This window comes from Streptomyces diastatochromogenes, from assembly GCF_002242805.1.
GTDB lineage: Bacteria > Actinomycetota > Actinomycetes > Streptomycetales > Streptomycetaceae > Streptomyces > Streptomyces diastatochromogenes.
In genome coordinates this window covers 1-57,671 of the sequence record NZ_MCGQ01000010.1, presented here as the reverse complement: position 1 = coordinate 57,671, position 57,671 = coordinate 1, and the positions used below count along the sequence as shown (strand labels likewise).

The 57,671-nt window shown below is 70.9% G+C and carries 39 protein-coding genes and 1 pseudogene (1 of these 40 running past the window's edge); 29 read left to right on the top strand and 11 right to left on the bottom strand.

Annotated features, from left to right (window positions below):
• The 13 genes from BEK98_RS11115 to BEK98_RS11055 all read left to right on the top strand — a co-directional run.
• Window positions 1-160, top strand: the 3' portion of a protein-coding gene (locus BEK98_RS11115; protein ID WP_094216286.1) for an acyl carrier protein. The gene continues 140 nt to the left of window position 1, outside the view; the window shows 160 of its 300 coding nt (coding positions 141-300); the start codon falls outside the window, past its left edge; the stop codon is at window positions 158-160.
• Window positions 161-171: 11 nt separating this feature from the next.
• On the top strand, window positions 172-5,862 hold the full coding sequence (locus tag BEK98_RS11110) for a type I polyketide synthase (RefSeq protein ID WP_094216285.1): 5,691 nt from the start codon (window positions 172-174) through the stop codon (window positions 5,860-5,862).
• Between the two features lie 25 nt (window positions 5,863-5,887).
• Window positions 5,888-7,489, top strand: coding sequence for a long-chain-fatty-acid--CoA ligase (locus BEK98_RS11105; RefSeq protein ID WP_094216284.1), 1,602 nt, complete (start codon window positions 5,888-5,890; stop codon window positions 7,487-7,489).
• Complete coding sequence (locus BEK98_RS11100) at window positions 7,486-8,487, top strand: LLM class flavin-dependent oxidoreductase (protein WP_094216283.1); 1,002 nt, start codon at window positions 7,486-7,488, stop codon at window positions 8,485-8,487. Before BEK98_RS11105 ends, BEK98_RS11100 begins: the two co-directional genes overlap by 4 nt.
• A gap of 29 nt (window positions 8,488-8,516) precedes the next feature.
• A complete protein-coding gene (locus tag BEK98_RS11095; protein WP_094216518.1) occupies window positions 8,517-9,284 on the top strand; it encodes a thioesterase II family protein in 768 nt (255 codons plus the stop codon).
• 164 nt (window positions 9,285-9,448) lie between these two features.
• Window positions 9,449-10,921 carry an MFS transporter gene (locus tag BEK98_RS11090; protein WP_094216282.1) on the top strand — a complete coding sequence of 491 codons (1,473 nt, stop codon included), beginning with the start codon at window positions 9,449-9,451 and terminating at the stop codon, window positions 10,919-10,921.
• Window positions 10,922-11,163: 242 nt separating this feature from the next.
• On the top strand, window positions 11,164-12,357 hold the full coding sequence (locus BEK98_RS11085) for a cytochrome P450 (protein ID WP_094216281.1): 1,194 nt from the start codon (window positions 11,164-11,166) through the stop codon (window positions 12,355-12,357).
• A gap of 348 nt (window positions 12,358-12,705) precedes the next feature.
• Window positions 12,706-13,914 (top strand): cytochrome P450, encoded by a 1,209-nt coding sequence (locus BEK98_RS11080; protein ID WP_094216280.1) that lies wholly within the window; start codon window positions 12,706-12,708, stop codon window positions 13,912-13,914.
• Between the two features lie 66 nt (window positions 13,915-13,980).
• The gene (locus BEK98_RS11075; protein ID WP_094216279.1) at window positions 13,981-15,453 is read left to right on the top strand and encodes an MFS transporter; all 1,473 of its coding nucleotides are present in this window, start codon (window positions 13,981-13,983) and stop codon (window positions 15,451-15,453) included.
• A gap of 55 nt (window positions 15,454-15,508) precedes the next feature.
• The gene (locus BEK98_RS11070) at window positions 15,509-16,339 is read left to right on the top strand and encodes an alpha/beta fold hydrolase (protein WP_094216278.1); all 831 of its coding nucleotides are present in this window, start codon (window positions 15,509-15,511) and stop codon (window positions 16,337-16,339) included.
• A gap of 278 nt (window positions 16,340-16,617) precedes the next feature.
• Complete coding sequence (locus BEK98_RS11065) at window positions 16,618-17,568, top strand: diacylglycerol/lipid kinase family protein (protein ID WP_094216277.1); 951 nt, start codon at window positions 16,618-16,620, stop codon at window positions 17,566-17,568.
• Window positions 17,569-17,630: 62 nt separating this feature from the next.
• Entirely contained in the window at window positions 17,631-17,999 is a 369-nt protein-coding gene (locus BEK98_RS11060) for a nuclear transport factor 2 family protein (RefSeq protein WP_094216276.1), read from the top strand.
• Between the two features lie 98 nt (window positions 18,000-18,097).
• Window positions 18,098-19,666, top strand: a complete 1,569-nt coding sequence (locus BEK98_RS11055; protein WP_208643076.1) for an MmgE/PrpD family protein — start codon at window positions 18,098-18,100, stop codon at window positions 19,664-19,666.
• A gap of 20 nt (window positions 19,667-19,686) precedes the next feature.
• Here BEK98_RS11055 and BEK98_RS11050 read toward each other — a convergent pair whose 3' ends face one another.
• The gene (locus tag BEK98_RS11050) at window positions 19,687-20,088 is read right to left on the bottom strand and encodes a hypothetical protein (RefSeq protein ID WP_094216275.1); all 402 of its coding nucleotides are present in this window, start codon (window positions 20,086-20,088) and stop codon (window positions 19,687-19,689) included.
• Window positions 20,089-20,329: 241 nt separating this feature from the next.
• On the opposite strand from BEK98_RS11050, the gene BEK98_RS11045 reads away from it, so the two are divergent.
• Both BEK98_RS11045 and BEK98_RS11040 read left to right on the top strand, forming a co-directional pair.
• On the top strand, window positions 20,330-22,210 hold the full coding sequence (locus tag BEK98_RS11045) for a galactose oxidase early set domain-containing protein (protein WP_094216274.1): 1,881 nt from the start codon (window positions 20,330-20,332) through the stop codon (window positions 22,208-22,210).
• 65 nt (window positions 22,211-22,275) lie between these two features.
• Window positions 22,276-24,606, top strand: a complete 2,331-nt coding sequence (locus BEK98_RS11040; RefSeq protein WP_094216273.1) for a Dyp-type peroxidase — start codon at window positions 22,276-22,278, stop codon at window positions 24,604-24,606.
• 4 nt (window positions 24,607-24,610) lie between these two features.
• On the opposite strand, the gene BEK98_RS11035 is transcribed toward BEK98_RS11040, so the two are convergent.
• Window positions 24,611-25,900: an AAA family ATPase gene (locus tag BEK98_RS11035; protein WP_094216272.1), complete on the bottom strand. Its 1,290-nt coding sequence runs from the start codon at window positions 25,898-25,900 to the stop codon at window positions 24,611-24,613.
• On the bottom strand, window positions 25,900-26,631 hold the full coding sequence (locus BEK98_RS11030) for a GntR family transcriptional regulator (protein WP_094216271.1): 732 nt from the start codon (window positions 26,629-26,631) through the stop codon (window positions 25,900-25,902). Before BEK98_RS11030 ends, BEK98_RS11035 begins: the two co-directional genes overlap by 1 nt.
• A gap of 325 nt (window positions 26,632-26,956) precedes the next feature.
• Here BEK98_RS11030 and BEK98_RS11025 point away from each other — a divergent pair, with 325 nt between their 5' ends.
• The 9 genes from BEK98_RS11025 (at window position 26,957) to BEK98_RS10985 (ending at window position 37,016) form a co-directional block, all read left to right on the top strand.
• Window positions 26,957-28,237, top strand: a complete 1,281-nt coding sequence (locus tag BEK98_RS11025) for an extracellular solute-binding protein (protein WP_094216270.1) — start codon at window positions 26,957-26,959, stop codon at window positions 28,235-28,237.
• 91 nt (window positions 28,238-28,328) lie between these two features.
• A complete protein-coding gene (locus BEK98_RS11020; RefSeq protein WP_167444136.1) occupies window positions 28,329-29,327 on the top strand; it encodes a carbohydrate ABC transporter permease in 999 nt (332 codons plus the stop codon).
• The gene (locus BEK98_RS11015; protein ID WP_094216268.1) at window positions 29,324-30,154 is read left to right on the top strand and encodes a carbohydrate ABC transporter permease; all 831 of its coding nucleotides are present in this window, start codon (window positions 29,324-29,326) and stop codon (window positions 30,152-30,154) included. The genes BEK98_RS11020 and BEK98_RS11015 overlap by 4 nt, the downstream gene beginning before the upstream one ends.
• 8 nt (window positions 30,155-30,162) lie before the next feature.
• Window positions 30,163-31,650: a glycoside hydrolase family 3 protein gene (locus tag BEK98_RS11010; protein ID WP_094216267.1), complete on the top strand. Its 1,488-nt coding sequence runs from the start codon at window positions 30,163-30,165 to the stop codon at window positions 31,648-31,650.
• A gap of 193 nt (window positions 31,651-31,843) precedes the next feature.
• Complete coding sequence (locus BEK98_RS11005; RefSeq protein ID WP_094216266.1) at window positions 31,844-32,863, top strand: phytanoyl-CoA dioxygenase family protein; 1,020 nt, start codon at window positions 31,844-31,846, stop codon at window positions 32,861-32,863.
• Window positions 32,860-34,158, top strand: coding sequence for a DUF6271 family protein (locus BEK98_RS11000; RefSeq protein WP_094216265.1), 1,299 nt, complete (start codon window positions 32,860-32,862; stop codon window positions 34,156-34,158). Before BEK98_RS11005 ends, BEK98_RS11000 begins: the two co-directional genes overlap by 4 nt.
• Entirely contained in the window at window positions 34,155-35,351 is a 1,197-nt protein-coding gene (locus BEK98_RS10995; RefSeq protein ID WP_094216264.1) for a type III PLP-dependent enzyme, read from the top strand. Before BEK98_RS11000 ends, BEK98_RS10995 begins: the two co-directional genes overlap by 4 nt.
• A gap of 1 nt (window position 35,352) precedes the next feature.
• Entirely contained in the window at window positions 35,353-35,856 is a 504-nt protein-coding gene (locus BEK98_RS10990; RefSeq protein WP_094216263.1) for a GNAT family N-acetyltransferase, read from the top strand.
• Entirely contained in the window at window positions 35,856-37,016 is a 1,161-nt protein-coding gene (locus tag BEK98_RS10985; RefSeq protein ID WP_094216262.1) for an MFS transporter, read from the top strand. The genes BEK98_RS10990 and BEK98_RS10985 overlap by 1 nt, the downstream gene beginning before the upstream one ends.
• 12 nt (window positions 37,017-37,028) lie before the next feature.
• Here BEK98_RS10985 and BEK98_RS10980 read toward each other — a convergent pair whose 3' ends face one another.
• Window positions 37,029-38,018 (bottom strand): GlxA family transcriptional regulator, encoded by a 990-nt coding sequence (locus BEK98_RS10980; protein ID WP_167444135.1) that lies wholly within the window; start codon window positions 38,016-38,018, stop codon window positions 37,029-37,031.
• A 101-nt stretch (window positions 38,019-38,119) separates the two neighbouring features.
• On the opposite strand from BEK98_RS10980, the gene BEK98_RS10975 reads away from it, so the two are divergent.
• The gene (locus BEK98_RS10975) at window positions 38,120-38,710 is read left to right on the top strand and encodes a cysteine hydrolase family protein (RefSeq protein ID WP_094216261.1); all 591 of its coding nucleotides are present in this window, start codon (window positions 38,120-38,122) and stop codon (window positions 38,708-38,710) included.
• Window positions 38,711-38,738: 28 nt separating this feature from the next.
• Here the strand turns inward: BEK98_RS10975 and BEK98_RS10970 are convergent.
• The 4 genes and pseudogenes from BEK98_RS10970 to BEK98_RS10955 form a co-directional block, all read right to left on the bottom strand.
• A pseudogene (locus BEK98_RS10970) lies at window positions 38,739-39,581 on the bottom strand (alcohol dehydrogenase catalytic domain-containing protein); the annotation flags it as partial.
• A gap of 128 nt (window positions 39,582-39,709) precedes the next feature.
• Window positions 39,710-40,591, bottom strand: a complete 882-nt coding sequence (locus BEK98_RS10965; RefSeq protein ID WP_094216515.1) for an LLM class flavin-dependent oxidoreductase — start codon at window positions 40,589-40,591, stop codon at window positions 39,710-39,712.
• A gap of 185 nt (window positions 40,592-40,776) precedes the next feature.
• Entirely contained in the window at window positions 40,777-41,106 is a 330-nt protein-coding gene (locus BEK98_RS10960; RefSeq protein WP_094216260.1) for a TfoX/Sxy family protein, read from the bottom strand.
• A 55-nt stretch (window positions 41,107-41,161) separates the two neighbouring features.
• Window positions 41,162-41,959 carry a VOC family protein gene (locus tag BEK98_RS10955; RefSeq protein WP_094216259.1) on the bottom strand — a complete coding sequence of 266 codons (798 nt, stop codon included), beginning with the start codon at window positions 41,957-41,959 and terminating at the stop codon, window positions 41,162-41,164.
• A gap of 459 nt (window positions 41,960-42,418) precedes the next feature.
• Between BEK98_RS10955 and BEK98_RS10950 the strand changes: the two genes are divergently transcribed.
• On the top strand, window positions 42,419-49,489 hold the full coding sequence (locus BEK98_RS10950) for a polymorphic toxin-type HINT domain-containing protein (RefSeq protein ID WP_094216258.1): 7,071 nt from the start codon (window positions 42,419-42,421) through the stop codon (window positions 49,487-49,489).
• Window positions 49,490-49,571: 82 nt separating this feature from the next.
• Window positions 49,572-50,213: an SUKH-4 family immunity protein gene (locus BEK98_RS10945; protein WP_167444134.1), complete on the top strand. Its 642-nt coding sequence runs from the start codon at window positions 49,572-49,574 to the stop codon at window positions 50,211-50,213.
• 75 nt (window positions 50,214-50,288) lie between these two features.
• Here BEK98_RS10945 and BEK98_RS10940 read toward each other — a convergent pair whose 3' ends face one another.
• Window positions 50,289-51,818 (bottom strand): helix-turn-helix domain-containing protein, encoded by a 1,530-nt coding sequence (locus tag BEK98_RS10940; protein WP_094216256.1) that lies wholly within the window; start codon window positions 51,816-51,818, stop codon window positions 50,289-50,291.
• A 149-nt stretch (window positions 51,819-51,967) separates the two neighbouring features.
• Window positions 51,968-52,300 (bottom strand): hypothetical protein, encoded by a 333-nt coding sequence (locus tag BEK98_RS10935; protein WP_094216255.1) that lies wholly within the window; start codon window positions 52,298-52,300, stop codon window positions 51,968-51,970.
• Between the two features lie 246 nt (window positions 52,301-52,546).
• Between BEK98_RS10935 and acnA the strand changes: the two genes are divergently transcribed.
• Window positions 52,547-55,264, top strand: coding sequence for an aconitate hydratase AcnA (gene acnA, locus BEK98_RS10930; protein WP_094216514.1), 2,718 nt, complete (start codon window positions 52,547-52,549; stop codon window positions 55,262-55,264).
• 186 nt (window positions 55,265-55,450) lie between these two features.
• Window positions 55,451-56,926 carry a sensor histidine kinase gene (locus tag BEK98_RS10925; RefSeq protein ID WP_094216254.1) on the top strand — a complete coding sequence of 492 codons (1,476 nt, stop codon included), beginning with the start codon at window positions 55,451-55,453 and terminating at the stop codon, window positions 56,924-56,926.
• Here the strand turns inward: BEK98_RS10925 and BEK98_RS10920 are convergent.
• Window positions 56,904-57,671: ATP-binding SpoIIE family protein phosphatase (locus BEK98_RS10920; protein ID WP_167444133.1), on the bottom strand; the 768-nt coding region annotated here is incomplete at its 5' end. The two genes, BEK98_RS10925 and BEK98_RS10920, sit on opposite strands and share 23 nt — an antisense overlap.

Here is a 57,671-nt window from a genome sequence, read left to right as displayed (position 1 = left end):
CAGCTATTTCGATCTCGGCCTCACCTCGCTGCGGCTGACCGAGATACGGCAGAGCCTGGAGCAGCTCCTGGACCTGTCGATCAACGTCAACGTGCTCTTCAACGAGCCGACGATCGCCCACCTCGTGGACCACCTGACCCAGGCCATCCAGGAAGCTTGAGGAGTCGTTCCATGCCGCGTACGGAATCAGAGCAGGCGCCCGAGCCGGTAGCGATCGTCGGAATCGGTCTGCGGTTCCCCGGCGGCAGCGGCTCGCCCGACGAGTTCGACGCCTTCCTGCGGGAGGGCCGCAGCGGAATCGGACCGATCCCCCGGGACCGCTGGGACGTCGACGCGTTCACGCCCGAGGGCCCCGACGACAAGGGCAAGATCCGCGCCTCGGCCGGCGGGTTCCTGGACCGCATCGACCTGTTCGACGCGGGCTTCTTCAACATCTCCCCGAAGGAAGCCCGCTACATGGACCCCCAGCAGCGGCTGCTGCTGGAGACCGCCTGGCAGGCCCTGGAGCACGCGGGCATCGACCCGGCGCCGCTGCGCCGCGGCAACGGCGGCGTGTACATCGGCGCCAGCTCCATCGACTACGCGCTCGAACTGGACTCACTGCCCTACGAGGAGCTGGACGGCCATCTGGCCTCCGGCATCACCATGTTCCCGCTGTCCGGCCGCCTGTCCTACTTCCTCGGCTGGCGCGGCCCGAGCATGAGCGTCGACACGGCCTGCTCGTCCTCGCTGGTCGCGCTGCACCTCGCGGTGCAGGCGCTGCGCGCCGGCGAGAGCGACATCGCGCTGTGCGGCGGCGTCAACGCCCTGCACCACCCGCGCATCCCGGTGATGTTCTCCAACGCGCAGATGCTCTCCCCGGACGGGCAGTGCAAGACCTTCGACGAGGCCGCCGACGGCTACGCGCGCGCCGAGGGCTGCGGCATCGTCGTCCTCAAGCGGCTCTCCGACGCCGAGCGCGACGGCGACCGGATCCTCGCCCTGGTGCGCGGCACGGCCGTCGGCCAGGACGGCGACAGCGCCGGTCTGACCGTGCCCAACGGCCCCGCCCAGGAGAAGGTCATCCGCAGCGCGCTGGCCGCCGCCCACCTGGCGCCCGAGGACATCCAGTACGTCGAGGCGCACGGCACCGGCACCCCGCTCGGCGACCCCATCGAGTTCGGCGCCATCGGCGACGTGTTCGTCGACTCCCACACCAAGGACCGGCCGGTGCTGGTCGGTTCGGTGAAGACCAACTTCGGTCACATGGAGCCCGCGTCCGGCATCGTCGGCGTCATCAAGACCGTGCTCCAGCTGCGGGCCGGCACGATCTACCCGCACATCAACCTCAACACCCCGTCCGGGCGCATCCCCTGGGACCTCTACCCGGTACGGGTCCCGACGGCCTGCGAGCCCTGGGAGGCCGAGACCCGGCGCGCGGTCGTCAACAGCTTCGGGTTCGCCGGGACCATCGGCGCGGTCGTGCTGGAGCAGGCGCCGCCCGTGCCGGTCGAGCAGCCTGCCGAGGGCGGGGCCGCGCCGGTGTTCACGCTGTCCGCGAAGAACGCCGGCGCCCTGCGTGAACTGGCCGCGCGATACAGGGAGTTGGTCGACGAGCAGCCCCTGTCGGCGCTCTGCCACAGCGCCAACACCACCCGCGCCCACCACCCCTACCGCGTCGCCGCGCCCGTCGCCGACCGCGCCGCGCTCGCCCGGCTGCTGGACAAGGCCGCCGAGGCCGACCACGAGGGCCCCTCCGGCATCCGCAAGACCGCGTTCATGTTCACCGGCCAGGGCTCCCAGTACGCCGGCATGGGCGCCGCCCTCTACGAGGCCCTGCCCGTCTTCCGGGCTCAGGTCGACGCGTGCGACGAGCTGTTCGCCGAGCACCTCGGCCGCTCGGTGCGCGACCTGCTGCTCGGCACCGCCGCCGACCCCGAGGCGATCGACCGCACCGAGTACACCCAGCCCGCCCTGTTCACCCTGGAGTACGCCCTCGCCCAGCAGTGGATGGCCTGGGGCGTGCGCCCCAACGTGCTCATCGGGCACAGCATCGGCGAGGTCGTCGCCGCCGCCGTGGCCGGCCTGTTCAGCCTGGCCGACGCGGTCACGCTGGTCGCCGCCCGCGCCCGGCTGATGCAGGCCGTGCGCACCGAGGGCGGCATGGCCGCGGTCGCCGCCCCCGTCGAGGAGGTCGCCCCCCTGCTGGAGGGCCGCGCCGACCTGGCCCTGGCCGGGATCAACGCCCCCGACCAGACGGTGATCTCCGGTGCCACCGCCGCCCTGGACGAGGTCACCGGCATCCTCACCGAGCGGGGTGCCCGCGTCGACCGCCTCACGGTCTCGCACGCCTTCCACTCCCCGCTGATGGCCGAGGTCTACGACGACTTCCGCGCCGCCCTCGACGGCATCACCTTCCACGAGCCGAAGATCAGCCTCATCTCCAACGTCACCGGACGCCTCGCCCGGTTCCGCGAGATCGGCGACCCCGACTACTGGGTGCGGCACATCGGCGAACCCGTCCGCTTCCTCGACGGCATCCGAGCCGTCGCCAAGCGCGGCCGGCACGCCCTGATCGAGATCGGCCCGCAGGCCGGGCTCACCGCGCTCGCCCGACGGAGCGTCACCGTCGAGGACCACCTGTGGCTGGCCAGCCTGCGCCGCCGCGACACCACCACCTCGACCACCCTGACCGCGCTCGCCGACTACTACGCGGCCGGCCTGGGCGTCTCCTGGGCCGACTACCACGCCGGGCACCCCACACCGGCCCGCGTGGACCTGCCGACGTACGCCTTCCAGCGCAAGCGCTACTGGCTGCCCACCGCCACCCCCCGCAGGGCGGCCGCGAACGGCACCGCCCGGCACCTGCTGCTCGGCGTCGAGGAGCGGTTCGCCAGCGGGGTACGGGAGTTCAACGCCGAGTTCACCACCGAGGAACTCGGCGCGCTCGCCGACCTCGCCGACGGCGGCCGTACCGTCCTGCCGGCCGGCGCCTACGTCGACCTGCTGCTCGCCGTGCAGGACGCGGTCCAGGGCCATGCCCGCTCCGCCGTCCGCGACCTGAGGCTGCTCGCCCCGCTGGAGCTGCCCGCCGAGACCGTGACCGCGCTGACCACCCGCTGGCGGCCGCGCCCGGGCGGCGGCGCCGAGGTCGAGGTGTTCACGGTCGTCGGCGGCGAGGAGAACATCCACGCCACCGCCGTCGTCGCCGCGGAACGCGAACCCCTCGTCCCCGTCTCGGAGTTGGCGGAACTGGACGCCACCCTCGCCCCCGCCGGGCAGCAGATCGACGACGAGGACATCTACACCGACCTCGCCTCCGTCGGCCGCCCACAGGGCCCCCGCATGCGGCTGCTGCTGCGCGCCGCCCGGCACGGCGACGGCCTGGTCACCGGCGAGCTGACCGGCCGCGACGCCACCGCCGTCGAGCACGTCCCGGCGGAACTGCTGGAGGCCGCGGTGCAGGCCCTGGTCGTCCTCGACCCCGAGGGCCCGGTGTTCGTGCCGCGCGAGATCGCCTCCGTACGGCACTTCCGCAAACCGCGCGGCGAGAACCTGCGCGTCCTCGCCCGGGTCCGCGGCGAGCAGGACCGGCGCCTGGCGGACGTGCTGCTGCTGGAGAACGGCGACCCGGTCGCCGAGCTGCTCGGCGTGCGCATGGCCCGGCCCGAGGGCCGCGGTGGCCGCCGCCAGTTCCTGCACCGCCCCGACTGGGTGCGCCGGGCGCTGCCCGCCAAGGAGCACGCGCCGGCCCGGCACGTCGTCCTGCTCGATCCGTCCGCGGTCCGCGCCGCCGAACTCTCCGCCGAGCCCGGTCTGAAGGTCACCTGGCTGCCCGACCTCACCGACCTCAAGGCCGCCCTGGAGGACCCCACCGTCACCGACGTCTGCCGGATCTGGCGGCAGCGCCCGGCGCCCATGTCCGACGGCCGGCTGCGCGTGGAGTGCGAGGACAACTACCACGAACTCCTCACTCTCATCGGCGCGTTGAACGCCTCCGGCGCCCCGCGGCCACCCCGGCTGTGGCTGGTCACCGAGGGCGCCCAGTGGCTGCCCGGCGACCCGGCCGGCGACGGCGGGCACCTCGGCGCCGCCACCCTGTGGGGCTTCGGCCGGGTGCTGCTGACCGAGTACCCGCAGTACCGGACCACCCTGGTGGACCTCGCCCCGGGCAGCGGCCTCGCCCCGCTCGCCGACGAGTGGCGCAGCGAGCCGCCCGGCGAGTACCAGGTCGCCCACCGCCCCGGCCGCCGCTATGTGCGCCGGCTGCTCGCCGGTGACTCGACCCTCACCTGGACCGGCGGCTTCGAACTGCGCGCCCCCGACTCCGGTGACCTGTCCGACCTCGCGCCGGCCGCGGCCACCGGCCGGGCACCCGAGGCCGAGGAGGTCCAGGTCCGCGTGCACACCGTCGGCCTGACCGCCGAGGACGCCCGCACCGCCCTGGACACCGGACGCGCCGAGCGCGCCGAGGAGGACGCGACCGAGGAGGAACCGCCCCCACTGCTCGGCCAGTTGGCCCGCGGCACGGTCCTCGCCGCGGCCGCCGGCACCGGCTTCGCACCCGGCGACGAGGTCCTGGTCCGCCACGACGGCACGTTCCGCTCCACGCTCACCGTCCCCGCGGTGGCCGTCGTCCACGCCACCGGCTCCGACGACACCGCGCCCCGCTTCCGGCTCGACGAGACCGGCGAGGCCCTGCGCACCGCCCTGTCCGACCCGGCGGGACGGACCTGGGTGACGCTGCCCGAGGACCCGGCCGAGGAGCAGACCGACCCCGTCGACGAGGGCCCGGCCGGACTCCGCGCCGACCGCACCTACCTGGTCACCGGCGGTCTCGGCGGCCTCGGCCTGGTCACCGCCCGCAAGCTGGTCGCCCTCGGTGCCCGGCACCTGACCCTGGTCAGCCGCAGCGGGCGGGCCACCGAGGAGGCCTCACCGGTCCTCGCGGACCTGGCCGCCGACGCCGAGATCGACGTCGTACGCGCCGACATCTCCCGCTCCGAGGACGTCCAGCGCCTGGTACGGCACCTCGCGGCGGGCCCGTACCCGCTCGGCGGGATCGTGCACGCCGCCGGCTCCTACGACAAGAAGCTGATCTCCGAGCTGACCTGGGAGTCGATCGACGCCCAGCTGGCGGCGAAGGCGTACGGCGGCTGGCTGCTGCACGAGGCGGCCGAGGAGTCCTTCCCCGAGCTGGAGTTCTTCGTCACCTACTCCTCCATCGCCTCCGTCCTCGGCGGAGCGACCCAGGGCCACTACGCCGCCGCCAGCGCCGGGCTCGACGCACTCGCCGAGTGGCGCAGCCGCCGCGGCGTACCGGGGCTCTCGGTCAACTGGGGCGCCTGGGCCCGGGTCGGTATGTCGGCCCGCCTGGAGGAGCACCTCAGCCAGGAGATCGAACGCAGCGGCGTCCGCTTCTTCTCCCCGACCCGGGCCCTGGACACCCTGGCCCGGCTGTGGGGGCGGCCGCGCACCCAGCGGATCGTCGGAGAGTTCGACTGGGACCGCTATGTGGCGGGCAGCGTCACCGGCGACCTGTTCTACGACCGGCTCGCCCGGCAGACCCCCGACGACGACGGCACCGGCCTCGACCTCACGGCACTGGCCGCGCTGCCCGGAGCCGAACGCCTGGCCGCCGTCACCGGCGTGGTCCGCGAGAAGGTCGCCGCCGTCCTGCACCTGGAGGAGGGCGACGAGCTGGACGTGTCCACCGAGTTCGTGTCGCTGGGCCTGGACTCCCTGATGGCCCAGCAGGTCAAGGCCGCACTGGAGCAGACCTTCCGGCTGCCCCTGCCGGCCTCCCTCACCCACGACCACCCCACGGTCCGCGCGCTGGCCCAGTTCGTCGACGGGCAGCTCGCCCCGGCGCCGACAGCGTGACAGTCACAAGGGACGGGAAACCACGATGACCGACATACCGAGGGAGCGCTGGACGCTCCACCACTCCTCCCGGGCCCACGCCGGAAGCCGCCCGGACCACCCGGCGATCGTCTGCGAGGGCCGCGTCACCACCTACGAGAAGCTCCACCGCGACAGCAACAGCGCCGCGCACGCCCTGCACACCAGCGGGGTCCGGCGCGGCGACCGGGTCGCCTACCTGGGCCGCGAGTCGGCCAACTACTACCTGGTGATGATCGCCTGCGCCAAGGCCGGCGCGGTCCTGGTGCCGGTCAACTGGCGGCTCACCCCGAACGAGGTCGACCACATCCTGCGGGACTCCGGCGCCGCCCTGATCTTCGTCGACGACGAGTTCTGGGACACCGTCGCCACCGTCCGCCACCAGCTGCGCGGACTGCGCCGGGTGATCCGGGTCGACGGCACCGACGCCGACGGCGAACCCGCCCGGGGCGCGGGCCTGCCCGCCTGGGCCGCCGACCAGCCCGACACCGACCTCACGCCCGGCACCGGCCCGGACGACGCGGTCATCCAGATCTACACCAGCGGCACCACCGGCCTGCCCAAGGGCGCGGTCCTCGCCCACCGCAGCTTCTTCACGCTGCCGCACGCGAGCCGCGAGCAGGGCGTGGACTGGATCGACTGGCGGCCCGAGGACGTCGCCCTGATCTCCCTGCCGGGCTTCGGCGTCGCCGGCATCGGCTGGTTCCTGCACACGTTCAACGCCGGCGGCACGAACGTGATCATGCCCCAGTTCGACCCGCAGGAGGCTGTACGCCTCATCCGCGCCCACGGGGTCACCACCACCTTCGCCGCCCCGGCCATGCTCCAGGCGATGGCCGCCGAACGCGGCGCGGGCCCCGAGGCGTTCGCCTCCCTGCGCAAGATCGCCTATGGCGCCGCCCCGATGTCCGAGACGCTGCTCAAGCAGTGCCTGGAGACCTACCGCTGCGAGTTCGCGCAGATCTACGCCAGCACCGAGACCGGCAGCGTGGCGGTCTGCCTCCCGCCCGAGGCCCACCACCCCGGCAGCACCGTCCTCACCTCGGTCGGCAAGCCGCACCCCGGCAACGAGGTCAAGGTGATCGGCCCCGACGGCGCAACGCTCCCGCCCGGTGCCATCGGCCAGATCTGCGTCCGCGCCCCCTCCCGGATGCTCGGCTACTGGAACCTGCCCGAGGCCACCGCCCGCACCCTGGTGGGGGAGTGGCTGCACATGGGCGACGCCGGCTACCTCGACGCGGACGGCTACCTGCACCTGTGCGACCGCATCAACGACACGATCATCGTCGCCGGGCAGAACATCTACCCGGCCGAGGTCGAGAAGGCCCTCGCGGCCCACCCGGCCGTCGCCGACGCCGCGGTGGTCGGCCTCCCGGACGACCGCTGGGGCGAGAGCGTGCACGCGGTGGTCGTCCTCCAGCCCGGCGCGACCGCCACACCCCGGGAACTCCTGCTGTCCCTGCGGGGCCGCATCGCCGACTACAAGATCCCGGGCACGTACCACTTCACCGAGTCCCTGCCCCGCAACCCGTCGGGCAAGATCCTGCGCCGCGCGGTACGGGAGCAGTTGACGACACCCGCCAGGGACCCACTGGGGAGTTCAGTGTGACTTCACTACGCATCGGCATCCTCCTGCCCACCCGAGAGCAGGCCATCAACGGCACCTATGCGGCAGCCCCGTTGCTGGACTTCGCCCGCCAAGCGGAGGCGCTGGGCTTCGACTCCCTGTGGGCCGGAGACTCCCTCACCGCCCGCCCCCGCCTCGACCCCTTGGTCGTACTCTCGGCCGCGGCGGCAGCGACCACGCGCATCTCGGTCGGCACCGCCGCCCTCACCCCCGCCCTGCGCCACCCCCTCATCGGCGCCAACATGGTCGCGAGCCTCAGCCATGTCGCCGCCGACCGGCTGGTCCTCGGCCTCGGTTCGGGCTTCCCGATGGCCGAGACCGAGGAGGAGTTCGCCTCGGTCGGGGCCTCCTTCCAGGGCCGCGTCGGCCGCCTCGACGAGATCACCGCACTGTGGCGCACGGCGTGGCGGTCGGGTGAGGAGGGCGAACCCACCGAGTTCCAGGGGAAGTTCTGGCAGGCCGAGAACCTGGACCGGCTCCCCGCGCCCGCGATCCCCGGCGGCCCGCCGCTCTGGCTGGCCGGCAGCGACACCCCCAAGGTCCTGGCCCGCGTGGCGACCCGCTACGACGGCTGGCTGCCCTTCCTCCCGGACGTCGACGCCTACGCCCGCGCCCGCCGTCGTATCGCCGAACTCGCGGAAGAGGCGGGCAGGGGCGCCGAAGCGGTGGTCCCAGCCCTGTACGCCACCGTCACGGTCAACGCCAGTGAGGCCGCGGCCAAGGCCGAACTGGAGCATTACATCAGCCACTACTACGGCCGCTCCCTGGAGCAGATGAGCAGCATCCAGGCCTACGCCTGGGGCAGCGCCGAGCAGTGCGCCGAGTGGCTAGGCGGCTACGTCCGCGCCGGTGCCCGGCACCTGGTCGTACGGATCGGATCCCTGGACCCCGAGCCGCAGTTGAAGGAGATCGCCGAGGTGCTGCTGCCCGCGGTACGCGCCCTCGGTTCGTCCACCACCGTTGGGAGTACGCAGTCGTGACCACCGCCATCGGCACCGTCGGCAGCCAGATGTCCAGCGAGGGGCACTGGTTCCATCCCGTGGAGCCCTCGCCCGACGCCTCCATCCGGCTGTTCCTGCTGCCCCACGCAGGCAGCGGCGCCATCATCTACCGCGACTGGGAGAGCCTGCTGCCCCCGGACATCGCGCCGCAGGCGGTGACCCTGCCCGGCCGGCACAACCGCCGCGAGGAGCTGACCTACGAGAACTTCTGGCCGCTGCTGGACGCCCTGCACGAGGCGGTCCTCAACGACCTCGACCAGCGGCCCTTCGCCTTCTTCGGCCACTGCCTCGGCGCCCAGCTGGCGTTCCGGCTGGCGATCAAGATGGAGGAGGAGGGCGGGCCGGCACCGGTGATGGTCGGCATGTCCGGCTGGTCGCCCGTGGGCTTCTTCCAGCCGACGGAGGAGCAGAGCCGGATGCCGGAGCCCGAACTGATCGAGTGGATCAAGAAGTTGGGCTCGTTCCCGGCCGAGGTGTACGACAACCCCGAGATGCTCGCGCTCGTCGTACCGGCACTCCGCGCCGACCTCCGGGTCGCCGGCGACTACGAGGACGACGGCGCCGGTGTCACCTGCCCGCTCGCCTCCTACGGCGGCCGCAGCGACCCGCTGCAGGAGGCCCCGGACGCCATGACCCACTGGGCCGGGCGCACCCCCGCCTACCTCGGCCACAACGAGTACGAGGGCGGCCACTTCTACATCGACACGCACGCCCAGGCCGTCACCGCGCACTTCGCGCACCGACTGCAGCGGACCGTGGCCAAGGCCGCGGGCTGAGTCGTCAGGCCGATCCGCGAGGCCGCGTCAGCGCCGTGTCAGCGGGGCGCGGGACAGTGACCCGATGACTGCGTTCCGGGTGCCGTCCCGCGCCCCGCAGTGCGTCGCGGACACCCCGCGGCCCGGATTCCACCAGCACGAAACGACCTAGGGAGGGTCGTCCCATGACCACCGAAGCGGAACTGACCGGCAGCGCGGCCTCGGCCGCACCGCCACCGGACATCGAGGAGGCCGCCGGAGCACCCGGCGCGGGCGCGCTTCTGGTCGTGCTGGCCGGCCTGTTCATCACCAACCTCGACTTCTTCATCGTCAACGTGGCCATCCCCTCGCTGCAACAGGGGATGCACGCCACCTCGGCCGAGATCCAGCTGGTCGCCGCCACGTTCAACATCGGTCTGTCGGCCATGCTGATCACCGGCGGCCGGCTCGGCGACCTCTACGGCCGCCGGCGGATCTTCTCCATCGGCCTGGCCCTGTTCACGCTCGCCTCACTGGCCTGCGGCATCGCGCCGAACATGGGCGAGCTGATCGCGGCGCGCGCGGTGCAGGGCGCCGCGGCCGCGCTGGTCATCCCGCAGGTCCTCGGCATCCTGACCACGACGTACACGGGCAAGGCCCGGGTCGCCGCGTTCAACGCCTACGGCCTGACCCTCGGCGCCTCGGCGGTCTTCGGGCAGCTGATCGGCGGCCTGCTGATCAAGGCGGACGTGTTCGGCTGGGACTGGCGGACCATCTTCCTGATCAACGTGCCGATCGGCGCCGTCGTCCTGCTGCTGACCCCGAAGCTGGTGCCCGAGTCCCGCGCCGACGGGCACACCGGCCTCGACCTGACCGGTGTGGTCCTGGTGACCGCCGGGCTCACCGCCGTCGTGCTGCCGCTGGTCGAGGGCCGCGAGCAGGGCTGGCCCACCTGGACCTGGGAGTGCTTGGTGGCCGCCGTGCCGCTGCTGGCCGGGTTCTGGTACACCCAGCGCCGAAAGGCCGCCCGCGGTAAGTCGCCGCTGGTCAACCCGAGCCTCTTCGAGGACCGCGCGTTCGGCGTGGGTGTGGTCTCGCTGCTGGTGTTCTTCGCCGCGATGGCCTCCTTCTTCCTGGTTCTCGCGCTGTATCTGCAGGAGGGCCGCGGCCAGTCCGCGCTGCGGTCCGGGCTGTTGTTCATCCCGCTCGGCCTCGGCTTCTTCGTCGGCTCGGTGCAGGCGCCGAAGGCCGCGGCCAAGCTGGGCAAGCAGGTGCTGGCCCTGGGGGCCGTGCTGCTGGCGGCGGGTGACCTGGCGCTGGCCGAGACCGTGTGGCACCTGGACACGAGCGGCTCCGTGGCCTGGTGCATCCCGGCCATGGTGCTCGGCGGGTTCGGCATGGGCTTCGTCGTCGCCCCGCTCACCTCGCTGGTCCTGGAGGGGGTGGCCCCGCACCACGCGGCCGCCGCGTCCGGTGTCTTCTCCACCGCCCAGGAGATGGGCAACGCCATCGGCATCGCGGTGATCGGCGTGGTCTTCTTCAGCGTGGCGGGGCACCGGATCGACGCCCACTCCTACGCACACGCCTTCGGCACCAGCCTGCTGGTGCAGGCCGGGTTCTGCGTCCTGGTGGCGGCTCTGGTGCAGCTGCTGCCGCGGGCGAGGCAGGCCGCTGCCTGACCGACGTCCGAAACGCGTCCCCGAAGGGGGCCGGCGAGCACTCGCCGGCCCCCTTTTCGCGTGTACGGAAGGCCATTCCGGCCGAATGTTCAGAACGCAACATTCCCTTTTTGCCAAGCGGAAACCAGTCATTTACTGGCTGAAAACGCGTCAGTAATCCATCAGATTCCTGTCAGGGCCGCTCATCAGGATGTCTCCAACGCTGGAAGCCCACTGGAAACCAGCCAACGGAGGGAATCCCCATGTCCGAATGCGAGCAGCAGCTGCCCGAGTGGCCCATGGCCCGTTCCTGCCCCTACGCGCCACCGGACGCGTACGCGGGCCTGCGCAAGGAGCCACCGGTGCGCGTGCGCATACGCGGCGGCGAGGCCTGGCTGGTCACCCGGCACGCGGACGTCCGCCAGGTGCTCAACGACAACCGCTTCAGCGCCGACGACCAGCAGCCCGGCTTCCCGATCCGGATCCAGCTGCCACCGGAGCCCGGCGTGATGTCGTTCAACCGCATGGACGACCCCGAGCACGGCCGGCTGCGCCGCATGGCGATGACCGAGTTCACCGCCCGCCGCACCCGCGCCCTGCGCCCCGAGGTCGAACTCCTCGTCGGGCAGCTGCTCGACGAGCTGGAGAAGGGCCCGAACCCGGTCGACCTGGTGGAGCACTTCGCCGTCCGGCTGCCGTCGCTGGTGATCGCCCGCATGCTCGGCGTCCCGGAGGAGGACGAGGCGACGTTCACCGAGCAGAGCCAGGTCATCCTCTCCCAGGACGCGACGCCCGAGGAGACGTACGGCGCGTTCGTGGAGATGACCCGGTTCCTGGACCGGCTGGCCGCCCAGCGCACCGCCGACCCGCAGGACGACCTGATCAGCCGGCTGGCCACCCGCTACGTGGCGTCCGGCGAGCTGAGCCACCAGGAACTCGTCGCCATGGCCCGGTTCTTCCTGGTCGCCGGGCACGAGACCTCGGCCCACCAGATCAGCCTGAGCGTCCTCAGCCTGCTGCGCGATCCGGCCCAGCTGGCCGAACTCCGCGCCGACCCCGCCCTGTTCAAGCCGGCGGTCGAGGAACTGCTGCGCTACTGGTCCATCTCGCAGGACAACCAGGTGCGGGCCGCGGTGGCCGACGTCGAGCTGAGCGGGGCGCACATCCGCAAGGGCGAGGGCGTGATCGTGGCGATCCCCGGTGCCAACCACGACGAGTCGGTCTACCCCGACCCGGACCGCCTCGACATCCACCGCAACGCCTCCGGCCACCTCGCCTTCGGCTTCGGCGCGCACCTGTGCCCCGGCGCCTCGCTGGCCCGCATGGAGCTGGAGGTGTGCCTGAGCCTCCTCTTCGCCCGCTTCCCCGGGCTCCGCCTGGCCGTCCCCGTCGACGACGTGCGCTTCCGCGAGAACACCCTCGTGTACGGCCTGGAGGAACTCCCCGTCACCTGGTGACGGCCGCACCCCCCGGGTGACAGGAGGGCCGTGCCCCCACCACGGCCCCGCCCCCCGCCGACTGCCCGCCTTCGTCAGCCTCCGGTCAGCATCGGGTCAGTCCTCCTTGGCAAAGTCATTACTCACCACCGACTCACACGGGCCCTTGCGGGGACCCGTGTCAGCGCTGTGTCAGCGCGGTGTCAGGGCACTGCGCGAAGGTGGCGTACGGCGTCCGCGCGCAACTCGGAGGTAAAGATTCCTCTTCTACTCCGACGTCGTGCCGCCCAGGCCCCCTTCACCGTGACCCACGCAGAAAGAGAGTCGGTGCCGAGGATCACCTTTGCCCCCCGATCACGGAGGACGAACATGTCACTCGCGGACCACACCGACATCCTGGACTGGCCCTTCGCCCGGACCGAGGACGGCGACCCGCCGCCCCTGCTGGCCGAGTTGCGCAAGGCACCCCCCTGCGCGGTGCGCATCCCGGCGGGAGCGGCGGAGTCACGACTGGCCTGGCTGGTGACCCGGTACGCCGACGTGCGCCAGGCCCTGGCCGACCCGCGGCTGAGCGCCGACGAGACCTTACCCGGCGCCCCCGTGCGCATCCAGGTGCCGCCCGGGGGCAACCCCAGCTCGTTCCTCCGCCTGGACGACCCCGAGCACGCGCGGCTGCGCGGCATGATCCAGACCGAGTTCACCTACCGCCGCGTCAAGCGGCTGCGCGAGCCGGTCCAGCGGCTGGTGGACGAGCTGCTGGACGAACTGGCCGCCCAGCCCCAGCCGGCCGACCTGCACGCCGTCTTCTCCCGGGCACTGCCCACCCTCGTCATCGCGCGATTACTGGGCGTCCCGGAGGAGGACTCCCCGTTCTTCATCGAGAAGACCCGCGTCATCATCTCCCAGGAGGACCCGGCCGTCGCCCAGGCCGCCTTCGTCGAGATGTCCGAGTACCTCGCCAAGCTGGCGCTGCGCAAGCTCACCGACCCCGGGGACGACCTGATCAGCAGGCTCGCCGTCAACCACCACGCGACCGGTGACCTCACCCTGGACGAACTCGTCGGCATCGCCCGCCTCGTCCTGGTCGCCGGCCACGAGACCACCACCAACCAGATCGCCCTGAACGTCCTCGCCCTGCTGCGCGACGACGAACTGCGGGCCCAGGTCGCCGCCGACGACGGCGCGCTCATTCTCAACTTCCTCGAAGAATCGATGCGTTACTGGTCCATCTCCCAGGACGCCATGGTCCGCCTCGCGACCGAGGACATGGAACTCGGCGGCGTGACGATCGAGAAGGGCGACGCCGTCGTCATCTCGGTGCCCGCCGGCAACCACGACGAGTCCGTCTTCGCCTGCCCGCACCGCCTCGACCCGCACCGCGACACCAGCGGCCATCTGCAGTGGGGCTTCGGCCCGCACTACTGCCAGGGCGCCCCGCTGGCCCGGCTCGAAATGGAGCTGGCCCTGCGCTCCCTGCTGCGCCGCTTCCCGAACCTCCGCCTCGCGGCCGACCCGCGCACGCTGTTCCGCCGCGGGACGGTCTTCCACGGGGTGACCCGTCTTCCCGTGACCTGGTGACCGGAGGAATCCCGGTGCACCGGACAACCCACAGTGCAAGATCAAGGAATAGGAAACGGAGTCGTCATGACTTCTGAAGCAAGCCCGGAAGTCGCGGTGGAGGGGCGTGAGAGGACGATCCCCGCGGGCGCACCGGCTGCCGCCCCCTCCGCCGGTGCCCTCCTGGTGGTCCTCGTCGGGACGTTCATCACGGTGCTGGACTTCTTCATCGCCAACGTGGCCGTCCCCGCCATCAAGGCCGACCTGCACGCCACCGCCGCCCAGGCCCAGATGATCGTCGTCGGCTACGGCGTGGCCTTCACCTCGGGCCTGATCACCGGCGGCCGGCTCGGCGACCTCTACGGCCGCCGGCGGATGTTCGCCCTCGGCATGGCGCTGTTCATGGTGGCCTCGGCCGCGTGCAGCTTCGCGCCCTCGGTGACCGTTCTGATCGTGGCCCGGATCGCCCAGGGCGCGTCCGCCGCGCTGATGGTGCCGCAGGTGCTGGGGATCATCGGCACGGTATACACGGGCGAGGCCCGCGACCGCGCCTTCAACGTCTATGGCCTGGTCATCGGACTCGCGGGAGTCTTCGGCCAGTTCATCGGCGGCGCGCTGATCTCGGTCGACGTGGCCGGCCTGAGCTGGCGCACGATCTTCCTGATCAACGTCCCGCTGTGCCTGGTCTCCCTCGCCTGCACCCGCCGTACGATCCCCGAGTCCCGGGGCCAGGGCGGCACCCGGCTCGACCTGGCGGGCGCCCTGCTGGTCACGGCGACCCTGGGCCTGCTGGTGTTCGCGCTGCTCGAAGGACAGGAGCGCGACTGGCCGGTGTGGGTGTGGGAGGCGCTCGCCGGGGCGGCCGTCCTGCTGGCCGTGACCGTCTGGCACCTGCGCCGCAGGGCCGCCGCCGGACGCGGGCCGCTGATCGAGCCGGGGATGTTCCGCTCCCGGCTGTTCTCGGTCGGTCTGGCCGCCACGGTCGTCTACTTCCTCGCCATGGGCTCCTTCTTCTTCACCCTCGCCCTCTACCTGCAACTGGGCCGGGGCCTGAGCCCGCTGGAGTCCGGGCTGATGTTCCTGGCGCTGGGCGCGGGCTATTTCGGGGCCTCCATCGTCTCGGCCCGGTTCGCCGCCTCGGTGACCGCCCGCCGGGTCGCGGTCGGCCCGCTGGTGCTGGCCGTCGGCTACACCGCGATCGCTCTGACGGCACGGGGCCTGGACCTGAGCGGCCATGTGCTGTGGCTGCTGCCCGTCCTGCTGGTCGCCGGGCTCGGCATGGGCCTGACCACCGGCCCGCTGACCAACCTGGTGCTGGGCGGCGCGGTCCCCGAGCACGCGGCCGCCGCCTCGGGGCTGCTGAACACCGCTCAGGAGGGCGGGGCCGCCGTCGGTGTGGCGATCGCCGGCACGGTCTTCTTCCCGGCACTCGCGGACGCCGGCGGCAAGGCCGACGCCTACCCGCACGCGTTCGCCGTCACCCTGATCCCGCTCGTCTGCCTGGGGGTGCTCGCCTCCCTGCTGATCCTCGCGGCCCCGGGCCGCACCGCCCGGAAGTGAACGTCCCGCACCCCGACGGAAGAACCCCCGACCACAGGAAAGGAGGCAAGAAGGGATGCCGTACCTCACCACCCGGGACGGGACCCGGCTGCACTACAGCGACTGGGGCGACGGACGGCCCGTCGTCCTGCTGGGCGCGGCCATGGCGGACTCACGCATGTGGGAGTTCCAGGCGCCGTTCCTCGCCGGGAACGGGCTGCGCTGCATCACCTACGACCGGCGCGGCAGCGGCCGTTCGGACATCCCCTGGTCCGGATACGACTACGACACCCTGGCCGGCGACCTCGCCGACCTGCTCGACCACCTCGACCTGAGGGACGCCGTGCTGGTCGGCTACGCGGTGGGCGGCGGGGAGTGCGTGCGCTACCTGCACCGGTACGGCACGGCCCGGGTGGCCAGGCTGGCCCTGGTCGCCTCGACGACGCCGTTCCTGCTGCGCGCCCCGGACAACCCCGACGGACTGGAACCCGGGCTCTTCGACCAGGTGGAACAAGCCATCCGGACCGACCGGGCCGCCTGGCTGGAGGCGCTGACCTGGCCGTTCTTCGCGGGCCCGGAGCCGGACCCGGAGAACCTGCCGCTCTCCGAGCAGCTGGCCGGCTGGCTGATCGGCATGTGTCTGAACACCTCGCCGAGAGCCGGGACCGAGATCTACCGCACGCTGTTCACCACCGACCAGCGCGCGGAGACGGCCGCGGTCCCGGTGCCCACCCTGGTGATCCACGGGACCGCCGACCTGGCGGCGCCGTACCCGCTGTGCGGGCCGCGCACCGCCGGGCTGATACCCGGCAGCACGTTCCTCACCTACGAGGGCGCCGCGCACGGGCTGTTCGCGACCCACGCGGACCGCCTCAACGCGGACCTGCTGGCCTTTGCCAAGGAGTGAGACCCGTCAAGGAGTCCAGACCCGTCGAGGCGTGACACCCGTCGAGGAGTGACACCCGTCGAGGAGCGACACCGCCGAGGGGTGGCACCCGCCGCGCACCCGACGTCCGGCCCCCCGTAGCAAGGGGCCGGACGTTCGCGTTCCCGCCCCTCGCCGTCGCGTCAGCGCCACGTCAGCCCCGTGACAGCACCCCCCGGCACAGTGGAGATCGCCGCGACGCCGAGCGCACAGCCGGCCCGGTCCACGCGGGTGCCGTCCGACGAAGGAGTACGCCCCCCATGGCAGACACCGCAGCCCCGGCTCCCACCCGGGCACTCGTCCTGGGCAACCCCGCTTCCGGCAGCCACTCGCCCGAACTGGTCGAGGAGGTACGCCAGTTGTGCGCCTCGTACCTGGAACGTGCCGAGGTGCACCTCACCACCGGACCGGGCGACGCCACCGTCGCCTTGCGCCGTGCGCTGCAGCGGCCCGCCGGGGCGCCCGACCTGATCGTCGTCATCGGCGGCGACGGGACCGTTCGCGAAGCCGTACAGGGCCTTGTGCCCGTCACCGGGAACGCCACCCTCGCGGTGGTGCCCGGCGGCACCGGGAACTCCGGCTACAAGATGCTCTGGGGCGAGCGGCCCTGGAGCGAGTCCCTGAAGGCGATCCTGACCGACAACGGCATCGGCGGCAGCGCTCGGCTGCGCCGCCTGGACCTGGCGCGGCTCGCCGAGACCCGCAACTACGTGTATCTGGGCGCCTGTTCGGGCGTGATCGCCGACGCGCTGATCACCGCCCGGGAGCTGCCCCTGACCGGACGGGAGCGCTACGCCCGCGCCTTCGCGGACACGGCCGACGGCTATGTGCCGTACCCGGGCCGGGTCACCGTCGACGGCCGGGTCGTGCACGAGGGCCCCACGGTCCTCGCCAACGTCGGCGGCGGCCGGTACCGCGGCGGCCGGTTCCAGGTGCTGCCGGACTCGCTGCTCGACGACGGACTGCTCGACGTCTGTGTCATCGGCGGCGAGATCGCCGCGGCCGACGTGCCCGGACTGACCCTGCGCGCCGCGCACATGGACCACCCGGGGACCGTGTACGCGCGCGGCCGCCGGATCACCGTCGAGCGCACCGACGGCCGGCGGCTGCCGCTGGAGCACGACGGCGAGTACCAGCACGGCATCGGCGCCTCGGCCACCTTCGAGGTGCTCCCGGGAGCCCTCCCGGTCTGGGCGCCGGCCACCCCCTGAAGCCCGTACGAAGCCACCTGTCAGAAGAACAAGTCAAGCAAGTCACAGAGGAGAACGCCCGCATGAGCGACCTGACCACGACCGTCTCCCGTTACCTCGACATCTGGAACGAGGCGGACGCCGACAAGCGCGCCGCGGCCATCGCCGAGCTGTTCACCGCCGACGCCCCGTATATCGACCCGCTCGCGGCGGTCGAGGGTCACGCGGGCTTCGCGGCCGTGGTGGCGGGCGCTCGCGACCAGTTCAAGGGTCTCGGCTTCGAGCTGCACGGCGCCGTCGACGCCCACCACGACCAGGCCCGCTTCCAGTGGGGCCTGGTGACCGAGCCGGGTGCCGAGCCGATCGCGATCGGTTTCGACGTGATCGTCACCGACGCCGAGGGCAAGATCAAGGCCGTCTACGGCTTCCTCGACAAGGTGCCGGCCGCCTGACCACCACCCCCACACACCGCGGGAGCACCGGGGCGACGGTGCTCCCGCGGTCGTGTTCCCACCCGTGACGCACGCACGGCAAGGAAGGTAGCCGCCTCATGACCGCTGTCCTCGGGGAGAGCGTCGCCCGGGCCCTGTGCGCCGACTGGGCCGAGCAGGCACAGACCCTGTCCCGGGCCGCCCGGGGCCGCACGCCCGTCGACACCCCGCTGCGCGAACTCTCGCACTGGGCCGCGACGCTGCGCCCGCAGCACATCCCGTGCCGGGTGCTGAAGCTCGCCGCGAGCCAGGTGCTGTCGCAGATCGCCTCCATCCGGGCCGGTCTCCAGCACCCCCTCGGCAGAAAGCTGGTGGCCGCCTTCGGCCACCCCATGCAGCGCGACCCGCGGCAGGCCGCGGGCGTCTTCGCCGCGCTCGGCTCCTGGTTGAACCTGGACGACACCGCGTACGCCGGGCACCTGTCCAACTCCACGGTCGCGGTCCCGCTCGCCTTCGCCTACGCCCGCCGGCTGGACGGGCTCTCGCTGCTCACCGCGGTGGTCGCGGCCAACGAGTGCGCGGCCCGCATCACCGCCTCCGCGACCCTCGGACCGCTGCGCGGACAGAGCGCCGTGCACACCCACCTGGCCGGCGCGGTCGCGGGCCGCCTGCACTGCGACCGGGCCTCCGCCGCCCTCTTCGAGAACTCCTTCGGGCTGGCCTTCGCCATGCCCAACTGGCCGCTGATGCGGGCCTTCCTCGCCAGTGACGCCCGGCTGTTCAACACCTTCACGCCGGTGCGCACCGCGATGGACGCCTGCGACGCGGCCTACGCGGGGCTGCGCGGGGCGCCCGACATCATGGAGCACGGCGACGGCTTCCTGGCCCGGTTCGCGACCGTGCCGCTGCCGCAGGCCGTGGCGAAGGGCCTGGGCCGCCGCTGGCACACCGACACGCTGTCGTTCAAGATGCACCCCGGCGGGCCCGGCATCGACGCCGCGGTGGACTGCGCCGCCGAGATCCACAAGGAACTCGGCCCGGTCAGGCCGCAGGACGTGGCCGAAGTGGTCGTCGAGGCCTCCCTGTACACGCTGTTCGCGGGGGAGCGGGCCGCCCAGTACGTCACCGGGCCCGGCTCGCCGCTGGGCGCGCTGGTTCTCGACGTGCCCTATCCCGTGGCCACCACTCTGCTCACCGGCGAGTTCTCGGTGGACGACTTCTCCGCGCCGTATCTGGACGACCCCGACCGCTGGGCGCTGGCCAAGCGGATCCGGCTGGAGCACGACACGGAGATGACCCGCGAACTGTTCCTGTCCGACGCGCCGTTCGGCGAGGCCGTGCGGGAGGCGGGGGAGCTGGCCGTGCCGTGGCTGCGCGGCTTCGGCGGCGACGAACTCGTGGACCTGATCGGCGCGTTGCAGGCCGACGACCGGGACTTCTCCCGGTCCACCAAGGCCACCGGCGCCCGGGTCACCGTACGGCTGACGGACGGCCGTACGGTCTCCCGCACCCGGCTGATCCCGGTGGGCGCCGCCGGTCCGGAGACCCGGGCGGGCCACGCCGACCTGGTGCGGGAGAAGTTCCTGTCGGTCGGCGGCGACCAGCAGGTGGCCGACACCGTCGACCGGTTGCACCGGATGCGCCCGCGGGCGGTGCGCCGCTGGATCGAGACGGCGTTCCTGGACTGAGCGCACCGCCGAAGGTGTCGTCAGGCGCCGTGCGACATCGTGTCGTCGGTGCACACGAGGTGGATCCGCAGATCGGCCGGGCCGGCCTCGCGCCGGTCCGTGCCGGAGGCGCGGCCCTGCCACGTCGTCTTGCGCACGGCGACGATCCAGCCGGTGGCGTGGCTGTTGGGCCGGTTCTCCAGGACGTCGGCAGGTACCTCGGAGAACTCGGTGCCGGACCTGGCGCTGAGGGCGTAACCGCCGCTCTGGACGTGCTGCATCCCGGGGCAGAACACCTCGTGCTGGTGGCCGTCGGCACCGCCGCTGATGAGGGGTCCGGCCAGGTGCTGCGGGGGCTGGTCCGCGGAGGCCGGTGCGGCGGCACAGCAGAGCAGGGTCAGGGCGCCCGCGGCCGCGGCGAGGGACGTGCGTGTTCCCGGCATGGTGAGACTCCTCGGAAGAGCGTGAGGGGATGGATTCCGCTCAGTGGAGCCCGCTGCCCCGCACCGGCCACGCCGGACACGCAGCGTTACCGCTCAACGGGGTAAAACGGTCAATCTTTCGAGCAGGCCTCTCTCGATCGCTACAGTGTGTGATTAACTGGGGGCATTCCGTCACTCTACGTGGTCGCCCCATGCTGCCCCCGTGCCGCCCGCGGCGCCGCGTGCTCCCACCAGGAGTCCCATGTCCCGCAGAGGGAACCCCCGCAGGAGGTGGACGTTCGCGGCCGGCTGTGCCGCGCTCGTTCTGTCCGTCGCCGCGCCCGCCGCGCTCGGCCCGGCCCCGGCCTCCGCCGATCCCCGCCCGGGCGGCGTGCACATCACCCGCGCCCAACTCGCGAAAGAGGTCCGCCCCGAGGAGGTGAAGGCGTTCGGCCGGCCCCGCGCCGAACAGCTCGCCCGGGACCGCATCGGCCTGCGCGCCGTCGACCGCGGCTACCCCCAGCCGATGCGCACCCGCAGCCTGAAGCGGCTCACCGACTCGCAGGCCGAGCTGAACGCGGCCTTCGCCCCGTCCCAGTCGGGCAGGTTCACCGACTACTTCTCCAGCCCCGACTACGGCGACCACGTCGCCCTGCTGCCCACCGGCAAGGTGCTGCTGTTCTCCTTCGAGGCCGTCGAGGAGAGCCCGAACAAGGAGACCGCGCCCACCGAGGTCATCGGCCGCGACAACGCCGGCCGCGCCTATGTCTGGGACCCCGCCCAGGGCACCGGCGCGAGCGCCTTCAAGTCCGTGCAGCCGCCGGTCGTGAAAGTGGACGACGGCCTGGACGAGGACCGCCCCGCGCCGATCTTCTGCGCCGGCCACTCCTACCTCCCCAACGGCATGGTCGGCATCTTCGGCGGCAACCTCGGCGGCAACCACGGCGCCGGCGCCCACCTCGCCCTGGTCTTCGACCCCTGGACCGAGACCTGGCACCAGCAGCAGGACCTGGCCCAGGGTCGCTGGTACCCGTCGGTCGTCACCGGCGCCGACGGCCGGCAGTTCATCACCTCCGGCCACGGGGACACCGGCTGGGGCAAGCTCTCCCAGACGATCGAGCGCTTCCCGGCCAAGAACACCGCGGTGTCGTACGACCCGAAGGCCATCGCGGACGGGCAGGCGCTCGACAAGTGGCCCATCAAGGCCGAGTACTCGACCGACTACCCGCACCTGTTCTCGCTGCGGGACGGCAAGATCTACGGCTTCGGGCGCACCTACAACGAGCAGTACGTCTTCGACCCGCAGACCGAGACCGAGCAGCCGCTGCGCAACCGCCCCGACGGCGGCATGCGCAACTACGGCTCCGCGGTGGCTCTGCCGAACGGCACCCCCGGCAACGGGCCGGACTCCGTCCTGATCCTCGGCGGCGACCGCAACGACCCGAAGACGTACAGGTTCTCCGGCGGCCGCTGGACCGAGGACACCGCCCGTGCCTTCGGCCGTACCCAGGACGACACGCTGATCTTCCCCGACGGCCGGCTCTTCACCGTCAACGGCGGCTACGACATCCGCGACTACGGCAACGGGCTCTACAACCCCAACGCCCACGAGAAGTACCGGCAGACCGAGATCCGCGGCCTCGACGGCAGTTGGAAGCTCGGCCCCGTCCAGCGACTGCCGCGCGGGTACCACTCCAACGCCGTCATCCTGCCCGACGGCCGCATCATGGTCACCGGCGACGAGCTGCAGGAGATCGCCAACAACCCCGACATCAAGTCCGGGCAGAACGGCACCATCGAGATCTACGAGCCGCCGTATCTGCACCAGGGCGGCACCCGGCCGACACTGACGGACGTGTCGAACCCCACCGTGGGCTACGGCGCCGGCCTCCGTGTCAGTACCGGCACGCCCGACCAGGTCGAGAAGGCCGTCCTGATGGCGCCCATCACCTCCACCCACTCGGTGGACACCAGTCAGCGCCGCATCGAACTGCCGATCACCAGCAGCGCCGGCAACAAGCTCGTGCTGAAGACCCCGCCGTCGGTCAATGACGCGCCGCCCGGCTACTACCTGCTGTTCCTGCTCGACGACCGGGGCGTGCCCAGCGTCGCCAAGTGGGTGCAGCTGCGGCCCGGCGCCTGACGGCCCCCGCATCCTCTCCCGCACCCCGGTCCGTCCCCACCGTCCCCATTCAGCAAGGGAGTTCCATGACGACCCCGCTACCGCTGCGCGACAGCACCGAGATCCAGGGCGACATCCTCGCCGGGTTCAAGAAGGACTACATGACCCTGCTCTTCCTCCAGTTCGGCGACGTGACCGCCGCCCGGAACTGGCTGGCGGAGCTGATCCCCACCATCGCCACCACCCAGCAGGTCGCCGCGTTCAACCAGAAGTTCCACGACGCCCGCGAGAACTCCGCCGGCGACGACCCGAAGAACCTCAAGGCCACCTGGGTGGGCGTCAGCCTCACCTATCCGGGGATCCTGTTCCTCACGGGCAAGGAGAAGGTGTTCGGCGACAAGCCCACGGGCACGATCCGGGCCTTCGTCCAGGGGTCAGCCGCCCGTGCCGAGGCCCTCGGCGACACGGGCTGCAACGAGCCGGAGCGCTGGATCTTCGGCTCCGCGCAGAAGCCCCCCATCCACGCCGTGCTGACCATCGCCGCCGATCTCAAGGACGACCACGACAACGAACTCAGGCGCCAGACGGAGGCCGCCTCACGCGCCGGAATCCTGATCGTCCACCCGCAGAGCGGCGCCACGCTGCCCGGTAGCCGCCGGGGCAAGGAGCACTTCGGCTTCAAGGACGGCGTCAGCGAACCGGACGTGCGGGGCTTCGACGTCCCGGTGGACGACAACGGCCCCGGGAAGGTCCCCGCCGGCCAGTTCGTCCTCGGCGCCGACGGAGCCACCGCCATGCCCGCGGGCGCGCCCGACTGGATGAAGTACGGCTCCTTCCAGGTCGTACGACGTCTCGGCCAGGACGTCCCCGGCTGGTGGGCGCAGGTCAACGCCGAGCTGGCGAAGCTGCGGGAAGACGAGGTGGTGGACGGGAACACCAGGAGCGAGTGGCTCGCCGCCCGCCTGGTGGGCCGCTGGCGCTGCGGTGCCTCGGTGGCGAAGTTCCCCGACGCCGCGCCCCCGGCGGGCACCAAGCCCGACAACGACCTCAGCTTCAGGGACGACCCCCACGGCGTCACCACCCCGCTCTTCTCCCACCTGCGCAAGACCGCCCCCCGCGACGGACTGGTCGACAAGGGCGAACTGGTGGACGTGGAGGAGTTCATGGACGCACGCCGCATCATCCGCCGCGGCATCCCCTACGGCGCCCCCTTCGACCCCGCCAACGACGACGGAGGCGGCCCGGACGAGCCCCGCGGTCTGCTGTTCGTCTGCTACCAGGCGGACCTGGCCCGGCAGTTCGAGTTCATCCAGACCGACTGGGTCAACGACCCGAACTTTCCGCACGACCGCGATCCCATGCCCGGCCCGGATCCCATGATCAGCGGCAAACTTCCCGACGTCACCACGGGCGAGGTCGCCTTCGAGAGCCGCGTCAACGGCAACGGCGACCGGAAGACCACCATGCTGAACTTCCAGCCGTTCGTGACCACCGAGGGCTCCGTCTACGCCTTCGCCCCGTCCCTCACCACCCTGCGCGGACTCAGCCGGGGCCGCCTGGAGGGCGCGACCTCGGCCGGCGGCCAGACCGGCGGCCAGACCGGGGGCCAGCAGACGACGACCACCACCGGAGGACAGACCGGGCAGCCCCAGCCGGTGCAGCCCGGCCCGCTGGACGAGATCCTGCCCTGGCCGGACGTCGACGGCCGCTACTGGATCTTCTCCGGGCGCACCGTCCGCGTGGCCGGCACCGGCACGGCCGAGGTGGAGCAGCTGACCACCGGCGCGGACGACCGCACCGGGACCCTCGTCGACCTGGGCACCGACCTGTCCACGTGGGCGGCCTTCGCGGGGGTGGAGAAGGTCGACGCGATCCTGCCCGTGCCCGACGAGCAGGGCCTCAACGGCGAGAGCAGCTACTGGCTGTTCCACACCAAGGGCGGCACCCAGGTCTACCGCCGCGTCAACATCGCCCACGACGCCCGCCACACCAGCCGCCGTATCGGCGACGACCAGCAGCTGTCCCGGTGGAACTCCTTCGGCGGGGTCACCCGGGTCGACGCGGTGCTCCTGGTGCCGGACCAGCTCCGGGACAACGGCAAGTCGTGGTACTGGCTCTTCCACACCACTCCGCAGGGCCAGCGCTACCGGCTGATCTCGATCGCCGACGGCAGGATGCACAGCGATGTCATGGAGCGCGGCGACCGCGACCTGACCAAGTGGACCTCCCTGCAGGGCGTCGGCAAGGTCGACGACTTCCTGTACGTCCCCGGCAGGTTCCGGGTGGGCGGCCAGAGCTGGTGCTGGGTCCTCCACGAGCAGCAGTACCGGGTCATCTCCATCTCGGACGGGGCGGGCCACCCCGACACCCGGGTCCGGGACTCCCGCCCGAACGCCCCGTGGTGCCGCCGCGGCTGAGCCCCTACAGGCAGTGCAGATGCCGCGCCCGCGGCAGTACGGCGCCATGTGCCAGGTACAGGCGTACGGCGTCGTACAGGCGGTAGCGGATCTGCCCGTTCCGGTCCGGCTCGCCGGTGTGGATCATCTGGCGGTGCAGCAGGTCCTCCAGCAGGTCCACGGCGAGCCGGCGGGACGGGGTCACCCGGGACAGCATCTGGTCGATCCCGAAGTCTGTGCCCACCGGCTCCAGTTGGTGCAGTGAGGTACGTAACGGGGGTGGCAGCAGCCGGTAGTAGGCGGTCACGCTCGTGTGCAGGGACAGATCCCCGACGCGCAGCGAGCGCAGCCGTTCGCTCTCGTCGGCCAGCCGGTCCGCGAGGTCGCCGAGGGACCGGTGCGGGCGTGCCGTGAGCCACAGGCCGGCGATGTGCAGGGCCAGCGGCAGCCCCGCGCAGGACTCCACGACGCGCTGCGCCGCCGGGCGCTCGGCCCGGACGCGGGCGGTGCCCACCAGGTCGGCCAGCATCCGGTGGGCGTCCGGCCGGTCCAGGGCGCCGATCCGGCGGTGGAACCCGTCGGGCAGCGCGGACAGTTCGCGCCGCGCGGCCACCAGGACCGCGCTCCGGGCGTCGTCCACGAGCAGCGGCCGCACCTGCGCCTCGCTGTCGGCGTTGTCGAGGACCACGAGCACCCGCCGTCTGCTGAGCGCGTCCCGCAGCCGGGCGCGTGCCTCCTCCGGGTTCTCCGCGGCCGCTGCGCCGCCGAGGGAGCGCAGGAGCCGACGGACGAGCAGGTCCGAGGTGAAGGGGAGGGAGGAGGTGGGGGAGGTGGGGTGCAGGTCGACGTAGACCTGTCCGTCCGGGAACCGGTCGCGCACCTCGTGGGCGGCCCGCAGCACCAGCGCGGTCTTCCCGGCCCCGGGAGGCCCGACCACCACGGCGGGCCGGCCGGGGCCGGGCTCCGGCCGCGCGAGACGAGCCGTCAGGTCCGCCAGGAGTCCCTGACGCCCGACCAGTCGGTGGCGGGGCGCCGCGGGCAGCTCCGCGGGGACGGACACGTCCGGGTGCTCGGTGCGGGGCAGCCGCAGTAACCGCCCGGCCTCGCGGGACGGCAGCCCGAGCGCCTCGGCGAGCAGCAGCAGCGACTGTTTGCGGGGGCGGGCGGTGTGGCCGGTCTCCAGGTTGCGGATGGCCCGCACGCTCAGCCCGGACTTCTCGGCCAGCTCCCCCTGGGTGAGGCAGGCCGCCTCGCGGGCCCGGACCAGCGCGGCGGCCAGGCTGTGCGGGGCGGCCGCGGCGTGCGGCGGGCTCATCAGGGTGCCGGCCGGCGCAGGGCCGCGACGAACTTGTAGCGGGAGCCCCGGTACACCGAGCGCACCCACTCCACCGGTCTGCCCTCGGCGTCCCGCGAGTGCCGCGACAGCAGCAGCATCGGCAGGCCCACGTCGGTGGCGAGCAACTGGGCCTCGCGCGGGGTCGACAGCGAGGTCTCGATCGTCTCGTCGGCCTCCACGAGGTGGACGCCGTACACCTCGGCGAGGGCCGTGTACAGCGACGGGTACGTGGCCAGCGACTGCCGCAGCCCGGGAAAGCGCCGGGCCGACAGATGGGTCGTCTCGATCGCCATGGGGTCGCCGCTGGCCAGCCGCAGCCGCTCGATGCGCAGGACGCGCTCGCCGACGTCGATGCCGAGGAGCGCCGACAGCTTGGCGTCCGCCGCGACCTCGCCGATGTCCAGCATCTGCGAGGCGGGCTCCAGGCCCTGAGCGCGCATGTCCTCGGTGTGCGAGGTGAGCTGGAGGGTCCGGTACAGCTTGGGCTGGGCGACGAAGGTGCCCTTGCCCTGGATGCGGTCGAGCCGGCCCTCCCCGACCAGCTCCTGCAGCGCCTGCCGGACGGTGGTGCGCGAGGTGCCGAGCCGGACGGCGAGCAGGCGCTCCGCGGGCATGGCCGAGCCGGGCTCGAGCGCCTGCGTCATCTCCAGCACCTGCTGCTTGATCCGGTAGTACTTCGGCACGCGCGCGCTGCTGACGTGGGTGGCCATGCCTGCCTTCCCGGCTGTGTGGGTGGGCTCCCGTTATAGCGACCAACTGCCCTATGGTCTAGTCCAACCAGTGCGGGAGGTCTAGTCCAGCAGGCACGCCGCCCCCGGCCCGGGCAAAAGGGGACGGACGCGCTCCGGTGACTTTCTCGTAACGGCCGGATCGCCTTCCCGAACCACCCTTGACACCTCAAAAGGTCTAGGCCAAGCTCCACCCTACTGGTCTACACCATTAGTGGCCAGGTCCCGAGCCCTACGTGCAACAGCGTCGTACGCAGGTCACCGCCGAGGGCGTGGGGGGATTAGTGGCATCCCTGAGGAGGGTGGCGTGAAGCGCAAGCTTGCTGCCGCGATCGTGATCGCGGGCATGATGGTCTCCGTCTCGGCGTGCGGCGGCGACGACGGGAAGGACACGGGCAAGAACGCGGGTCCTGACAGCTTCAAGGGTCAGACCCTGACGGTCTGGACGATGGACGGCTCGGCGCCGCCCCAGTGGTCCAAGGACGTCCAGGCAGCCTTCGAGAAGAAGACCGGCGCCAAGCTGAAGTTCGAGATCCAGAAGTGGGACGGGATCCAGCAGAAGATCACCACCGCCCTCTCCGAGTCCAACCCGCCGGACGTCCTCGAGGTCGGCAACACCCAGACCCCGGCCTACGCGGCCACCGGCGGCCTCGCCGAACTGAGCGACCTCAAGCAGGAGATCGGCACGGACTGGACCCCCTCGGTCTCCCAGTCCTCCGTCTACGACGGCAAGCAGTACGCCGCCCCCTGGTACTTCGCCAACCGCGTCGTCATCTACAACAAGAAGATCTGGGCCAAGGCCGGCATCAAGGACACCCCGAAGACCCGGGACGAGTTCTTCAAGGACCTGGACACCATCGGCAAGAAGACCGACGCCGAGCCGCTCTACATGCCGGGCCAGAACTGGTACTTCTTCGACGGCCTGACCATCGGCCAGGGTGCCGACCTGGTGAAGAAGGACGGCGACAAGTACGTCTCCAACCTGAGCGACCCGAAGGTCGCCGCGGCCATGGAGATCTACAAGAAGTACGCCTCCTACTCCAAGGCCCCCAAGGACAAGGACGAGGCCACCCCGCAGCAGGCCCAGGTCTTCGCCAAGGGCAAGTCCGGCGCCTTCATCGGCATGGGCTGGGAGGCCGGCACCGCGGTCCAGGCCAACAAGGCCATCGAGAAGGACCTCGGCTACTTCACCATCCCGGGCGCCACGGCCGACAAGCCCGAGGGCGTCTTCCTCGGCGGCTCCAACCTCGCCGTCGCCCAGGGCAGCAAGAAGCAGGCCCTGGCCAAGGAGTTCCTGAAGATCGCCCTGTCCGACCAGTACGAGGGCGAGCTGGCCAAGCTCAACGGCGTCATCCCGAACAAGCAGGCCCTGGAGACCAACCTCAAGGGCAACGCCGTCGCCGAGGCCGCCGCGCCCGGTGCCTCCGCCGGTGGCACCACCCCGCTGATCCCCGAGTGGGCCGCGGTGGAGAACACCCCGAACCCGATCAAGTCCTACATGACCTCCGTGCTCAACGGTAAGTCCCCGGCGGACGCCGCCAAGCAGGTCGAGGCCGAGATCAACAAGCGACTGGCCCAGCAGAACTGATGACCCGCGCCGGGGGCGTCGGCGGACGCCCCCGGCTCAGTCGTTCGTACGGCCGGTACGGCCGGTACCGCCACGGAAGAGATGGCAACTCATGTCAGTGCAGACCGAAGGCACGGACACGGCCGGAGAGCCCGCTGTCCGCAAGGCCCGGATACCAGGGCCGCCGGGGAGCGAGGACCGCGGCTCCGGGTCGCCGTCCCGCCGCGGTGCCGCCGCCCCCTATCTGCTCCTGCTGCCCGCGCTGCTGGCCACCCTGATCCTGCTCGGCTGGCCCCTGGTCAAGAACGGCATGCTGTCGTTCCAGAACCTCAACCCGCGGCAGCTCATCCAGCACCTCACCGAGTGGAACGGCGGCGACAACTACAAAGAGGTCCTGTCCGGTTCGGACTTCTGGCACGTCGTCGAGCGGTCGGTGGTCTTCACCGCGGTCAACGTCGTCCTGATCATGCTGCTCGGCACCCTGATCGGGCTGCTCCTCGCCCGGCTCGGCAAGAAGATGCGGCTGCTGCTCCTGCTGGGCCTCGTCCTCGCCTGGGCCATGCCCGTCATCGCGGCCACCACCGTCTACCAGTGGCTGTTCGCCCAGCGCTTCGGCGTCGTCAACTGGGTCCTGGACAAGCTCGGCTGGCACTCCATGGCCGACTACAACTGGTTCGGCTCCCAGTTCTCCACCTTCTCCGTGATCACCCTGCTCATCGTCTGGCAGTCGATCCCGTTCGTGGCGATCAACCTGTACGCCGCCACCACCACGATCCCCCGAGAGCTGTACGAGGCCGCGTCCCTGGACGGCGCCGGCGCCTGGAAGAGCTTCACCTCGGTGACCTTCCCGTTCCTCAGGCCGTTCCTCTACGCCACGACGTTCCTCGAAGTCATCTGGGTCTTCAAGGCGTTCCCGCAGATCTTCGCGATCAACGAGGGCGGCCCCGACCACCTCACCGAGACCCTACCGATCTACGCCTTCGTCGAGGGCGTCGGCAACCAGCACTTCGGCGTCGGCGCGGCGATCTCCTTCCTGACCGTCCTGGTACTGCTCGTCATCACCTCGTACTACCTGCGCATGGTGCTCAAGCAAGAGGAGGACGAGCTGTGAAGCGCTCCGTCTTCGGCCGTATCTGGCCCAACGCGACCGCCGTCATCCTCTTCGTCGGCTTCGTGTTCCCCGTCTACTGGATGTTCGCGACGGCCTTCAAGCCGACCGGCGACATCATCTCCGAGAATCCGGTGTGGTTCCCGACGAACCTCACGGTCGGTCACTTCAGCAAGGCCGTGGACGCGGACCACTTCTGGACCCTGGTCCTCAACTCCGTCACCGTCACGGTCAGCGCGGTGCTCCTGTCGCTCGTCATCGCCCTGTTCGCCGCCTTCGCGCTCGCCCGGATGCGGTTCAGGGGCCGGCGCGGCTTCATCGTGACCTTCATGCTGGCGCAGATGGCGCCCTGGGAGGTCATGGTCATCGCCATCTACATGCTGGTCCGTGACAACGACATGCTCGACAGCCTGGTCCCGCTCACCGTCTTCTACGCGATCATGGTGCTGCCGCTGACCATCCTGACGCTGCGGGGCTATGTGGCCGCCGTTCCCAAGGAGCTGGAAGAGTCCGCGATGGTCGACGGCTGCACCCGGACCCAGGCCTTCATCAAGGTCATCTTCCCGCTGCTGGCGCCCGGACTGATGGCCACCTCGCTGTTCGGCTTCATCACCGCCTGGAACGAGTTCCCGCTGGTCCTGATCCTGAACAAGGACATCGAGAAGCAGACCCTGCCGCTGTGGCTCTCCCAGTTCCAGACCGCCTTCGGCGACGACTGGGGCGCCACGATGGCCGCCTCGTCCCTGTTCGCGCTGCCCATCCTGATCCTCTTCATCTTCCTGCAACGCAAGGCCGTCAGCGGTCTGACCGACGGCGCCGTGAAGGGATGACACCGCCTATGACAACGCTCGCCACTGGATCGGACACCCTGACCCGGGACGCCCTCGCGGTGCTGCAGCCCGGATTCGACGGCACCACCGCACCGGACTGGGTGCGCCGCCGCCTCGGCGAAGGCCTCGCCTCCGTCGCCCTGTTCGGGCGCAACGTCGTCACCGAGGAGCAGGTCACCGCACTGACCGCCGAGCTGCGCGCCGAGCGGGACGACCTGCTGGTGGCCATCGACGAGGAGAGCGGCGACGTCACCCGCCTGGACGTGCGCACCGGCTCCTCCTTCCCCGGCAACCACGCCCTCGGCGCCGTCGACGACCCGGACCTCACCCGGGGCGTGGCCCGCGAGCTGGGCCGGCGGCTGGCCGCCTGCGGCGTCAACTTCGACTGGGCGCCCTCCGCCGACGTCAACGCCAACCCCGACAACCCCGTCATCGGCGTGCGCTCCTTCGGCGCGGACACCGCGCTGGTGGCCCGGCACACCGCCGCCTGGGTCGAGGGCCTGCAGTCCACCGGCGTCGCCGCGTGCACCAAGCACTTCCCCGGGCACGGCGACACCAACGTCGACTCCCACCACGCCGTCCCGCGCATCGACGTGGACGCGGACACGCTGTACGAGCGCGAACTGCCGCCCTTCCGCGCCGCCATCGCGGCCGGTACCCGGGCCGTGATGAGCGCGCACATCCTCGTCCCCGCCCTCGACCCGGACCGCCCCGGCACCCTCTCCCGCCGCATCCTCACCGAGCTGCTGCGCGGCGAACTCGGCTACCGGGGCCTGATCGTCACGGACGGCATGGAGATGCGCGCCATCTCCGGGACGTACGGCCTGGAGCACGGCGTGGTCCTCGCCATCGCGGCGGGCGCGGACGCGATCTGCGTCGGCGGCGGCCTGTGCGACGAGGCCACCGTGCTGAAGCTGCGGGACGCGCTGGTGTCCGCCGTACGCTCCGGCGAACTGCCCGAGGAGCGCCTGGCCGACGCGGCCGCCCGGGTGCGGGCGCTGGCGCGGTGGACCGCCGAGGCGAAGAGCGGCGCCGAGACGGCCGTACCCGACCCGGAGATCGGCCTGATCGCGGCCTGCCGCGCCCTCACGGTGACCCGCGCGGGCTCCGTCGCTCCGGTCACGGAACCGGTCCACGTCGCCCAGTTCAACCCGGCCCCGAACATCGCCGTCGGCGACGAGACCCCCTGGGGCGTGGCCGCCGAGCTGCGGCGGCTGCTGCCGGGCAGCACGGCCGGCTCCTTCAGCGGGCCCGACGCGGGCCGCCAGGCCCTCGCGGCCGCCGGCGGGCGCCGGATCGTCGCCGTGGTCCGCGACGAGCACCGGCACGCCTGGATGGGCGCCGCCCTCGACACGCTGCTCACCGCCCGGCCGGACACCGTGGTGGTCGAGATGGGCGTACCGCAGGCCCCGCCGCGCGGCGCCCTGCACATCGCCACCCACGGCGCGGCCCGCGTGTGCGGGGTGGCCGCGGCGGAGGCGGTCGTCGGGGGCTGAACCTCACCGTCACCCGCTCAGGCCGACACCGGAATCCTCTCCGGTGTCGGCCTTTGCTTTGCCCAACTGGCGGCACTTGTACGGCAGTTGGGCGGCACTTTGACGGGGGTACCGACCGGTAATCGTTGACACCCACAATTGGTCTAGTCCAGCTTGGGAGGGCGCTTCAGTTCGATCACCACGGAGTGACGGCATGCACAAGCCCAGCCCCTACCTCCACCGAGCGGCGTCCGGCCGCCCCTACTTCAGCGCGGACGGCGAGACGTACCTCGCCCCGACCCCCCTGCGCGACCTCGACAAGTCCCGGCCCCTGCGGGTGCTGTCCGAGGAGGACTTCGCCTTCTGGCAGACGTACGGCTATGTCGTCGTCCGGGAGGCCATCACCCCCGGCGAGGCGAAGAGCCTGCTCGCATTCGCCTGGGACTTCCAGGGCCTCGACCCCGACCGCCCCGAAACCTGGTACGAGGAACCGGAGTTCCGCTCCGAACTCGACCAGCACCTGTTCATCTACGGCTTCGTGGAGGCGTACCACCACCAGCTGCTCTGGGACAGCCGCCAGACGCGGCGCGTCTACGACGCCTTCGTGGACGTGTGGGACTGCGAGGAGCTGTGGGTCACCCAGGACCGGCTCAACCTCAACCCGCCCAACGTCCGCACCCGTTCGCGCTCCCTGATCGAGCCGACCGACGAGGGCTTCGACATCGAGCTGCACTGGGACGTCGACACCACCCTCGCCGTGCTGCCGCAGCGGGTCCAGGGCATCATCGCCCTGAACGACACCCGGCCCGAACTCGGCGGCTTCCAGTGCGCCCCGGAGCTGTTCCGCCGCTTCGAGGAGTGGCGCATCGCCCAGCCGGCCGGGCGCGACCCGATCCGGCCCGCGGTCGACCGCACCGAGTTCCCCGTGGTCCGCCCCGACCTCCAGGCCGGCGACCTGCTCATCTTCAACGGACTCCTGGCGCACGGCGTGGCGCCGAACCTCTCCGACAACGCTGTCCGGGCCGTCCAGTACCTGTCGATGATGCCCGCCCTGGAGGAGCACACGGCCCTGCGGACGTCGCGCGTCGAGTCCTGGCGCACGCTCGGCACCCCCGAATGGAACGGCACCCTGCTCGGCGACGCGCGCCGGCCCGAAGCCCTCCGGTACGGCCCCGCCGAACTGGACGGCCTGGGCCGCAAGCTGCTGGGCCTCGACTCCTGGGCGGCACAGTGAACCGGATCTGCCTGTGCCTGCCCACCAACCGGGCCTGCCCCGCCACCATCACCGCGATCCACCGGGAAGCCGCCTACGCCGCCGAGCACTTCGGCGCGGACGTCCAGCTCCTGATCCTCGACTCCTGCGACGACGCCACCCGCGCCGAGCACGCCCGCGTCACGGCCGCACTACCGCAGACGCCGAACGTCACCGTGCACCACCTCGACGAGCGGCGGCAACGCGCCTTCCTGCGCCGCGTGATCGCCCGGGCCGGCCTGCCCGACCCGGAACGGATGCTCGGCCTCCTGCTCCCGCCCGGCGTCTCCTACGGCTCCTGCACCGACCGCGCCTTCCTGGCGGCCACCGCCCTCGGCTGCCACTCGGTGCACCGCAGGGACTCCGACAGCACCTACCAACTCCTGGACGGGCAACCGGTCTTCCCCGTCCACCACGAACTGCCCTGGCTGGGCAGCCCTGCCGCCCAGGCCTCGGCCTCCGTCACCCGCACGGACCTCTCCCCGGCCCACGCGGAGCGCCCGGTGTCGATGGCCGGTGCCTCCTTCATCGGTGAACTCTCCGTCGACATCGCCGACATACGGCGCCGGGACGAGGCCGTCTACCACGACGTGGTCGGCCTGTGGGCGCCCGCCGACGCGTCACCCGAGGACCGGCGGCAACTGGTCGAGGAGTCCTTCACCGGAGCGGGCACGGCCCCCTTCACCGGCGACGACTCCACGCTGACCCTCGTGGACCCGATGCGGGTCGACATGTGCAACATCGCCTTCCACCACGACGTGTACGAGCGGATCCCGCTGCCCCCGGCCACCGACACCATCGGCAGCGACTACTTCCTCATCCACCTCGTCCACGACGCCACGCTCCCCGGCATCCTGCACAACCGGCACATCGAGAACTTCTACACCCCCGAACGCCGTACTGACGCGGGCTTCCTCGCCTACCAGACCCGGTTCGTGAAGTTCCTGCTGTCGATGCTCTCCTTCCACCACGTCTACGACCGGATGGCCGCCGAGGGTGCCCGGCTCCTCGACGACCGGCAGCACGTACGGGCCGACCGGATCGTGGAGTTCCTGCGCGAGAGCACCGCCCTGGACCGCGCCGAGAACGTGTGGCGCCTGGACCGCGTCGACACCGCCTACCGCAAACTGGGCGGCCGCTACGAGGAGTTCGCCGAGCAACTCGCCGGGCGTCGCGAGCAGTTGCTGGCCGAGGCCTGCCGGGACATCGAGGACTTCGCGCTGCTGATCGAGGCCTGGCCGCACCTGGTCGAGGCGGCCGGACACGAGGGCTGGTGAGCGTGGAGATCAGCGCGCGGCTGGCCGCCGCACTGGCCGCAGCCCCGGCGGACCGTATCGTCTACGACCTCGACGGCATCGAGGCCCAGTACGACCGGCTGCTGGCCGAACTGCCCGAGGTTCAGGTCCGGTTCGCGCTGAAGGCCTGCCCGGTGGACGAGGTGCTGCGATGCCTCGCCGACCGGGGCGCCGGCTTCGACGCGGCCGGCCCCGCCGAGATCGTCCAGGCCCTGCGCACCGGCGTGCCCGTGGACCGGATCCACTACGGCAACACCGTCAAGTCCGACACGGACATCGCCGAGGCCCACCGGCTCGGCGTCCGCACCTTCGCCACCGACAGCGTGCAGGACGTGCGGGCCATCGCCGAACACGCCCCGGGCGCCCGGGTGTTCTGCCGCCTCGCCACCAGCGGGGACGGCGCCCTGTGGGGTCTGAGCCGCAAGTTCGGCTGTTCGGCCGAGGACGCCGTCCGGGTCCTGACCACGGCTCGCGCGTCCGGACTCGTCCCGGCGGGCCTGTCCGTGCACGTCGGCTCCCAGCAGATGACCGGCGAGGCCTGGCAGCAGGCCCTCGACTCGATCGCCGAGGTGCTGGTGACGCTGGAGGGGGTGGGGATCGTACCGGACCACGTCAACCTCGGCGGCGGCCTGCCCGCGCTCGGCTACCTCGACCGCCACGGCAACCCCCTCGACCCGCCCCTGGACAAGATCTTCACCGTGATCCGCGAGGGCATGGAGCGCCTGAGCGACCTCACCGCCGCCCCGCTCGGCTTCGTCCTGGAACCGGGGCGGCATCTGGTGGCCGACCACGGCGCGGTCCGCGCGCACGTGTACCGGCTGACCGGGCGAGCGCAGCCCGACGGGACGCACGCCCGCTGGCTGTACCTGAGCGTCGGAAAGTTCAACGGCCTGTATGAGATGGACGAGTTGAGCTACCGACTGGTCTTTCCCGGCCGAGCCGGCGAGGACGACGGGGAGTACGTCGGTGCCGTCGTCGCGGGCCCGACCTGCGACAGCGACGACGCCTACGGCGGCGGCCGGCACCCGGTGCGCGTCCCCGGGGACCTCGCCTCCGGCGACCCGGTCTGGATCCTGTCCGCCGGCGCCTACGCCACCAGCTACACGACCCAGGGCTTCAACGGCATCCGCCCGCTGCCGTGCGTGTGCATCGGCGGCCCGGAAGGACACCACTGACATGACAGACCTCATACGGGGCATCACCGAGGCCGACTGGCCCCAGGTCGCCGCCCTGGAGGCCGGGGCGTACGCGGACACCGCGCTGACGGAGGGCGAGGCCGCGCTGCGGTCCCGGGCCGCGGCGGGCACCTGCTTCGTCCTGGACCTCGACGGCCGGATCGCGGGATACGTCCTGGCCCTGCCGTACCCGATGTTCCGCTACCCGGACCTGACCCGGCCGGAGCGCGTGACCCACCGCTCGGCCAACCTTCACCTGCACGACCTTGCCGTCATCGGGCCCCTGCGGCGCAGGGGGCTGGGCAGCCGCCTGGTGCGCCATCTGACGGACGCGGCCGGCACCCGCGGCTTCCGGACGATGTCGCTGATCGCGGTCGGCGGCAAGGAGCCCTTCTGGCGGGCCAACGGCTACCGGGCGCACCGCGAGGCCCGGCTGCCGTCGGGCTACGGCAGCGACGCGGTGTACATGTCGGCCCGGGTGGCCGCGTACCGGGAGGCGAGCTGATGTCGGACGTCGCCGGTTTCCGCCGCGCCAAGTGGGCGATCGCGGCGCTGTTCTGCTTCCTCGGGTTCCAGTACGCCACCTGGGCCGCCCGGCTGCCCGCGCTGAAGACCAGGCTGGACCTGGGCGCCGGTGAACTGGGGCTGCTGCTGATGGCCTGCGGCGCGGGCGCGGCGGCCTCCTTCCCGCTGGTCGCCGTCCTGATGCGCAGGCTCGGCTCCCGGCGCCTGTCCCTCGCTTCCGCCCTCTGTCTGGTGGCGCTGCTGGCGGCCCTCTCGGTGGTGCCGAACTACCCGCTCGCCCTGCTGGTCATCTGCGGTGACGGCGTCGCCGTCGGCTGCCTGAACGTCGCCATGAACGCCCAGGGCGCCGCCCTGGAGACGGCGTACGGCCGCACCGCCATGTCCCAGCTGCACGCCACCTTCAGCGCGGGCCTGCTGGGCGCCGCCCTGCTGGCCTCCGGCATCACCGGTGTCACGGCGTCCGTTCCGGCGCACTTCGCGGTGGCGGCGGTGCTGTTGCTGCTTCTGCTGGCGTACGCGCGCCAGGGCCTGTTGCCGCACACCGCGAACCCGGACACACCCAAGCAGCGGACCCGCCTGACCCTGCCGTCCGGGAAGACCCTGCTGATGGGCTGCGCCATGGCCTTCGGCACCATCACCGAGGGCGCCATGAACGACTGGTCGACCCTCTACATGAAGGACGTCGTCAAGGCCCCCTCGGCGGTGGCGCCGCTCGGCATCGCGGTCGTCTCGGTCATGATGCTGCTCGCCCGGGTGCGCGCGGACCGCTGGCGCAGCCGCTGGGGCGACGGACGCGTGGTGCGCACCGGAAGCGCCGTGGCCGGCCTCGGCCTGGCCCTCGCCCTGCCGGCCGGCGGGGTGGTGCCCACCCTGCTCGGGTTCGCCTGCGTCGGTCTCGGTGCGGCCGCCGTGACGCCGTGCGTGTACGTCGCCGCCGCCGAACGCGGCTCGGATGCGCTGGCCCTGGTCGCCGCGATGGGGACGACGGGACTGCTGGCCGGCCCCGCCCTGATCGGCTTCGTCGCGGGCGCCGGCGGTCTGACCCTGGGCATGGCCACGGTCGCGGCCTCGGCCCTGATCGTCACCCTGACCGCCACCCGCATCCCGTGGCGGGACCGGGTCCCGGTGCCGGCCGGGTGACGTACGGGACCGTTAGACGGAGTGCCGGAACCGGCTCCGGTACTCCGTCGGTGTCGTGTCGAGCCTGCGCCGGAACGCGCGGATCAGGGTGTCGACGGTGCCGAAACCGCAGGCGGACGCCACGCGTTCGAGGGTGTCGTCCGAGGTCTCCAGCTGATTGCGGGCCACCTCGACGCGGGCGCACTCGACGTAGGCGGCGGGGGTCACGCCGAGTTCGGTCCTGAAGATCCGGGTGAGTTGCCGCTCGCTGACGTGGGCGTACTCGGCGAGGTCGGCGAGGGTCAGCGGAGCGGCGAGGTGCCGGCTGATGTGGTGCCGCAGGTCGTCCATCCGCCGTGTGGTCGACACCGGCTCGATGGGGACGCTGAACTGGCTCTGCCCGCTCGGCCGTTTCAGGTACATCACCAGCTGCCGGGCGACGCGCAGAACGGCGGCCTCGCCGAAGTCCTCGGCGACCAGGGCGAGCGACAGATCGAGGCAGGCGGTGATGCCCGCCCCCGTCCACACGCCGCCCTCCCGGATGAAGATCGGGTCGGCGTCGACCTCGACCGCCGGATGGTCGGCGGCCAGCTGCTGCGCGGTCGACCAGTGCGTGGTGGCGCGCTTGCCGTCCAGCAGCCCGGCGGCGGCGAGCAGGTGCGCGCCGACACAGACGGAGGCGACGCGCCGGGACCGGCCGGCGAGTTCCTTCACCCACGAGACGACGGCGGGATCGGTGAGGGCGCGCACCCGCCGCTGGTCGTCGACGTCGACCGCGCCGGGAACCAGGAGGGTGTCGATGGCGCGCCCGGACACCTCCCGGAACGTGGTGTCGGGCAGGACGCGCACCCCGGCCGCCGTGGTGACCGGGTCCATGGTCTCGGCGGCCAGGACGACCTGGTACCCCGTCTCGTCGTCCGTCTCCCGCCGGAGCAGCGAGAAGACCTCCGGGGGACCGGTGACGTCCAGCAGGTCCACGTCGGTGAAGAGCATGATGACGATGAGGCGGTTGACGCTGCCCATGGGCTCCGTCCGGTCGGTGGGCCGGGGTCTCCCCAGCAGGTGTCCGGATCTGCAAGTTACATGACATTGTGGCCATGCCGGGCGGCTCCTAGCGTGGAGCCGTGACTACGACAACTCTTCGCGAACTCAACGGATTCGACCAGACCCCGGCCTCGCTGGCCGACGCCACCCTGATCCTGATCGACTACCAGAACACCTACACCCGCGGCGTGATGGAGCTGGCGGGCTGGCAGGAGGCCCTCGACGCCGCCGTCGACCTCCTCGCCCGGGCCCGCGCCGCCGGTACGCGGGTCATCCACGTCATCAACGACGGCGGCGAGGGAACCCCGTACGACATCCGCGCCGAGATCGGCCAGATCCACCCCCGCATCGCACCGGCCGACGGTGAGCCGGTAGTCGTCAAGCAGCTGCCCGACGCCTTCCTCGGCACCGATCTGGCCGACCACGTCGACGCCGCCGGCCACAAGGACGTCGTCATCGCCGGCTTCATGACCCACATGTGCGTGGCCTTCACCGCCCAGGGCGCGTTCCTGCGCGGCAACCGGCCCACGGTCGTGGCCGACGCCTCGGCGACTCGTCCGCTGCGCACCGCGGTGGCCGAGGTGAGCGCCGAGCAGCTCCACCACGGCGCCCTCGCGACGATCGAGGACCTCTACGGGGTGGTCGTGCAGTCGACGTCCGCCCTGAATTAGCACTCCGCTGCCGGCGGCCCGGTGCTGGTCAGTGCGGGACGGTGACCAGGACCCGGCCCCGGCCGCCGGTGTCGACGCGGTCATGGGCCTCGGCGATGTCCTGAAGGGCGTAGCGGTCACCGACATCGACCGTGAGCGCGCCGACCGCGGCCGCGGCGGTGAGGTCACGGGCCGCCTGCCGCTTCGCCTCGGCGGGAAAGTCGTCACTGCCGAGCAGGCGCAGCGTGACGTTGTTGAACAGCAGGGGCCAGAAGGGGAGTTCGGTCCGGTCGGCGTGGGTGCCGTAGGCGGCGATGACGGCGTCGAGCGCGGCCACGGCGTTGTCGAGGTCGGCGTTGGCGGAGAGCGACACCTCGACGATGCGGTGGACGCCGTCGGGCGCATACGACCGGATCGCGGCCGCCGGGTCGCCGGAATCCAGGGACACGGCGTGGGACACGACGGCCGGGTCGACGCGCCCGAGGTCGCTGCCCCGCCGCACGGTGCCGATCACGAGGGCGCCGCCCCAGCGGGCGAGCCGCGCGGCCAGGGAACCGACACCACCGAGGACACCGTGCACGAGCACGACCCGGCCGTCGACCGGGCCGTCGGCGAACACGGCCCGGTGGGCGGTGATGCCGGGGATGCCGAGGCTCGCGCCGAGTTCGTCGCTGAGGTGGCCGGGCAGGGGGACCGCTTGACGGTCGGGTACGACGGTGTACTGGGCGGCGGTGCCGAACGCCCGGTAGGACTGGGCGCCGTACATCCACACCCGCTGCCCGACCCGGCGCCCGTCCACCCCGTCCCCGATGGCGTCGACGACCCCGGCACCGTCGCTGTGCGGAATCACGCGCGGATATGGCATGGCTGAGCCGAGCCAGCCGCGCCGCCTCGCCGAGGGCTTCGCGGAGCCAGGCGCGTTCGGCGCGGCTGGAGTGCCGTGGGGGCGCCCTCGGCACTGGAGCAGTTCCCGGTCGCCGGCCTGCTTCAGCAGGACGGGCCCGGAGTGATGAAGTGGCGCTATGCGTCCGGGAGTTCCGCCCGCACCGGCTTGATGATCTCGTCCGTCAGCCACTGGGCCGCGCCCTGCGGATAGCCGCGCGGGAGGCTCAGGACGATGTGGTCGAGGCCGGCGTGGACGAGTTCGAGCACCTGCCGGCGGGAGGCCTCGATGTCGTCGTAGGAGATGACGACCTGGACGGACCTGCTGATCTCGGACGGGTCCCGCCCGATGGCCGCGCAGTGTTCGTCCAGGACACGGGAGCGTTCGGTGATGTAGTCGATCTGGTTGTGCGGCGGGCCGGGGATGTTCCAGATGTCGGCGTGCTCCGCGACGAGCCGCAGCGTCCTGTTGCCCCAGCCGCCGATGAGCAGGGGCGGACCCGACGGCTGGACGGGCTTGGGCTCGTTGCGGTTGCCCTTCAGCGTGTAGTAGCGGCCCTCGAAGTCGAACTCCTTCTCGGTCCACATCCGCTTCAGGATCGTGACGGTCTCCTCCAGCCGCTCGATGCCCTCGCGCGGCGGCACCAGGGTGAGCCCGTACGCCTCGTACTCGGCGACGGCCGGGTTGTCACCGGCGATTCCGCCGGCGCCCGCGGGCTGGTGCGTGCCGCCCACGCCGAGGCCCATCACCAACCGGCCCCGGGACACCACGTCGACGGTGGTGGCTATCTTGCCGAGCACCGCCGGCTGCCGGATGCGGTTGCTGGTCACCAGAAGCCCGAGCCGCAGGCGCCGCGTCTGCGCGGCCAGCGCGGCCAGGAGCGTCCAGCCCTCGTAGATCTTCCCGTCCTTCGGGCCGGCCAGGGGAAGCATGTGGTCCCACAGCCAGGCGTGCTCGATCTCGGAAATCTCGTCCGCCTCGAGCCACACCCGCAGGATGTCGTCGTAGTCGACATGCATGGGGGTGGTCTTGAGGCCGAAGCTCACTCGTTTGGGCTCACTCGTCTGCACGTGCGTCCTTCATGTCAGGGAAGGGGGGCGGCAACTGCCGTGCGGTGTACCACGATCACCGCGTTTCCTGGTGGCTCGACCGATCACTTCCGGCCGCGGGGACAGGCAGGGCGCGGCCGAACGGGCACGGACTCCTACTTGGGCGGCAGACCTGCCGCGAAGGCGCGTCCCTCCTCGATCCACTCGCCCAGGACGTCGTCCTCCGCGACGGCTGAGCCCGCGACCACGACCCAGCCGCGCATCGGGCGGCCCGTCATGTCGAAGAGCCGTGCCCCCGGCCGGGCCAGGGCCGCGTCGGTGGCGTCCGGGCCGACGCGGACCATGAGGTCGTCGCCGGTGACACCGACGGCCATGTTGCCCCGGTACAGGAAGGCGATTCCGCCGAACATGCGCTTCTCGGCGACGTCGGGATCCGCGCCGAGCCGGTCACGGATCCGCTCGGCCAGCCCTTCGTCGTAGGCCATCGGACGCCTCCTCGCTGCTCGGTGAGCCTGCGTTCGCGGTCGCGGAAGCCAGGGCTCAGCTCCGGGCCGGGGTGAGCACCACGAAGTCGGCCTTCGACGGGTCCAGACAGACGGCCAGCCGGCCGACGCCCTCCACGTCCTCGGGCCCCATCTGCACGCTGCCGCCGTTCCCGGTGACCTTGGCGACCGCGGCGTCGCAGTCGGTGACATGGAAGACCGGGTGCCAGTACGGCCGTCCGCCCGCCAGGCCGAGATGCTCCTCAGGGAGCTCCATGAGGCCGCCCTGCATACGGTCCTCGGGAAGCCCGGCGGGGGTGACGAGAGAGTACGTGCCCCCGCCGCCGGGCAGGTCCATGTCGCTGAACCGCCAGCCGAAGACGCCGCCGTAGAACTCCTTCGCGGCCGTGGCGTCGCTCGTGTACAGCTCGGTCCAGGACAGCGAGCCCGGCTGGTCCACCAGTTCGACGCCCTGGTCCGTCCCGGGCTGCCAGACGGCGAACTGGCCCCCCAGAGGGTCGCTGTACTGCGCCATCCGGCCCCACTCGCCGAGGTCCGTCGGCGCCACCCGCACCGTGCCACCCGCGCGCTCCACGGCCTGGGTCGTGACGTCCGCGTCGGTGACGCTGTAGTAGATCATCCAGGCCGAGCGCGCGCCCTCCTCGGTGAGCTTGCCGAGCCCGCCGACGATCTTGCCGTCCTTCCGGAACATGCCGCCTTCCATGTCCTCCCCCTCGCCCATGGGCTGGTACTCCCACCCGAGCACGGCGCTGTAGAAGGCTGCGGCGGCGCGGACGTCGGGTGTGCCGAGGTCGAGCCAGCAGGGGGAACCGGGGGCGAAGTCCGTGGTGATCATCGCGATTGTTACCTTCCGTGGATGCAGTGTGTACCCAGCGTGACACCGGCCACTGACAATCGCCTGTCGGCGGCGCTCCGGCGCCCCGTCGCGGGACGGGGAGGTGGAGCACCGTCGCGTGGGAGGTCGGCGGTCCCGTGGCGGCGGCGCCCGGCCGCCGACGAACTGCAGGGTCCGTTATTGATGGATGCGGGTCGGCTTGGGATCCAACATGGGTGATTCCTTTGCTCTCTGTGTGGAGATGCTTTGCATGTTGTGTCGGTCTCAGGCCCTAGCGTGATGCCCCGCAGGAGGCCTTGATCGACAGCGCCTCCTTTTTTGACGTGCACTCAAACTGCTTACGCCAGAGGTGAGCTGCGCGTTGTGGGACCGACGAGGGGGACACACCGCATGGTGCGGGCAACGGGGTGGAGACGTGTTCGGGGGGCCTGGGCAGTCCGGAGAGCTCATCGCACGGCAGTGGTGACGGCAGGCGCCCTGCTGGTGGGGCTGCTGCCCTCGGGTATGGCCACCGCTGCCACGGTGGAGAAGCGGCACGTGTCGGCTCCGGCTGCTCCGCACGACAAGCGGATTCCCTTCACTCACGCCACGCCCAAGCGCGTCCCCGTGCGGAAGGGGTTCAAGCACTTCGACCCCGCCGCGCACGCGAAGCTCCCCGTGCCGGGCAGCGCCGTGGTCACCCTGCCCGTCGCGACTGCCTCCACGCGCCTGAGCGCCAAGGCGACCCAAGTACGGGCGGGAGACACGCCTGTTCTGCTCGGTGCCGCCGCGGGTACGCACCCCCAGGCGGCCGCTGTCGCCCGATCACAGCGCGTGCGGGTGACCGTGCTGGACCAGAAGGCCGCACGCGCCGCCGGTGTCCACGGTGTGCTCTTCACCCTGCAGCGCACCGGCGCCGGCGGCGGAAAGGTCGCCCTGCGCGTGGACGACTCGTCGTTCCGCTACGCCTTCGGTGGCGACTTCGCCGCGCGCCTGCACCTGGTCCAGCTGCCCGAATGCGCCCTGCACACGCCGAAGCTGACGCACTGCCAGACACAGGCTCCGGTGCGCACGACCCCGGGTGCACCACTGTCCGCCCAGGTCTCCGTACCTGGCGCAGCCTCGGCCGCTTCCGGGGCCACCCTCTCTCCTCACTCGGCAACGACCTCGCCCAGCTCACTGGTTGTCATGGCCGCGACGTCGGGCACCTCGGGTTCCGCCGGTGACTACTCGGCGACGAGCCTGTCGCCCGGCGGCTCTTGGTCCACCTCGGGGAACACCGGCTCCTTCACCTACGACTACCCGATCACGGTGCCCGCGGCCATCGGCGGAGCAGCACCGAAGGTGGACCTGTCGTACGACTCCTCCGGCCAGGACGCGCGCACGGAGGGGACGAACAACCAGTCCTCGTGGCTGGGTGACGGCTGGAGCTCGACGGAGAACTACATCGAGCGCACGTACAAGCCATGCGACGACGACTCGTCTTCGGGTGCGCCGAAGAACGACGGGGACGAGTGCTGGGCGGGTCAGATCCTGACCCTGTCCCTGAACGGCAGCTCCACCCAGCTCGTCTACGACGACAGCACCAAGACCTTCCACCCGGCCCAGGACGACTCGACCACCAAGATCGAGAATCTGACCAACGCCACGAACGGTACGGCGAACGGGGAGTACTTCAAGGTCACCGAGGGGGGCGTGCAGTACTTCTTCGGCCTCAACCGGCTGCCGGGCTGGTCCAGCGGCAAGGGCGAGACGAAATCCGTGTGGACCATGCCGGTCTACCACGCGCACGGCGGGGTCTCGGCGTGCCCGGACAGCACCGACTTCGCGTCCACCTCGTGCACGTTGGGGTACCGGTTCAACCTGGACTACGCGGTCGACACCCATGGCAACGCCACCGCCTGGTACTACTCGCCGGAAACGGGCTACTACGGCGCGGACGTGAAGGACACCGCGGTCTCCTACACGCGCGGCGGCACGCTGTCCCGCATCGACTACGGCATGACGTCGTCGACTGTCTACTCGGGCACCGCGCCGGCGCAGATCCTCTTCGACACCGCGGAACGCTGCATCCCGGGCACCCCGTCGGGCAACACGTGCGCCGACAGCCAGTTCACCGCCGCCAATGCCGCGTACTGGCCGGACGTACCGATCGACCTGAACTGCACCTCGGGCTCGACCAATTGCACCAACCACGGCCCGAGCTTCTGGTCGCGCAAGCGGCTGACCGCGATCACCACGCAGATCCAGACCGGTGGTGCGACGAAGCAGGTCGACAAGTACAGCTTCACCGAGTCCTTCCCCGACGGCGGCGACCACGCCCCCACCCTCTGGCTGGACTCCATCCAGCACACCGGCCTGGACACCCTGGGCGGCGCCACTGGCAGCACCTCCACTCCGGCGGTGAGTTTCGACCCGCCGCTGCAGCTGCCCAACCGGGTCGGGACGATCCCGCAGATGCCGCTGATGTACCACGACCGCATCCAGACGGTCACCAGCGAAACCGGCGCCCAGACCACCGTCACCTACGACCGGCCCGACTGCTCCAGCGCCCCGGCAAGTGACCCCAATGACCCGACGGACGCGGCGGCCAAGACCTTCGCCTCCACCAACACGTTGCCGTGCTTCCCGGTGTACTGGACCCCGTACGGGCAGCCGTCGCCGATGCTGGACTGGTTCTACACGTACCCGGTGACCTCGGTGGTGACCGAGGACACGCACAACGCTTACCAGGACGGCACCGAACCCAAGCTGGAGACGGACTACGCCTACAAGGGCAAGCCGGGCTGGCACTACGACGACAACGAGGTCGTCAAGGCCAAGAACCGTACCTGGGGCCAGGCCCGCGGTTACCCGGAGGTGGACGTCACCACCGGTGACCCGAGCGTCTTCCACCTCACCAACGGCGCCAAGGTCTACGACCAGAAGACGCTGACGAAGTCGTACTACTTCCTGGGCATGAACGGCGACACCCTGCCCGGCGGCAAGACCCGTTCGGTACCCGACCTGACCAGCCAGGACGGTGCCACCTCGGTCACCGACGACAACGCGCTGGCCGGCCAGGTCTTCGAGAGCGACACCTACACCGCCTCCGGCGGCAGCCTGAACAAGGCCGTCGTCACCGTGCCCACGATCATCGGCCCCACCGCCACCCGCAACCGCAGCGGCCTGCCCGACCTGACGGCGCAGATGGTCCGCACCGCCAAGTCCCTGACCCGTGAAGCCGTCTCCTACGGCTGGCGCAAGACAGAGGCCGACACCTTCTACAACACGACCCTGGGCAAGTCCACGACGGGCATGGCGGTTCAGGCCGACGACCGCGGTGAGACCGCTGACAGCGACAACGTCGCCAAGTGCACCTACACCCGCTACCTCACCGGCACTGCGGACACCCTCGTGGTGCCCGCCGAGACCATCACGACCGCCCAGGACTGCTCCACCGCCGGGGCCACGCCCAGCGGGACGCTGATCGCCGACACGCGCACCTCGTACGACGGGCACGCGTTCGCCTATGACGGCGACGGCCAGCAGAACCCGGCCCTGCCCGACCACGGTGACGCGACCCTGGTCCAGAAGGCGTCGTCCGCCAGCGGCGCGACCGCGACCGCCTTCGTGGACCAGGCGACCACCACGTACGACTCCTACGGCCGCACCGCGAAGGTCACCCGCACCCCCAACTCCACGTCCCCGGACGGCAAGAGCCTCGCCCAGACCGTCCTCACCTCCTACACCCCGAGCAGCGGCGCGCTCCCCACCAGCAGCACGACCATCACCCAGGTCACCCCCGGTGTGGACTGCTCCGCGACCACCACGTCCTCCAAGGACTGCGAGCTCGCCACCGCCACTCTGGACCCGGGCCGGGCCCTGCCCACCGCCAAGACGGACGTGGCCGGTCTGCTCACCTCGCTGACGTACGACTCGCTGGGTCGTCTGACGGCGGTGTGGCTGCCGAACGAGGTCAAGGCCAACAGCGCGCCGGCGAACATGACCTACACCTACACCCTGTCCCAGTCGGCACCGTCGATCGTCGCGACCAACACACTGCTGGACAGCGGTAGTTACCAGACCAGCGAAACGCTGTACGACGCCATGCTGCGGCCGCTGCAGACGCAGGCGACGGCGGAGAACTCCAGCACCACGGTCTCGGACACGCAGTACGACTCGCACGGCTGGACGGTCGCCACCAACAACGCCTACAACGTGGGCGGCAACCCCGCAAGCAAGTTGGTCTCCGTCTCCCAGGTGTCCATCCCGGACACCACCGTCACCGACTACGACGGGCAGGGCCGGGCCGACCTGCTGACCGAGGAGCACGACGGGGTCAAGACCTGGACCACGACCACCGCCTACACCGGGGACAAGACCACCGTCCTGCCTCCCAAGGGCGGGGTTGCCACCACCACGGCGGTCAACGCCCGCGGCCAGACCACCGAACTCGACCAGTACACCGCCCCGCCCACCGTCTCCGGTACCGCGGCCACCGGCTTCACCACCACGGGTGGTACCACCTCGGCCACCACCTATGGCTACACCGCCGCTGGTCAGCAGCATCAGGTCACGGGCCCGGACAAGTCGGTGTGGACGTTCGACTACGACCTGCTCGGCCGCAAGAAGTCCCAGACCGACCCGGACGCGGGCGGAAGCGGCTACGGCTACGACGACGCCGGCAACCAGACCTCCACCACGGACGCCAAGAAGGTCGAACTCGACTACACCTACGACCTCCTGGGCCGCAAGCTCACCGGCACCGACAAGTCCAAGTCCAACTTCCAGTTCGCGTCCTGGACCTACGACACCCTGCGCATCGGCCTGCCGACCTCCTCCACCCGCTACGTCCAGGGCACCACCGGCGGCTACACGGTCGCCACCACCGGCTACACCACCCTCGGCAAGCCCACCGGCACGAAGATCACGCTGCCGGCGTCCGAGGCGCCGCTGCCGTCGACGTACACCACGACCTACACGTACTCGACCAACGACCAGCTGCTGAAGACCCAGGCCGACCCGCGCACCCAGGGTCTGAACAACGAGACGATCACCTACGACCGTGACGCGCTGGGCAACCCGACGAAGACCAGCAGCAGCATCAACACCTACGTCGGCGCGACCGTCTACACGAACTTCGCCGAGCCGTCCCGGGTCACCCTGGGCGCGTCCACGAACCCGGCGTGGGCGACGTACAGCTATGACGACCAGACCCGCCGGCTGACCGACCGTCTCATCGAGCGGACCCAGGCCCCCGGCCCTGCGGTGGACGACACCAAGTACAGCTACGACGCCTCGGGTAACCCGACGTCCACCACCGACCAGCAGTCGGAGACCGGCAACACGGTCACCGACCAGCAGTGCTACAGCTACGACACCCTGGACCGGCTGACCGACGCCTGGACCGCCAACGACAACTGCGCGGCCAACCCGCCCACGTCCGGCACCGTCACCAGCACACCCGGTTCCTACTGGCAGTCCTTCAGCTACGACGCGATCGGCAACCGCCACCAGAGCATCGACCACGCCATCGGCAGCAGCGGCACCAGCACCACCACCACCTACACCGACGGCTGCACCACCAACTGCACCCCCACCGGCGCCCAGCCCCACACCCTGACCGCCACCACCGGCGGCACCAACCCCACCAACTTCGCCTACGACGAAGACGGCAACCTGCACACCCGCGTCCCCACCACCGGGTCGGGACAGACGCTGACCTGGGACGACGAGAACCACCTGGCCCAGGTAGACACCGGCGGCTCCAGCCCCACGACCACCAAATACCTGTACGACGCCGACGGCAATCAGCTCATCCGTCGCGATCCCGGCCAGACCACCCTGTTCGCCGGCGACACCGAGATCATCGTCAACACCGGCGTCACCCCGAACGTGCTGCTCGGCGCGGTCCGCACCTACAGTCACGGTGGCAGCGGCATGCCCATGGCGATCCGCTCCAGCCTCTCGGGCGGTGGACTTAAGTACCTGTTCAACGACGCCCATGGCACCGCGAACTTGGCCATGGACGCCACCAGCCAGCAGGTCGCCCGCCAGCAGTACACCCCCTACGGCCGGCAACGCTCCAGCGCCAACACCACTACCTGGCCCGACCCCACCCACTCCTACCTCGGCAAACCCCAGGACACCTCCACCGGCTACACCGACGTAGGCGCCCGCAAGTACGACCCCACCCTGGGCCAGTTCATCAGCGTCGACCCTGTTTTCGAAGCCACCAGCCCCCAGCAGCTGGGCGGCTACACCTATGCCGCCGACAACCCCCTCACCAACAGCGACCCCACCGGCCTGATGCTTGACGGTGGCGGCGACTGCAGGCTCCAGGCAGGAGGCTGCAACCCCGACCCCGTGCACCCGTCGCATCACAAGAGTGGAGGCGGTCACCACGGTGGAAACGGGGGCATGCAGAGCTGCAACCGTGCCTGTTTCGAGAACCCCGACGGCTACCACCGCATCCAGAAGGCCGCCGCTGCCGAGACGTTCTCTCAGAAGATCCACGACTACGAAGTGGTCGCCTCGGTCGTAGCGAGCCTGGTCGTGGCAGTTCCCGCCGGCGTGGCCTGCACGGAAGGCGGCCCGGTCATCGGCCCGGCCTGTGTCAGCGGGGTCAGCAGCCTCGGAAATGCTTTGAACTCGTCGTTCAGCGGCGCGAACGAAGGCGTGGATCCGGTAGAACCTGTCGCCCGGTGCAGCTTCACGCCCGATACGCGCGTGCTCATGGCGCACGGCAAGACGAAGCCGATAGGGAAGATCAAGGTGGGCGACCGCGTCGAAGCCGCCGATCCGCACACCGGCAGACATCGGGGGGCCCGGAGGGTTCTCGACAGGTTCGTCAACCACGACAAGGACCTGATCGACCTCACCGTTCAGACCGCACCCGGCCACTCCCAGACCATTCACACCACCTCCCGCCATCCCTTCTGGGACGACTCCGACCACACCTGGGTCCCGGCGGGCCGCCTCAAGACGCATCACGTCCTGAATACCGCCGCGAATGGGCACGTCCGCATCCTCACCGTTCGGGTGCACCCTGGGACGGCGGACATGTTCAACCTGACCGTCCAGCAACTGCACACGTTCTACGTGGTGGCAGGGACCACGGCGGTTCTGGTCCACAACACGTGTCCCCTCAATGATCCTTCATCAGTGGCGGCTCAGATTGCCATGAAGGCACGCATGGAGAACGGAATTGCGGCCGGGCGGAATGTGGCGGTCTACCGCATTGGTTCTGGGGATGACGCTCGCTATATAGCGGCGGCAAATGAAGACAATCTGCATTCGGAGCGAGTCCTGGATGCCTACATCGACAAGCAGGGTATTCCTCTCGACGATGTCACGGCGATCTACTCCGAACGCCAGCCTTGCTCCTCCCGTCCGAATCTTTGTGGCGCAAGAATTGGGCGGTACAAGTCGGCGAGAAATGACATCGAGTGGTCATTGAACCCGGACGGCCCTGGTTATACCGGATACAACAAGGCGCGTGTCCGTGAAGCCATGGATGGATACTCGCCCAATTCGAGCGTTCCCGATTATGACTGGATCACGAAGTAGAGGCACTGCAGGATGACCTGTCCAAGGCCGGAGTGCCCTCCGCTAGACTGAGTTGGATCTTCATGGACGTAGGGGAGGTGTTGTGGACGATCGAGAGCCAGACCTCGAGGTGGAACGCCTCTTGCATGCCGATCTAGGGGTGTTGCTCGGAGGTGAGGACCTGTCCGTGCGACCGTCCGCGGTGTTGGATGTCTGGAGAATTCCGGACGACGCCAAAGAAGCTCTTTCGGTATACGGCCTACCTGCGGTGCCCGCCGACGACTCGTTCGTGCGCGTCGGTGCGTCCTTCCAGCCGGGGAAGGAGCCGGCATACGCCGGCCACGGAACGGAGGGTTACGTTATCGGTTCCTGTGGAGATGTGAGCATCGTCGCTGATGTTTCGGTCGGCTCCGTCTATGCCGTGCCGGAAGTGCGCGAGATGGTGCCGGCTCTTTCCCATCTCCATCCCGATGGTGTTCCGGATGCGCTGATCAATTCCCGGGTCGTCGACCTTGTTGACTTTTCCTGGCGCTGGTACTGGCTGGCCCCTCTTCTGGTTGAACAGAGGGACCTGGCCGATCAGGCCGAAATGGATGCTTGGCGTTCAGGTGGGCCGGATGTCGACTTCCATGCACCCTATCGACGGCTGTGCTCCAAGGTCAGGGACAGTTTTCGAGCCAAGGATCGGGCTGCGACAAGCACCGATGACTCGATGTGGTCCGTGATGATCGACGGATTTGAGTGAAGGCGCCGCCGCACCTCAGCGAGCCTGCACTCACGCAGGTCAGGCAAGGCGCGGCGGCGTTCCGGCGAAGGTTGCTCAGATGTCCCGGAAGATCTCGATCTGCGCCCCGACCGAGTTCAGGCGCTCCGCGAGGTCCTCGTAACCCCGGTTGATGACGTACACGTTGCGCAGGACCGACGTGCCCTCCGCCGCCATCATCGCCAGCAGGACGACCACGGCGGGTCGCAGCGCGGGCGGGCACATCATCTCGGCGGCGCGCCAGCGGGTCGGGCCCTCGACCAGGACGCGGTGCGGGTCGAGCAACTGGAGGCGGCCGCCGAGGCGGTTGAGGTCGGTCAGGTAGATCGCGCGGTTGTCGTAGACCCAGTCGTGGATCAGGGTCTGGCCCTGCGCGACCGCCGCGATGGCCGCGAAGAAGGGGACGTTGTCGATGTTCAGGCCCGGGAAGGGCATGGGGTGGATCTTGTCGATCGGGGCTTCGAGCTTGGAGGGGCGGACGGTGAGGTCCACCAGCCGGGTACGGCCGTTGTCCGCGAAGTACTCGGGGCTGCGGTCGTGGTCGAGGCCCATCTCCTCCAGGACTGCCAGCTCGATCTCCAGGAACTCGATGGGGACGCGGCGGACGGTCAGTTCCGACTCCGTGACGACCGCGGCGGCCAGCAGGCTCATCGCCTCGACCGGGTCCTCGGAGGGGGAGTAGTCGACGTCGACGTCGATGTTCGGCACGCCGTACACGGTGAGTGTGGTGGTGCCGATGCCCTCGACCTTGACGCCCAGCGCCTCCAGGAAGAAGCAGAGGTCCTGGACCATGTAGTTGGAGGAGGCGTTGCGGATGACCGTCACGCCGTCGTGCCGGGCGGCGGCCAGCAGCGCGTTCTCGGTCACGGTGTCGCCGCGCTCGGTCAGCACGATCGGGCGGTCGGGGCGGACCGTGCGGTCGACCCGCGCGTGGTACTGGCCCTCGGTGGCCGCGATGTCCAGACCGAACCGGCGCAGCGCGATCATGTGCGGCTCGATGGTGCGCGTGCCGAGGTCGCAGCCGCCGGCGTACGGCAGCTTGAAGGCGTCCATGCGGTGCAGCAGCGGACCCAGGAACATGATGATCGAGCGGGTGCGGACGGCCGCCTCCGCGTCGATCGCCGCCATCTCCAGCTCGGCCGGGGGCACCAGTTCCAGGTCGACCCCGTCGTTGATCCAGCGGGTGCGCACGCCGATGGAGTTGAGCACCTCCAGCAGGCGGTACACCTCCTCGATCCGGGCCACCCGGCGCAGCACCGTGCGCCCCTTGTTCAGCAGTGAGGCGCACAGCAGGGCGACGCACGCGTTCTTGCTGGTCTTCACGTCGATGGCGCCGGAGAGCCGACGGCCGCCGACCACGCGCAGGTGCATCGGACCCGCATAGCCCAGGGACACGATCTCGCTGTCCAGGGCCTCACCGATGCGGGCGATCATCTCAAGGCTGATGTTCTGGTTCCCGCGCTCGATGCGGTTGACGGCGCTCTGGCTGGTGCCGAGCGCCTCCGCGAGCTGCGTCTGTGTCCAGCCACGGTGTTGCCGGGCGTCACGGATGAGCTTGCCGATGCGTACGAGGTAGTCGTCTGCCATGAGGTTGAGGCTATCTCAGATATGAGATGGCGCCTGTTGGGGGGTCCATTCGGGTGACGGGACGTCAGTGACCAGCAATGATGCGGGGGATGTGGGATGATGTGGGGGTTTCGTCCGGTACTTGTCCACTGTCCTGTTTTCCCTCGCAATCACACGGATGCAGCACAAATCCTCGCGTACTCCCGGGCGAAGAACAGTGACGGCTCGAAGCGGACCGCCGGCACGGGGTCCGTCGCGTGCACCGGTGCGGCGGGCGTGACGGCGTACCGGACCCGCTCGACGCCGCCGTATTCGTCGCGCACCTCCAGCACCCCCGGCTCCGGGCAGTGCCACGTGAACTCCGTGACGTCTTCCCCCAGGGTGTTGGTCAGCGTGCCGGTGCCCCGCCCGTCGTCGAGGAACTCCAGCTCCGACGCCTCCATCACTCCGTAGTCGAAGGGGGAGCTGTCCCAGTGGCCGATCAGTGCGGTATCGAGAGACATGTGGCGATCTTCGCGCATCGTCCTGTGGCCGACGCCACCGAAAAACGGCAGGGTCGGGCCCGGCCGGACATGACCAGCCAGCCCCCGTGTACTAGAGTTATCTCGACATCGAGATATCTGCCGAGAAGCACCGCAGCCGCCACCCTGGTAAGGGTTACCTAACTTAGCCTTACCTTAGCGGATCGGCCCAGATGCCGTGGCGGCAGGATCGTGGTGAGTACGCGCACATCAATGAAGGAGACTGTCGTGTCGGCGAACAGCTTCGACGCCCGCAGCACGCTGCAGGTGGGCGACGAGTCGTACGAGATCTTCCGGCTGGACAAGGTGGAGGGCTCCGCTCGCCTGCCGTACAGCCTCAAGGTCCTGCTGGAGAACCTGCTCCGCACGGAGGACGGCGCGAACATCACCGCCGACCACATCCGCGCCCTCGGCGGCTGGGACTCGCAGGCCCAGCCCTCGCAGGAGATCCAGTTCACGCCGGCCCGCGTGATCATGCAGGACTTCACCGGCGTTCCCTGTGTCGTGGACCTCGCGACCATGCGTGAGGCCGTGAAGGAGCTGGGCGGCGACCCGGCGAAGATCAACCCGCTGGCGCCGGCCGAGCTGGTCATCGACCACTCCGTCATCGCCGACAAGTTCGGCACGAACGACGCCTTCAAGGTGAACGTCGAGCTGGAGTACGGCCGCAACAAGGAGCGCTACCAGTTCCTGCGCTGGGGCCAGACCGCCTTCGACGAGTTCAAGGTCGTCCCGCCGGGCACCGGCATCGTCCACCAGGTGAACATCGAGCACCTGGCCCGTACCGTCATGGTGCGCAACGGCCAGGCGTACCCCGACACCCTGGTCGGCACCGACTCGCACACCACCATGGTCAACGGCCTCGGTGTGCTGGGCTGGGGCGTCGGCGGCATCGAGGCCGAGGCCGCGATGCTCGGCCAGCCGGTCTCCATGCTCATCCCGCGCGTCGTCGGCTTCAAGCTGACCGGTGAGCTGCCCGCCGGCACCACCGCCACGGACCTCGTGCTGACCATCACCGAGATGCTCCGCAAGCACGGTGTCGTCGGCAAGTTCGTCGAGTTCTACGGCGAGGGCGTGGCTGCCACCTCCCTCGCGAACCGCGCCACCATCGGCAACATGTCGCCGGAGTTCGGCTCCACCGCCGCGATCTTCCCGATCGACGACGAGACCCTGAAGTACCTGCGTCTGACCGGCCGCAGCGACCAGCAGGTCGCGCTCGTCGAGGCGTACGCCAAGGAGCAGGGCCTCTGGCTGGACCCGAAGGCCGAGCCGGACTTCTCCGAGAAGCTCGAGCTGGACCTGTCGACGGTCGTCCCGTCCATCGCCGGCCCGAAGCGTCCGCAGGACCGCATCGTCCTCGCCAACGCCGCCGAGCAGTTCAAGCAGGACGTCCGCAACTACGTCGAGAGCGTGGACGAGGCGGGCCAGGAGTCCTTCCCGGCCTCCGACGCCCCGGCCATCCACCCCAACGGTGCCCCGTCCAACCCGGTCCAGGTCACCGCCCCCGACGGCACGACCTACACCCTCGACCACGGTGCGGTGACGGTCGCGGCCATCACCTCCTGCACCAACACCTCGAACCCGTACGTCATGGTCGCCGCCGCCCTGGTGGCCAAGAAGGCGGTCGAGAAGGGCCTGACCCGCAAGCCGTGGGTCAAGACCACCCTCGCCCCGGGCTCGAAGGTCGTCACCGACTACTTCGACAAGGCGGGCCTCACCCCGTACCTCGACAAGGTCGGCTTCAACCTCGTCGGCTACGGCTGCACCACCTGCATCGGCAACTCCGGCCCGCTGCCGGAGGAGGTCTCCAAGGCCGTCAACGACCACGACCTCGCGGTCACCTCGGTCCTCTCCGGCAACCGGAACTTCGAGGGCCGTATCAACCCCGATGTCAAGATGAACTACCTGGCCTCCCCGCCGCTGGTCGTCGCGTACGCCCTCGCCGGCTCCATGAAGGTGGACATCACCAAGGACGCCCTCGGCACCGACCAGGACGGCAACCCGGTCTACCTGACCGACATCTGGCCGACCGAGGCCGAGGTCAACGACGTCGTGGCCAACGCCATCGGCGAGGACATGTTCAACAAGTCCTACCAGGACGTCTTCGCGGGCGACGCCCAGTGGCAGTCGCTGCCGATCCCGACCGGCAACACCTTCGAGTGGGACGCCGAGTCGACCTACGTCCGCAAGCCCCCGTACTTCGAGGGCATGGCGCACGAGCCGGCGCCCGTCACCGACATCGCCGGTGCGCGCGTCCTCGCCAAGCTGGGCGACTCGGTCACCACCGACCACATCTCCCCGGCCGGTGCCATCAAGGCCGACACCCCGGCCGGCAAGTACCTCACCGAGCACGGTGTCGAGCGTCGTGACTTCAACTCCTACGGCTCCCGCCGAGGCAACCACGAGGTCATGATCCGCGGTACGTTCGCCAACATCCGGCTGCGCAACCAGATCGCGCCGGGCACCGAGGGCGGCTACACCCGCGACTTCACCCAGGCCGACGCGCCGGTGGCGTTCATCTACGACGCCTCCCGCAACTACATCGAGCAGGGCATCCCGCTGGTCGTCCTGGCCGGCAAGGAGTACGGCTCCGGCTCGTCCCGCGACTGGGCCGCCAAGGGCACCGCGCTGCTCGGCGTCAAGGCCGTCATCGCCGAGTCGTACGAGCGCATCCACCGCTCGAACCTCATCGGCATGGGCGTCCTGCCGCTGCAGTTCCCGGAGGGCCAGAACGCCGAGTCCCTCGGCCTGACCGGCGAGGAGACCTTCTCCTTCTCCGGCGTGACCGAGCTGAACGAGGGCACCACGCCGCGCACGGTCAAGGTCACCACCGACTCCGGTGTCGAGTTCGACGCGGTCGTCCGCATCGACACCCCCGGTGAGGCCGACTACTACCGCAACGGCGGCATCATGCAGTACGTGCTGCGCAGCCTGATCCGCAAGTAAGCGGCAGGGCACGGCGGTACAGGGCCGCATCCCCGGTGACGGGGGTGCGGCCCTTCGCCGTACCCGAGCCCTACCCGAGCCGGTCCGGTCCGGGCTGGACTGGGGCCAGGCCGGTCCGCCCCAGGTCATCACCCACCCTCAGGCGGAACACAGGGTTCCCCCAGCGGACCGGGACAGGATCGGTACATGAGCCGCCGCCCACGGGCCCGCTCGCTGCGCACGCGCCTGCTGGTCCTCATCACCGCCACCCTCGTGGGTGTGTGCGCCGCGCTCGCCCTCACCACCGTCCTCGCCCAGCGCGCCTATCTCCTGGGCACCCTGGACGACCGGGTGAACGACGCCGCCGAACGCAGCGTGGGCGCGGCCGCACTCCACCCCGGACTCCCCGCCGACCTCGCCTTCCTGCGCGAGGGCGGCCACACCGAGGGGCTGCTCGCCGCCCGGCCGGATGCCGCCGGGCACCTCGTCTCCGCCGCCGTCGTCACCCGGGACGCGGCCCCGCGCACCCTCACCTCCGCCCAGCGCGCCGCCCTCACCGGCATCCGGGCCGACGGCTCGGCGCACACCCGGACGGTGCCCGGACTCGGCACCTACCGGGTCACCGCCCTCGACGCGAGCGGCATCCGCGTCCTCACCGGCCTGCCCATGGACGACGTCCGGGCCACGCTCGGCCGACTGGTCGAGATCGAGGCGATCGTCGGCGGCGCCGGACTCGCACTCGCCGGCGGCGTCTGCGCGGTCGTCATCCGGCGGCAGCTGCGCCCGCTCGACCGGGTCGCCGCCACCGCCGTCGAGGTCTCCCGGGTACCGCTCGGCCACGGACGGGTCACCGCGCTGCCCCGGGTGCCCGAACCCGACACCGACCCCGGCAGCGAGGCCGGCCAGGTCGGCGCCGCCCTCAACCGGATGATCGACCATGTCGAGGCCTCGCTCGCCGAGCGCCGGCGCGGCGAGGAACGCATGCGCCGCTTCGTCGCCGACGCCAGCCACGAACTGCGCACCCCGCTCACCTCCATCGCCGGCTACGCGGAGCTGATGAACCGCGTCGCCCCCGACCTCGCCTGGCGCAGCGTCCTCGCCGAGTCGGCCCGCATGACGGAGCTGGTCGAGGACCTGCTGCTGCTCGCCCGCCTCGACGAGGGACGCCCGCTGCAGACCGCGGAGGTGGACCTCGCCGCCGTGGTCGCCGAGGCCGTGTGGGACGCCCGCGCGGCCGGCGCCGATCACGTCTGGCGGCTGGAACTCCGACCGGACACCCCGGCGCCGGTCACCGGGGACGCGGCCAGGCTGCGCCAGGCGGTGGCCCACCTGCTGGCCAACGCGCGCAAGCACACCCCGCCCGGTACGACCGTCACCGCCACCGTCGAGTCCACCGCCACCCGCCACCTGATCCGCGTCCGCGACGACGGACCGGGGATCCCACCCGACCTGCTCCCGTCCGTCTTCGAACGCTTCACCCGCGCCGACACCTCACGCTCCCGGGCCCCCGGCTCCCAGGGCGGTTCGGGCCTCGGACTCGCGATCGCCGCCGGGATCACGGCGGCACACGGCGGCGGCATCAGCGTGACCAGCGCCCCGGGCCGGACCGAGTTCACGATCGAACTCCCCGCGGCCGCTCGTCAGCTCCGCCCGCATCCGCTCAGTCCGCAAACAGCTCCGTGACGTCCGGCAGCGCCACCTCGGCCCAGATCACCTTGCCCTGGGGGGTGTACCGGGTGCCCCAGCGCTCGGTCATCTGGGAGACCAGGAACAGACCCCGGCCGCCCTCGTCGGTCGTCGCGGCGTACCGCAGATGCGGTGAGGTGCTGCTGCCGTCGGAGACCTCGCAGACCAGGGTGCGGTCACGGATCAGGCGCACATGGATCGGGTCGGAGGCGTAGCGGATGGCGTTGGTGATCAGCTCGCTGAGCACGAGTTCCATGCCGAAGCCCAGCTCGGCCAGGCCCCACTCCTCCAGCTTGTCGGACACGGCCCCGCGCATCCCCGAGACGGCGGCCGGGTCGCGCGGCACGTCCCAGTCGGCCACGTTCTCGGACGGCAGCGCCTGGGTGCGCGCGATGAGCAGGGCGACGTCGTCCTTGGGCCGCTCGGGCAGCAGCTCGTCCAGCACCGCCTGGCAGCTCTCCTCCGGCGGCCGGTCGGGGTGCCCCGCCAGCGCCTGGCGCAGCAGCTCCATACCCACGTCCAGGTCACGCCGGCGGTCCTCGATGAGCCCGTCGGTGTAGAGGACGAGCTGGGTTCCCTCGGCCAGCTCCAGCTCGGCCGTCCGGAACGGCATGCCGCCGAGGCCCAGCGGCGGCCCGCCCGGCAGCTCGGGGAAGGTGACGCTGCCGTCGGGGTGGACCAGCGCGGGCGCCAGGTGCCCCGCACGCGACATGACACAGCGGCGTGTCACCGGGTCGTAGAT

What these genes read in the sequence shown, in the direction of transcription:
- BEK98_RS11035 (WP_094216272.1), bottom strand. Translation starts at nt 25,900, where the DNA reads ATGAGCCCGCCGCACGCCGCGGCCGCCCCGCACAGCCTGGCCGCCGCG.
- BEK98_RS11030 (WP_094216271.1), bottom strand. Translation starts at nt 26,631, where the DNA reads ATGGCCACCCACGTCAGCAGCGCGCGCGTGCCGAAGTACTACCGGATC.
- BEK98_RS11085 (WP_094216281.1), top strand. Translation starts at nt 11,164, where the DNA reads ATGTCCGAATGCGAGCAGCAGCTGCCCGAGTGGCCCATGGCCCGTTCC.
- BEK98_RS11010 (WP_094216267.1), top strand. Translation starts at nt 30,163, where the DNA reads ATGACAACGCTCGCCACTGGATCGGACACCCTGACCCGGGACGCCCTC.
- BEK98_RS11055 (WP_208643076.1), top strand. Translation starts at nt 18,098, where the DNA reads ATGACCGCTGTCCTCGGGGAGAGCGTCGCCCGGGCCCTGTGCGCCGAC.
- BEK98_RS11070 (WP_094216278.1), top strand. Translation starts at nt 15,509, where the DNA reads ATGCCGTACCTCACCACCCGGGACGGGACCCGGCTGCACTACAGCGAC.
- BEK98_RS11005 (WP_094216266.1), top strand. Translation starts at nt 31,844, where the DNA reads ATGCACAAGCCCAGCCCCTACCTCCACCGAGCGGCGTCCGGCCGCCCC.
- BEK98_RS11045 (WP_094216274.1), top strand. Translation starts at nt 20,330, where the DNA reads ATGTCCCGCAGAGGGAACCCCCGCAGGAGGTGGACGTTCGCGGCCGGC.
- BEK98_RS10980 (WP_167444135.1), bottom strand. Translation starts at nt 38,018, where the DNA reads ATGGGCAGCGTCAACCGCCTCATCGTCATCATGCTCTTCACCGACGTG.
- BEK98_RS10985 (WP_094216262.1), top strand. Translation starts at nt 35,856, where the DNA reads ATGTCGGACGTCGCCGGTTTCCGCCGCGCCAAGTGGGCGATCGCGGCG.
- BEK98_RS10960 (WP_094216260.1), bottom strand. Translation starts at nt 41,106, where the DNA reads ATGGCCTACGACGAAGGGCTGGCCGAGCGGATCCGTGACCGGCTCGGC.
- BEK98_RS11105 (WP_094216284.1), top strand. Translation starts at nt 5,888, where the DNA reads ATGACCGACATACCGAGGGAGCGCTGGACGCTCCACCACTCCTCCCGG.
- BEK98_RS10940 (WP_094216256.1), bottom strand. Translation starts at nt 51,818, where the DNA reads ATGGCAGACGACTACCTCGTACGCATCGGCAAGCTCATCCGTGACGCC.
- BEK98_RS10990 (WP_094216263.1), top strand. Translation starts at nt 35,353, where the DNA reads ATGACAGACCTCATACGGGGCATCACCGAGGCCGACTGGCCCCAGGTC.
- BEK98_RS11040 (WP_094216273.1), top strand. Translation starts at nt 22,276, where the DNA reads ATGACGACCCCGCTACCGCTGCGCGACAGCACCGAGATCCAGGGCGAC.
- BEK98_RS11020 (WP_167444136.1), top strand. Translation starts at nt 28,329, where the DNA reads ATGTCAGTGCAGACCGAAGGCACGGACACGGCCGGAGAGCCCGCTGTC.
- BEK98_RS11090 (WP_094216282.1), top strand. Translation starts at nt 9,449, where the DNA reads ATGACCACCGAAGCGGAACTGACCGGCAGCGCGGCCTCGGCCGCACCG.
- BEK98_RS11080 (WP_094216280.1), top strand. Translation starts at nt 12,706, where the DNA reads ATGTCACTCGCGGACCACACCGACATCCTGGACTGGCCCTTCGCCCGG.
- BEK98_RS10955 (WP_094216259.1), bottom strand. Translation starts at nt 41,959, where the DNA reads ATGATCACCACGGACTTCGCCCCCGGTTCCCCCTGCTGGCTCGACCTC.
- BEK98_RS11060 (WP_094216276.1), top strand. Translation starts at nt 17,631, where the DNA reads ATGAGCGACCTGACCACGACCGTCTCCCGTTACCTCGACATCTGGAAC.
- BEK98_RS11065 (WP_094216277.1), top strand. Translation starts at nt 16,618, where the DNA reads ATGGCAGACACCGCAGCCCCGGCTCCCACCCGGGCACTCGTCCTGGGC.
- BEK98_RS11110 (WP_094216285.1), top strand. Translation starts at nt 172, where the DNA reads ATGCCGCGTACGGAATCAGAGCAGGCGCCCGAGCCGGTAGCGATCGTC.
- BEK98_RS11095 (WP_094216518.1), top strand. Translation starts at nt 8,517, where the DNA reads ATGTCCAGCGAGGGGCACTGGTTCCATCCCGTGGAGCCCTCGCCCGAC.
- BEK98_RS11075 (WP_094216279.1), top strand. Translation starts at nt 13,981, where the DNA reads ATGACTTCTGAAGCAAGCCCGGAAGTCGCGGTGGAGGGGCGTGAGAGG.
- BEK98_RS11050 (WP_094216275.1), bottom strand. Translation starts at nt 20,088, where the DNA reads ATGCCGGGAACACGCACGTCCCTCGCCGCGGCCGCGGGCGCCCTGACC.
- BEK98_RS10965 (WP_094216515.1), bottom strand. Translation starts at nt 40,591, where the DNA reads ATGCATGTCGACTACGACGACATCCTGCGGGTGTGGCTCGAGGCGGAC.
- BEK98_RS10935 (WP_094216255.1), bottom strand. Translation starts at nt 52,300, where the DNA reads ATGTCTCTCGATACCGCACTGATCGGCCACTGGGACAGCTCCCCCTTC.
- BEK98_RS10925 (WP_094216254.1), top strand. Translation starts at nt 55,451, where the DNA reads ATGAGCCGCCGCCCACGGGCCCGCTCGCTGCGCACGCGCCTGCTGGTC.